Below are 57,671 nucleotides of genomic sequence, written 5' to 3'. Positions count from 1 at the left end.
GCGGAATTAAGAATGTCGATTTCCCATATCTATTGGCTATGATTGATGGCTCATTTATGTCGCGCCATAACACTTTAGTGGTGCCTGGCGGCAAGATGAGTTTTGCGATGGAATTGATCGTTCGACCAATCCTACAACAGCTGATCGAAACGGGAAAAATTGGCTAGAACTCACGGCTAGAACACGATTACTTTTCATACCGTGATCATGTGCACAGTTTTGCGTAGTAAAACCCAAGTAGTACCCGATTAAAATCAAGAAATCGTTTTCGAAAAAGGATACTATTTGTAACCGAAACACAAGTTGGCTTGCAGCATTTGTAAAGTGCTCTTATCCTAGTAGGCCTATTTAAGGCTTTGCTAAAACATGGAAAGCGGCAAGCGTACCCTGCAGAGGAAGTGAGATATTATGGTTCTAGGTAAACCTCAAACCGACCCAACATTAGAGTGGTTCCTTTCACACTGTCATATTCATAAGTACCCTTCAAAAAGCACGCTAATTCACGCGGGCGAGAAAGCTGAGACTTTGTACTACATCGTAAAAGGTTCAGTAGCGGTTCTTATTAAAGACGAAGAAGGTAAGGAAATGATCCTTTCTTACCTAAACCAAGGTGACTTTATCGGTGAGCTTGGTCTATTCGAAGAAGACCAAGAGCGTACCGCATGGGTTCGTGCTAAATCTCCTTGTGAAGTTGCAGAAATTTCGTTCAAGAAATTCCGTCAGCTAATTCAAGTAAACCCAGATATCCTTATGCGTCTTTCAGCGCAAATGGCAAGCCGCCTACAGGTGACTAGCCAAAAAGTGGGTGACCTTGCGTTCCTAGACGTAACTGGCCGTATTGCTCAAACGCTACTTAACCTAGCGAAGCAACCAGATGCGATGACTCACCCAGACGGCATGCAAATCAAGATCACTCGTCAAGAAATCGGTCAAATTGTTGGCTGTTCTCGTGAGACTGTAGGTCGTATCTTGAAGATGCTAGAAGAGCAGAACCTAATCTCTGCTCACGGTAAGACCATCGTTGTTTACGGTACTCGTTAATCTCGATTAACTGCTAAATTTTAAAAGCCACCCATTGGGTGGCTTTTTTGTTCTTGGGGTCTACCAAATAGATAATCGATTCTCTCGCTTATCCATTGGTACTTTCGAAGATTTTATCTGCAGATGCTGCCACGAACCCAGGGTAAAGCTCTCCATTACTCATTGGGTAACGTTTAGCAAACTCATAGAAGCCACCTGGAATAACTTCACTCCCTTCAGTAAAGGTAACTGCGACTTTATCTGCCATGGTTGATGATTGCTCCAGCAGTACATCTGGAGAACCTTTCACTTCACCACCAAACTCATTAATGGTAAAACCAGCATCACGTAGGTGGTTATTCACACCAACCACTTCATCAAACGCACTTAACTGGTTCACGCTCACGGTAAAGTGGTTTGCACCATAACCATGGGCAGCTAGCCAAGAGGCGTACTCACTCTCTTTTGCCAGCGATTGGAAATCAGCATAGCTAAGATCCCACAAACGTCCTCCATACAAGAATTCTGGGCTTTGCAATTGAGAAGCATCGACCTGCTCAACCAATTTAGCCACAATTGCCTGCAACTCAGCTGAACACTCTTCTACCTTCAACTCACTAATGAATACTTTCGGTTGAGTTGGGTCTGGGTGCTCAAAGTGCTTAGCGACCAACTTTTTGCTCTCAAACACATAGTCGCCACAAGGTGTGTAACCTGCGTCAAGGAATGGTTGAGCTAACGTGGCAATGCCTAACGGCTCTACATTAAAGGTGCGCAAAGCAATATGGTCGTTGATCAGAGCTTCATCTTCTTGCAGGAGGTGATGCACTTTTTCAGCAGAGGGACATAAGCGTTGAATATAGTCATTCCATAACGGTCGGAATAAAACATCTGGCGTCATAACGCCTCCTTGTATAGGGTTTGTTTACGTTAAAGAGAGCTTATTAGTATTATTTTTAGATATAAAAGAGGCCATCTAACCAAATGTGTCCAGAAAATCTGATTAGATAGCCTTCAACCTGTGACGTTTAAAGTGCCTTCCGGCTCGGGAAGGCAAGAAGGGAATTCCCTAATTTATCTCGTTATAGCTCTACCCCAGGGCTAAGCGTAGCAGGTAGTAACGTTTCACCGCCTTCCATCGAAGCCATAGGATAAGCACAATAATCTGCTGCATAGTATGCGCTTGGGCGTAAATTACCCGACGCACCAGGACCACCAAATGGCGCATCTCCGCTCGCTCCGGTTAGCTGACGGTTACGGTTTACGATACCTGCTCGAATATGGTCAACAAAGTATTCCCACTCGCTGTCATCGGTAGACACCAGGCCAGCCGATAAGCCAAAGCGTGTGTCATTCGCCAGTTCGACCGCTTTTTCCAAACCTTGGTAACGAACAACTTGCAGTAGTGGGCCAAAGTACTCTTCATCTGGTAGCTCAGCAATCGCTGTTACGTCGATGATGCCAGGAGTAACAAACGCCGCTTCACCTGCTTTCGCTTCGATTAGACTCTCACCGCCAAGCTTTTGTAGGTTCGCTTGAGCTGCAAGAATGAAGTCAGCGGCTGCTTTTGAAATTTGAGGCCCCATAAATGGAGCGGGTTCTGCAAAAGGCTGATCGACACGGATCTTGTTGGTCGCTTCTACCAGTTTGCTCACTAGCAAATCACCTTTCTCACCTTCAGGTACATACAGGCGACGTGCACAGGTACAGCGTTGACCGGCACTGATAAACGCAGACTGAATAATAGTATAAACCGTCGCATCTAGGTCACCATAGCTCTCAGAGATAACCATAGGGTTGTTACCGCCCATCTCTAAAGCCAGCATCTTACCTGGCTGACCAGCAAACTGTTTATGCAGGATATGGCCTGTGTTTGCACTACCAGTAAATAACACGCCATCAAGACCTTTCGAATCAGCGAGCGCTATCCCCGTCTCTTTGGCACCTTGAACTAGGTTAATCACACCTTTTGGTAACCCTACTTGATCCCACAGTTTCATCGCAAACTCACCCGTTAGTGGCGTTTGCTCTGAAGGCTTAAATACCACTGTGTTACCTGCTAATAGTGCTGGCACGATGTGACCATTTGGCAAATGACCAGGGAAGTTATACGGCCCGAAGACTGCCATCACGCCTAGTGGGCGATGGCGTAAAACAATTTGGTTACCCGCGGCTTCGCGCTGCGCTTCACCCGTACGATCATGGTAAGCACGAATAGAGATAGCAATTTTACCGGCCATTGCTGCCGCTTCGGTACGTGTTTCCCAGATTGGCTTACCCGTTTCTTTGGCAATGATTTCCGCAATCTGCTCGCTGTTCTCTTTCACTTTATCTGCAAAGGCTAAAACAATCGCCTCGCGCTCAGAAAAGCTCATTTTCTTCCAACCAACAAACGCACTGCGTGCTGCCAATACCGCTTGTTCAACTTGCGCAGGCGTTGCACTGTCGCCTTGCCAAATCACTTCGTTATTGTATGGGCTTTGTGAGCTCATCGACTCACCTTGACCCGCTACCCATTCACCTGCAATCCAATGTGTCATAACTTCTTCCTTCAGATTCTTTATATATTCAGGCTTACTGAGCCAACATTCGAACGAATTCGCCTTCGCTTACTTTGAGTGCATCCGCGACCTCAGGAGAAAGAATTACCGATTCCGTCTCTGGGTCATAAGCTGCCTTCGCTGCCGTCGCGCGAAAATCTTCAAAAGATGTATTGGAAATCAAGAAATCCTTCGCACTTGAATGCTCTGCCACTGTGACCTTGGCACGGAACGAGTGGCGTACGGATTCGATATTACGCACGTCACATTCAACTGTAGGGCCGCCATCGAAAATATCGACATAGTTACGACAAGTGAAACCTTCTTTTTCAAGCAAACGGAGCGCAGGACGCGTGTTCTCGTGTACTTCACCGATTACCGCTTGCGCTTCTTTGCTCAGCAGGTTGATGTAGATGGGCAACTTAGGCATGAGGTCGGCAATAAAGCCTTTTTTGCCAATGCCTGTTAGGTAGTCAGCCATAGTGAAATCAATTGAGAAGAAGTGCTCTTGCAGCCACTGCCAGAATGGCGAATTGCCTTCTTCATCAGAAACACCACGCATCTCAGCAAAGACAGTTTTAGAGAAGCGATGTGGATGCTCTGCCATCATCAAAAATCGACACTTAGACATCAGACGACCATTTAAACCGCCACGGAATGTCGGTCTCAGGAACAGCGTACAAATCTCACTACAACCTGTGTAGTTGTTACCAAACGTCAGCAACTTCACTACATTGTTCACGCCTAACTTGGCTGATGAGTGCACGATTGTACTGATATGGTAAGAGTAAAATGGCACATCCCAACCAATCGAAGCTTCAATTCCAGTACAACCTGCAACTTCGCCAGTTTCACTATCAAAACCAACCATTAGGTAACCTTCATCACCGGGCTCGGTAACTTCTGGCTTGGTAAAACTGTACTCTGAATGAGTGATTCGATTAGTTAACAATTCTTCGTTAACTGGTAGAGATGTAAATCCGTGACCCGATTCTACGGCGCAAGTGTGTAAAGCGTCGTAATCCGACATTGCGATAGGGCGAATAACTAGCATCGATACTCCCTCCTGATGCTCATACCAACACCACCAGCTTTCTTGGAGAACAACTGGTGGTATAGGTAATCGAGCTAAGCATAACTACCTAGCTCAGTTAGATGTTTTAATTATTTTGTTAGCGACGCTAATGCTTTATCTAGACGTGCTAATCCTTCTTCAATTTCTTCGGTACTGATAACAAGTGATGGAGTGAAACGTACTACGTTTGCACCAGCAACCAATAGCATCAGACCTTCTTTTCCTGCTGCGACTAACACATCACGAGCGCGGCCTTGCCACTCATCGTTTAGTGCAGCACCTAACAGAAGACCTTTACCTCGAACTTCTGCAAACATTTGGTATTTATCATTCAGTTTAGCTAAGCCGTCACGGAACAAGGCTTCACGCTCAGCGACACCAGCAAGCGTTTCTGGTGCGCTCACTACATCAACAACCGCTTCTGCCACAGCACACGCCAATGGGTTACCACCATAAGTTGAACCGTGAGTCCCCACTTTTAGGTGTTTAGAAAGTTCCGTTGTCGTTAGCATCGCGCCAATTGGGAAACCACCACCTAAAGATTTAGCGGTACTTAGGATATCCGGCGTAACACCTAAACCTTGGTAAGCATAGAAATGACCAGTACGACCATTACCGGTTTGAACTTCATCAAAAATCAGCAGTGCATTGTGTTTGTCACACAGTTCACGAACAGTTTGAACAAATTCGTCTGTTGGAGAGATGATGCCGCCTTCACCTTGAAGCGGCTCCATCATAATGGCACACGTACGGTCAGAGATATGCTCGCGCAGTGCTTCAACATCGTTGTAAGGCAGGTGCGTTACGTCACCTGGTTTTGGACCAAACCCATCAGAATATGCAGCTTGACCACCTACCGTTACCGTAAAGAATGTGCGGCCGTGGAAACCTTGTTTAAATGCGATGATCTCAGATTTCTCTGGACCAAACTTATCAGCAGCGTAACGACGCGCCAGCTTAAGAGCTGCTTCATTCGCCTCTGCACCAGAGTTAGCAAAGAACACTTTCTCCGCAAAGCTAACTTCGGTTAGCTTTTTCGCTAAACGTAGCGCAGGTTCGTTAGTCATCACGTTACTTAAGTGCCAAAGCTTTTGACCTTGCTCAGTTAACGCATTCACCATAGCTGGGTGACAATGACCTAGACAGCTCACGGCAATACCACCGGCAAAGTCGATATACTCTTTACCTTGTTGATCCCATACACGAGCACCCTCGCCTTTTACTGGAATCATTTCCATTGGGTTATAACAAGGTACCATTACCTCATCAAACAAACCGCGTTCTACATTATTTTCTACAGTCATTGCACATTCCCTCTCGATACCGCATGCATAGCGAATATGGTGTCCTTACTTCCATTCAATGAAATAAGATATTGTTTTGCTTTTAAGCAATTACGGCATTGTATTTACAAACAATTAACCTTTTCAATAGTGATTTATGCTTTTTATCCACTTTGAAAAAGCCGAATACCCATCATGTGTGAGTATTTATGCATCAAGCCACTTGTTTTATGAAGCAATATATTCTTATAACAAAGATAAGCTCTGATTAAGCATAGGCGTAGCAAGGGCTGAAAGGTAGCAATGACAAAGTCTGCGAATAGTTTTTCACAGAATATTCGCGGCCCTATTTATGAAAGAAATGTTAAGAAAGGTGATCCCAGTCAGGTTTAACGCTTAAGGAAATTCGCTAACAGCTCATGTCCTTGCTCTGTTTTAATAGACTCAGGGTGAAATTGAACGGCGTCAATTGGTAGGGTTTTATGTTGATAGCCCATAATTTCATCCATTGAGCCATCTTCAAACTCCGTCCAAGCTGTCAATTCAAAGCAGTCTGGCAACGTGTCCCCTTTTACCACCAGTGAATGGTAACGAGTGACGGTTAATGGGTTATTTAAACCAGTAAACACACTACGGCCATTATGTTTGATAGGTGTAGTCTTTCCATGCATCACCTGACGCGCACGCACTACTTGCCCACCGAAGACTTGAGCTATTGCCTGGTGGCCTAAGCAGACGCCAAGAATTGGCAATTTGCCAGCGAAGTGCTCAATCACTTGTAGCGAAACCCCAGCTTCATTTGGCGTACATGGCCCCGGAGAGATGACTAGATGAGTAGGGTTAAGCGCCTGAATGCCCGCGATATCAATTTCATCATTACGTACAACTTGGACTTCTGTACCCAGTTCGCAAAAGTACTGGTAGAGGTTGTAAGTGAAAGAGTCGTAATTATCGATAATTAACAGCATGACTTCAAACTAGCGTTGATAGGTTTCTGAATAGGGCGATATTGTGCAATAAGAAGATAGAAAGGCAAGCAATAATGATTAGAGAGTTAAGTCAGATACTTTCCTCACCTTAATCATAAGTCACAAATATATCACTGAACATTATATAAACAAGGTGAATTTATAATACTATCCCTGTGCTCATTAGAGCATATATACAAGACACAATAACAGAGAATAAAAATGAAGCTAAATACTATAGTCGCAGGTCTCGTTTCATCACTAGCGCTTGTTGGCTGCCAGTCAACAACGTCAGAAGCACCAACACCTACCGCAAACCAACAAACCATTGAAGAAGCGCGTTCAGCATTAGCTGAATACGAAGAGTTTACTGTAGATGATTCAGGGGTCATCTCGTTAGTCCAAACGTTACCGCCAAAACATCATTGGAAAACCACCATTATTAAGAAAATTGGTCGCGAAGTATCGTGCGATAGCTTACGTTACTTCGTTGACAAAGGCATGGTGGTTAACATCCACTTCAAAGGACCTAAAGGCCGCTACGACAATTTTGATCAACAACGCTGCTTACAAGAAGATCAGTATCTATAAAAAAAAGAGCCAACTTTCGTTGGCTCTTTCTCATTTAGGCTTTGCTACTTACGGCGACGCCAAGCTAGTAAACCTGATAGAGCAACTAAAAGACCAAAGCCTGTAGAGCCACCGTCAGAATCTTCTGTTTCATCTGTCGTAGGTGTTGTTTCAGCTTTAGTGACTTCTACTGTACGAGTTGCCTCATATTTAACTGTAGTGCCTGTTGAATCTGTTAACTTCTCCGCCAGTTGGTAAGAGCCCTCTTCTGGTACTTCGTCAAACTCCACTTCGACACTACGAGCATCAATGTGCGCTTGCTCTAGAGTTACACTTGCAGTGTAGCTATCTTCGTTGGTTGTACGAGCAGATGCCTCCTGAGCTGGCGCTTCTAGAGTTACCGTGACGATATCACCAACAATAGCATTTACTGGAAGTCGGACTTCAACTGTCAGGTTATCACCTTCTTCAGGTAAATCGATGTCTGTATCTGGCAGATCAATCGCAATCAATACTGGATCGTGATCTGATGCCGAGTAAACGTCTGTATACTTCGGCATATCACCTGTGTACTTACTGCTGTACTCAAACAAGTTACTTTCAAGCGCATTGATATGCCAATCTTCAATCGCGACAACTTTCTGAGCCAAACTACTGTTTGCTAAGGCATGGTCTAAGTTACCTAGCTCACCAGAGTACGTGTACGAGAACGTATCAGCGCCATGTAGCATGGTATTTAGGTTGATGTAACCATAACCTTCTTCAATCTTAGTACGCTCTGGGTTCACTTCTCCACCACCCACACTCGTGTAGGCTGCCGTGTAAATCTCGCGGCCATAGTTGTTCGCTGTAGCAGAGTAATCCGTTAGGGTCAGTAGCGGATCTTCCATGCCGTAAGCATTTAGGTCACCCATGACCAAAACGTCACCTTGCACATCTTTTATCGCTTCACCCACCGCATGCGCTGCAGATACACGGAAGTTGTTACAGTTACCTTGTAGATCCGCAGGTTCACTGTCTTCTACACCTGCAATCCACTCTTCAATACACTCAGAGCCTTTTGATTTAAAGTGGTTAACAACAATCGATAAATCTTCGCCTGTTTCTTTAACCGTGAAGGTTTGCAGTAAGCTGTGACGTTGGTATTTGTCGTACGCAGGGTTGCCTTCTGCACCCTCATTGCGTGTAATTGTGTTCTCAGCAATATGCTGCTCAGGGGTGATGATCACCTGCGCTGCTTCTTTTGGTGTTACAGAATCAGCACGGTATAGAATCGCCACCATAATGGCATCGCTACCCAAGAACTCTTCTTGATGCTTATCAGCTGCTTCAATCTCAACATAGCTGAAGTGATCTTTGCTATCGTCAATTTCTGCATTGAGTGCATCAACCAGATTTTGAATTGCACTGCCGTCACCAAAGCCGTTGTTCTCAACTTCCATCAAACCAATGATGTCAGCGTCCATTTTGTTCATGGCTGCAACGATCTTCGCTTGTTGGATTAGGAACTCTTCATTGGTTTTCGCACCACGGTTTTGACCTGTTGGGTTCGGATTACCGCTATCTGCCACTGAGGTAAAGTAGTTAAGAACGTTAAAGCTTGCGACGCGTAAATCTGAGTCGGCAATACTAGGTGCATCTTTACGAGTAACATCAAAACCTTCACCTGAAGTCACGAAGTTAGTATTCGTTACCTCATTTGTTGCGATTAGACGGTACTCGTTATAGCTATAGTTAACCACACCGTGTAGACCTTCCACGCGTGAACCTAGACGAATATGGTGCTCTGAAGAACCATTTTGATCTTCATCTTTTGCAAAATCAGGGTAGTAAGGAATTTTACCACTAGGCGCATAACCATCAGATTCTACAACCACACGGTTATTCGCATTCTTAGCAGCAAGTGCTTTCGCTTCGTCACTATCTGCCGCATGTACTTGCGTTGGCTTAAAGAGAGGAGCTTCGTGTGAAAGCATCATGTTATTACGACGAGCATCATAATCGTAAGAGAAGTTACGTGTAACGAACAACTCACTCGCATCCGTCAGTTCAACTTGCATACCTTCATAACGCTCAAGTGCGTCACGTAACGTTTCACCTTCTTCTAACACCAGCGCTGTAACCAAAGATGCATCTGAAGTCCCTGTCTTAGTGTAGCTCTGTGCATCTGATGATAGTTGAGTATTACTGTAATACTCTTGAACTTTACCCTTCACACAAACAACATCACCTGGCTGAAGCTCTGTATCCGCAAAGTCAGTGTGAATAAACAGACCTTCTGAAGTCTTATTATTACCGTCGTTTTCTAATGCTTGTAGGTAGAAGCCTTTCGTTAAGCCAGTAGTAACAGCACTCACTACACCACTCACGTAGTGGTCTTCCTCGGTCTTGTACGGGTAACCATCAATAAATGGAGAAGTATCACCTTCACCTTGAATAGCTTGAATCGAAGTGAAAGTAGGCTCAGCCCCATCAACAGAACACTCAAATGGCGCTGGCGGCTCGACAGTATTTAGTTCACCTAATCCATCAATATTGTCTTTTGCGAATGGTGTCCAACTCGCTGCCTGATAAGTGGTAGATGGTGTTAAGGCGTCACTATTACGTACGAGCGTTGTATCTTTACCAAAATCAACATCGCCCATAACACCAATCACATCATGCACTTCACCATCTTTAAGTAATGCGATTGGGTCATCGCCATTAAAGTTCGCTACTGAAGTGTTTAGATTTCCAGCGACAGCTTTAATCGCATCACTCGCATCAGAGTGAGCAACAACATAAACCTGATTTGCTTCGATTGTTACTTCGCTGAGATCTAGGTTGCTACCCCAAGTACCTCCACCATTGGAAGACTTAGCTAGTTCATAACCCGTTAATGTCACAGCCTCTGTGCCTGTATTCGCAATTTCAACGGCTTTGTTAAAACTACCGCCTTCAACATATTGCGAAATAATAATATCCGCGCTCGCCGTTCCAGAGAGTGCAGAGGCGATACAGAGGGTAAGAAGTTTTGGAGAAAGTGTGTTGTTCATTTGTTCCACCACCATTCGTTATATTTTTGTCTACGTCCATTTGTTGACGAATTGTGGCAAATATCATGTTTCATTGTATGAAAGTAAAATTACATTCACGTTTTATGAGATGAAGATCTCACCCATAAAATTGATAAATAGAACATCATTTACGTTTCAACAGATTTCTCACCTATTGATAAAATTATCCCCACAAAATTAGAGTAATAGATCTAAGATCACAGAAAATGTAAATTTAATGTGGTTAATGATGTTAAATTACAGAAAGTAAAAAGGCGCTCGAAGCGCCTTTTAAAAGTTATGTTAGCTTGTTAATTCAGCTTGTTACGATCATCATCTTCTTTTCGCTCAAACTCACCTTCAAAGGTATCCCCTTTTTGAGATTGAAACGGATCGCGCTGAAATGGATCATTTTCGAATGGGGTTTGCCCAAACTGTTCACCGTTGAAGCTACCATGGAAGCCCTGCCCCCCAACAGATTTCACCACCATTTTCCCCATCAGATACTTAGCAATTGCGGCACGCGGAGCAGGCAATAGTACAAGCATACCTAATGCATCTGTCATGAAGCCAGGAGTTAACAGCAACACACCAGCAACCGCAAGCATTACGCCCTCAAAGATTTGTTGAGCCGGCAGCTCTCCTTGATTAAGGCGGTTTTGTACCGACATTAACGTTTGCAAGCCTTGGCTTCGTACTAAAGAAGCGCCCACAAACGCGGTAATCAACACCAAAGCGATAGTTGGCCACAAACCTAGGAAACCACCGACTTGAATAAATAGGCCTATTTCAATAATAGGAACGAAGATAAAGAGTAATAGTAAGATAGGAAACACACGCCCTCCTTTGTTGTAGTCAGTGTACGTGCTCCACGGTTTGAGCTCAAATTGAAGCTGTAAAAAAGCGTGATAAATCCGCCAACAACCGCCTACCCCTAAAGGGCTATTCACACCCTATTCATATCTTGCAAAACTTTAACTAAACAAAAGCGAAAAAGGTGATCCAGTTACTATTTTTATGCGCTAGGTACAGTATTATGTGCCACATAAGTCAGGACGGATTTAACAGCCTAAAACTCTGACGAATGGATTCTTAAACTACAGATTGGCTAGTAATTCACTTTATTATCAGAATAATTATCTAAGGATCCTGTATGGCTACCCTAACTGATGCCCCAAAAACGGCTAACCCTGCAACTCGTATCGAAGAAGACCTACTAGGCGAACGTCACGTACCAGCTGATGCTTACTACGGCATTCACACTCTTCGCGCTATCGAAAACTTCAACATCTCAAACACGACTATCTCAGACGTACCTGAATTCGTCCGTGGTATGGTGATGACGAAGAAAGCGGCTGCATTGGCAAACAAAGAGCTTGGCGCAATTCCAAAAGACGTTGCTAACTACATCCTAGAAGCGTGTGATTTGATCCTTGAAACAGGTAAGTGCATGGATCAGTTCCCTTCAGACGTATTCCAAGGCGGTGCGGGCACGTCAGTGAACATGAACACTAACGAAGTTATCGCGAACGTTGCACTTGAACTGATGGGCAAGGAAAAAGGCCAGTATGAGTTCATCAACCCGAACGATCACGTTAACAAGAGCCAATCCACTAACTGTGCATACCCAACGGGTTTCCGTATTGCGGTTTACAACAGTGTTCATCAGTTGATGGAAGCGATCGAATACCTTAAAGGCGCATTCGAACTAAAAGCACAAGAATTCAAAGATGTGTTGAAGATGGGTCGTACTCAGCTTCAAGATGCAGTTCCTATGACAGTAGGCCAAGAGTTCCATGCATGGGCAGTAACGCTAAACGAAGAGATTCGTGCACTAGACTACACCTCTAAGCTACTACTAGAAATCAACCTAGGTGCGACAGCGATCGGTACTGGTCTAAACGCACCTGCAGGCTACCAAGCAGCCGCAGTGAAACACCTAGCAGAAGTGACAGGCTTAGAAGTAGTGCCTGCCGAAGACTTAATCGAAGCAACGTCTGACTGTGGTGCTTACGTAATGACACACGGCGCGCTAAAACGTCTAGCAGTAAAACTGTCTAAGATCTGTAACGACCTTCGCCTACTTTCTTCTGGTCCACGTGCGGGTCTAAACGAGCTAAACCTACCAGAGATGCAAGCAGGTTCTTCTATCATGCCTGCAAAAGTAAACCCAGTTATCCCTGAAGTAGTAAACCAAGTTTGCTTTAAAGTTCTAGGTAACGACAACACGGTTTCTTTCGCAGCGGAAGGTGGTCAGCTGCAGCTAAACGTGATGGAACCTGTTATCGCGCAAAGCGTATTTGAGTCTATTTCTCTACTACACAACGCATGTGTGAACTTACGTGATAAGTGTATTGATGGCATCACGGTGAACAAAGAAGTATGTGAGAGCTACGTATACAACTCTATCGGTATCGTGACTTACCTAAACCCATACATTGGCCACCATGAAGGTGACATAGTAGGCAAGATCTGTGCTGAAACAGGTAAGAGCGTACGTGAAGTCGTACTGGAGCGCGGCTTATTAACAGAAGATGAGCTTGATGACATTCTTTCTGTTGAAAACTTTATGCACCCAACGTATAAAGCGAAGCGCTACGAATAATAGCGAAACAATAAGGCCCCAAACGGGGCCTTTTTTAGTCTTGCATACGGTTAACCTTACTTATCACATGGTTTTTATCTCCTCATTATCTAAACATTCAGACACTGAGTTTTTAGATAATTAGAATCAAAATTAACTTTATGAGGTAACTATTATGGTGGCAGTAGAGCTCTTTGTTGTTCTGCTCTTTATCTATTTAGGGGCAAGAATCGGCGGTATCGGTATTGGTCTAGCTGGTGGCGCAGGTGTTATCGCCCTGTCGTTAGTATTAGGCGTACCAACAAGCCAAGCGTTCATTCCTATCGATGTAATCCTGATCATCATGTCAGTGATTACTGCGATTGCAGCAATGCAAGTTGCCGGTGGTCTAGATTGGATGGTACAAGTGGCAGAAAACTTTTTGCGTAAACACCCTGAGCGCATCACCTTTTACGCGCCGATTGTTACCTTCCTAATGACATTAATGGCAGGTACCGGTCACACGGCATTCTCAACACTACCAGTTATTGCAGAAGTAGCGAAAGGCCAAGGCGTTCGCCCTTCTCGCCCGCTGTCTATTGCAGTTGTGGCATCACAAATCGCCATTACAGCTTCGCCAATCTCTGCGGCAGTAGTGGCATTTGCGGCAATGCTGGCACCGATGGGGGTAGATTACCTAACACTGCTTGCGGTATGTATTCCAACGACATTTGTCGCTTGTATGATCGGCGCATTCGTGGCGAACTTTATGGGCGGTGAATTGAAAGATGATCCTATTTATCAAGAGCGTTTAGAAAAAGGCCTGATTAAACTCTCGACTGAAACCAAGCGCGATATTCTGCCAACCGCGAAAACAGCAACGTATATTTTCCTTGCTGCTATCGGCTTTGTGGTTTGTTACGCAGCCGCTATTTCTAAATCGGTAGGTTTGATTGTAGACCCTGCATTAGGACGTAACGAAGCTATCATGACAGTGATGCTGGCTGCAGCAGCTGCTATCGTTATGATCACTAAAATTGACGCTGCAAAGATTCCTTCAGCAGCAACTTTCCGCTCAGGTATGACTGCCTGTGTCTGTGTATTAGGTGTGGCATGGTTAGGTTCTACATTCGTTAACGCACACGTAGATGGCATTAAAGAAGTCGCAGGCTCTCTACTGGCGGATTACCCGTGGATGCTTGCGTTAGTTCTATTCTTTGCGTCAATGCTGCTTTACTCACAAGGTGCAACCACTGTTGCGCTAATGCCAGCAGCACTAGCAATCGGTGTTGCGCCACTTACAGCTGTGGCATCTTTCGCTGCAGTAAGTGCGCTATTCGTGCTGCCAACTTACCCAACGCTGCTTGCTGCTGTTGAGATGGACGATACAGGCTCAACGCGCATTGGTAAGTATGTGTTTAACCACCCATTCTTTATTCCAGGTGTGGTAACTATCGCTTCTTCAGTGGCTCTAGGCTTTACATTCGGTAGCCTTTTCATCTAAACACCCTGTAAACGTAAGGGAGCTTCGGCTCCCTTTTTTATTTTACACTGAGTAAAAAAACCTAGGTCACAATTCAATTTTGATGTTAATCAAAAAAGTCTCCAAAAGTTCTTTGTGCATTTAAATCCGCGCCTTTGAATAAAATTCCGGCCTAATATTTTTTCACCCTGTCGTACTGCCTCTTCGCCAACAAAGTCGCTATTTTTTGGCATATAAATCCCTTCTTTCTAACCAATTAACCACTTTAAAACCGATACGTTTTTCGCTCGCTACTTTTGCTCGATATTTTTGTGAAGATCCACAAAGTTAACCGATGAATGAACTCTTAGAATATCTAACAAGAGCTACAACAAGTTCCTAATCAAATAAAAATAAATTTACCAATAGCTTATTATTTAAGTTATTTATTTTTTAAATCTAATAGTCGCTGATTCACTTTTGTTTATGGGTGTATAAATAAAAGTAAGGAGATCACCATGACAACCCAAACTGTATCTACTGAAGAAAAAAAAGGTGGCTTCTTTGCCAACTTTAAATTCCCTTCTGCCTATACAATTCTATTTGTATTAATTGCACTGGTTGCTCTACTGACATGGATAGTGCCAGCAGGTCAATATGATCGTGTGATGAATGAAGACTTAGGCCGAGAGGTTCCTGTAACTGGCACCTATCAAGCTGTTGAGGGCAACCCTCAAGGCGTGATCGATGTTCTCCTTGCTCCCATTGATGGCTTCTATGACCACAATAGTTACGAAGCTGCCGCTATCGACGTTTCACTATTCATTTTGATTATCGGTGGTTTCCTGGGCTTGGTGACTAAGACGGGTGCGATAGACGCGGGTATCGAACGCGTAACCGATCGACTAAAAGGTCGAGAAGAGTTGATGATACCTATCCTGATGGCATTGTTTGCGGCAGGCGGCACGGTCTATGGCATGGCAGAAGAATCCCTACCATTCTACACCTTGCTTGTCCCTGTAATGATGGCAGCTCGCTTTGACCCTCTCGTTGCGGCGGCTACTGTTCTACTTGGCGCAGGTATTGGTACTCTAGGTTCAACGATTAACCCATTTGCAACAGTAATCGCGGCCAACGCAGCAGGTATTCCTTTCACTGACGGTATCGTTCTACGTGTCATTGCCCTACTAATCGGTTGGGTAATCTGTGTCGCTTACGTGATGCGCTATGCTCGTATGGTTCGTAATGACCCTACTAAATCAGTTGTTTATGATAAATACGAAGAAAACAAAGCTCACTTCCTAGGTAACCAATCTGGCGAACGTTTAGAGTTCACCGGAACTCGCAAACTTATCCTAAGTATCTTTGGTGCCTCTTTCGCTGTCATGATCTACGGCGTATCGGTTGCAGGCTGGTGGATGGCTGAGATCTCAGCGATGTTCCTGGCATCAACCATCATCATTGGTTTGGTTGCTCGTATGAGCGAAGAAGAGTTTACCAACAGCTTTATTGATGGTGCTCGTGACCTGTTGGGTGTTGCGCTAATCATTGGTATTGCACGTGGTATCGTTGTGGTCATGGACCGCGGTATGATCACTGACACCATTCTGTTCTCAGCAGAGCAAATGGTTACAGGTCTATCGTCTGTCGTCTTCATCAACGTAATGTTCTTCCTAGAAGTACTGCTATCATTCCTAGTGCCTTCAAGTTCAGGTCTAGCGGTATTGACCATGCCAATTATGGCTCCATTGGCTGACTTTGCCGGTGTCGGACGAGACCTAGTCGTGACAGCTTACCAGTCTGCATCAGGTTTGGTTAACCTAGTGACACCGACCTCTGCCGTGGTGATGGGTGGCCTTGCAATTGCTCGCGTACCTTACGTCCGCTACGTAAAATGGGTTGCCCCATTACTTGCGATTCTTGCTCTATTCTGTATCGCAGTACTTAGTATCGGTGCACTTATCTAACACTGACTTTTCCTTGCCATGGCTCATAGAACAATGAGCCAGACCAAAAGCCGCCTTGTGCGGCTTTTTTATTTGCTTCCATTACAGTTACCGATGAAGCCATCCCCCACTCCTACAACCCACTTCTTGCTTATCTACCCCCTCAACATTATCGACTATTCACCACCCAAACATCGCCTTACTGCCAAACCGAGCTAAATAGTTAAATTATCAATGTATTAGTGACAAAAATAAGAACATAAGTTAGCAAAAACCTTTTGGATTAGAAATTTTATCGTCATAAGAAAGTTTTATTAATTTAACAAAGATAATTCCTAGTTATCGGCAATTATTATTTTGTGATCCATGTATAACTTACCAACAAAACATTTGTTATCAGAGGATTAATTTCGACCTCTAAAACACTTATCTAGAAAGTTTGAGTGCATATTTCTGACCTATTCACTTTTTTATCACGCCATTATTTATGAATACATTTCCCTTCATAGACCTAACAACAAACCTTGATGAATATTTCGTGAATAAAATTCCCAAAATATTGCGTGATTAGGGTGTTCACAGCTAAATAACAAGTGCATAGATATTGTTAAAACCCTTTAAAAACGGGGCTTTTAGCATAAAAAATGAATTGTGAGCGATCTCTAAGAATCCTCCCCAGAGAGGCGTAATATTAATTACAGAACAAATAAGTGAATAAATAAATTCACTCTTCTTTTCCCTACAAATTAATTATTAACTTTATTTAAAAGTTAATTAAAAATAAGAGAGATACGATCATGAGTAAGTTTTACGTAGGTTCTGAAATCGGTCAATTACGTCGCGTTCTTGTTCACCGTCCTAGACGAGCTCTGACTCACCTAACACCTTCTAACTGTCACGACCTACTATTCGATGACGTACTAGCAGTTGAGCGTGCAGGTAAAGAGCATGACGTATTTACTCAAACGCTACGCGATCAAGGTGTTGAGGTTCTTCTTCTTACTGACCTACTAGCAGACACACTAGCAGTGCCAGAAGCAAAAGACTGGCTACTAAGCCGCCAGGTATCTGATTACCGTTTGGGTAAAACATTCGCAAATGACGTTCGCTGCTACCTAAGTGACCTTCCTAACTTAGAATTAGCGAAAATCCTAACTGGCGGTCTGTCTTACGCTGAGATGCCAATGAAGTCTTCTTCTATGATGCAAGGGCTACATGCACCAACAGATTTCATTATCGAGCCTCTGCCAAACCATCTATTTACTCGCGACACTTCTTGCTGGGTATACGGTGGCGTATCAATCAACCCAATGGCGAAACCGGCGCGTCAACGCGAAACAAACCACGTTCGCGCAATCTATCGCTGGCACCCAACTTTCGCAGGGCAAGACTTCATTAAGTACTTTGGCGATGATGAGAACATCAACTACGACAACTCTACTATTGAAGGCGGCGACGTTCTTGTTATTGGTCGTGGCACTGTTCTTATCGGTATGTCTGAGCGTACAACAGCGCAAGGTGTTGAGCACTTAGCATCAGGCTTATTCAAGCATGGTCAAGCGAAGCAAATCATTGCGATGGAACTACCAAAACACCGCTCTTGCATGCACCTAGACACAGTAATGACACACATGAACGAAGATACTTTCTCGGTTTACCCAGAAGTCGTTCGCAAAGATGTGAAGTGCTGGAGCCTAACTGGCGATGAGTCTGGCGCTGTAAACGTGAAAGAAGAAGGCTACTTCGTTACCGCTATCGAAAAAGCACTGGGCGTAGACAAGCTAAACCTAATCACAACAGGTGGTGACAACTTCCACGCAGAACGCGAACAGTGGAACGATGCAAACAACGTTCTAACAGTGAAACCAGGCGTTGTAATTGGCTACGAAGGCAACACTTACACCAACGAAAAATACGACAAAGCAGGCATCACAGTTCTACCTATCCCAGGTGATGAGCTAGGTCGCGGCCGTGGCGGCGCTCGCTGCATGAGCTGCCCAATCGAACGTGACGGCATCTAAGTAAGTGATTAAAAGGCGAGAGTTTTGTGCTCTCGCCCCCTGCAGAGAGATTTTCAACATGACAAAACAAACAGTTGTTGTAGCACTAGGTGGTAACGCTCTACTTCGTCGCGGTGAGCCATTAGAAGCAGAAGTACAACGCCACAATATTGAAATCGCGGTTAAGACAATTTCTGAAATCGCTCAAGAGTACAACGTGGTACTTGTGCATGGTAACGGCCCTCAAGTTGGTCTACTGGCACTGCAAGGCTTGGAATACAAAAAAGTAGCCCCTTACCCACTCGATGTGTTGGGTAGTGAAACGCAAGGCATGATCGGCTACATGCTAATGCAAGAGTTCAAAAACCAAATGCCTAACGTCAACGCGACTTGCATGCTAACGCAAATGACCGTTGATCCAAACGACCCAGCGTTTGCTGACCCAACTAAGCCAATTGGTCCGATTTACGAAGAAGCAGAAGCACGTGAGTTAGCAGAAAAATACCACTGGACTATCAAACCAGACGGCAAGCACTTCCGCCGCGTGGTACCTAGCCCACAACCAACAGGCATCATCGAGCACGAAGCGATCACAGCGCTTATCGAACAAGGCCACTTGGTAATTTGCACTGGCGGCGGCGGCATCCCAGTGAAACGCGAAAATGGCAAACTGGTTGGTGTTGAGGCGGTTATCGACAAAGACATGTCTGCAGCTTTCCTAGCGAAACAACTTGATGCAGATGCACTGCTTATCCTCACTGACGCAGATGCTGTTTACCTAGATTGGGGCAAACCAACACAACATGCACTGCGCGGTACGACACCAACTGAGCTGGCGAAATACGAGTTTGATGCAGGTTCCATGGGACCAAAAATCGAAGCATCGTGCGAGTTCATCAAGCAAGGCGGAAAAGTGGTAGGTATCGGCTCTTTGGAAGATGGCTTACGCATCCTTCAAGGCACCGCGGGCACCAATATCACTAAAGGCTAAACGATTTATTACCCCATAGCTGGAGCGAGTCATCGAGAGGTCGACCCTCGTTGAATTAAGACACTCATGCCCCGCTCCCCACTGTGGCAAACACTTAAAGCAACAAACACTATTAATTTCTGCGTTTTCTTACCTCTTTCCCTGCAATAAGAGAGCGCTAAACCCTAAGAAGGAAAACATCATGGCTTTCAACCTACGCAACCGTAACTTCCTAAAACTACTAGACTTTACTCCACGTGAAATCCAACACTTCTTGGATCTATCTGCGGAATTAAAAAAAGCAAAATACAACGGCTATGAGCAACCTCGTCTAAAAGGCAAAAACATTGCCCTAATCTTCGAGAAAACATCAACTCGTACACGTTGTGCATTTGAAGTTGCAGCATTTGACCAAGGCGCTCAAGTTTCTTACTTAGGCCCATCTGGCTCTCAAATCGGTCACAAAGAGTCAATGAAAGATACAGCACGCGTTCTTGGCCGCATGTATGACGGCATCGAGTACCGTGGTTTCGGTCAAGAAATCGTTGAAGAGCTAGGCGCATACGCTGGCGTGCCAGTATGGAACGGCCTAACAGACGAATTCCACCCAACTCAAATCCTAGCTGACTTCCTAACTATGATGGAACACGGCCGTGGTAAACAGCTACACGAAATGAAGTTTGCATACCTAGGTGATGCTCGCAACAACATGGGTAACTCACTCATGGTTGGCGCAGCGAAAATGGGTATGGACATTCGCCTAGTGGCACCGAAAGCATTCTGGCCTGAAGAAGAGCTAGTGGCAACATGTCGCGAAATCGCAGAAGAAACAGGTGCAAAAATCACTCTAACTGAAGATGTTCAAGAAGGCGTTCAAGGCTGTGATTACCTATACACAGATGTATGGGTGTCTATGGGTGAAGCGAAAGAAGCTTGGGCTGAGCGTATCAACCTAATGATGCCTTACCAAGTCAACATGGACATGCTAAAAGCAACAGGCAACCCACATGTGAAATTCATGCACTGCTTACCAGCATTCCATGGCGAAGATACAACGGTTGGTAAACAGCTTGCGGCGGAATACCCACAACTGAAAGACGGTGTGGAAGTGACAGATGAAGTAGTTGAATCTAAACACTCTATCGTGTTCGACGAAGCAGAAAACCGCATGCACACCATCAAAGCTGTAATGGTTGCTACTCTAGGCGACTAATCTGCAGGGAAATGCGGACTGCAGGATTAGAGTTATCACTCCATGAATAAAGTCCGCATTTTTTTTCACACAGATTGAAACAAAATAGCGACCTAAACGCCTTCAAACAAGTTCTCACAACGACTGAGAAAATAGAGCGAAAACATGCGAACTTCGCATAAAAATCCAATTTCTGGATACTTTTCGCAAACGCTTGCAAGGCGTTTTTTTGTGCGTATAATCCTCCGCAATTTGTCAGGAGAACAGAAATGCAACAGCTATTCACAACATCTTGTTGTTACCAAACACGCCCGAAATCGGGATCGTTTTCTGTTTCATTTTCTCCATTGATTCTATTTTAAAAGCCTCCTATTTAGGGGGCTTTTTTTTGTCTGTAATTTACGTTTGATTCGAGACGAGGAAACACCGTTATGGCGCATTCATTGTATAAAAAGCACATTATCTCCATCCCTGAGCTCAGCCGTAAAGAGCTGGAGCTTATCGTCGATACAGCAGCAAGATTAAAGGCAGAGCCAAACCCTGAATTGCTGAAGAACAAAGTAGTAGCAAGCTGCTTCTTTGAGCCATCAACTCGTACTCGCCTTTCATTTGAAACAGCAGTCGAGCGCTTGGGCGGCAGCGTGATTGGTTTTGATAACGGTGGTAACACGTCACTGGCGAAAAAAGGCGAAACACTGGCAGACTCTGTTCAAGTCATCGCTTCATATGTTGATGCGTTCGTGATGCGTCACCCGCAAGAAGGGGCAGCGCGTCTTGCTTCTGAATTTTCTAACGGCGTGCCTATTGTCAACGGTGGTGACGGTGCGAACCAACACCCTACTCAAACGCTGCTCGACCTGTTTTCTATCCACGAAACGCAAGGCACATTAGACAATCTCAACGTCGCATTTGTCGGTGATTTAAAATACGGCCGCACCGTACACTCTCTCACGCAAGCGCTAGCGAAATTCGACAACGTGCGTTTCTTCTTTATCGCACCAGAAGCGTTAGCTATGCCTGATTACATCTGTGAAGAGCTTGAAGAAGCGGGCATCAAATTCAGTACGCACAATAATATTGAAGAAGTGGTACCTGAACTGGATGTCCTATACATGACTCGCGTACAAAAAGAGCGTTTTGATGAATCAGAATATGCACATATGAAGTCTGCTTTCATCCTTACTGCAGCTACTCTTGAAGGCGCTCGTGACAATCTAAAAGTGCTACACCCGCTACCTCGCGTAGATGAGATCACCGTCGATGTCGATAAAACCAAGCACGCTTACTACTTCGAACAAGCGGAAAACGGCGTCTACGCCCGCGAAGCATTGCTTGCCCTAGTTCTTAACGAAAACATTTAATCAGCAGGAGAGATATCATGGTGAAAGAAACTCAACTACAGGTAGAAGCAATCCGTAACGGCTCTGTTATTGACCATATTCCTGCTCACATTGGCATCAAAGTGCTAAAGCTGTTCAAAATGCACAAAGCCAACCAACGCATTACGATTGGTCTTAACTTGCCTTCATCAGCGCTAGGTGCGAAAGATCTCATCAAAATTGAGAACATTTACTTAACCAAAGAGCAAGCTAGCCAACTCGCTCTTTATGCACCAAAAGCAACGGTAAACCAGATCGAAGAGTACAAAGTCGTTAGCAAGCTAAACTTAACTCTCCCAGAGAGCATTGAAAGCGTATTTGAATGCCCGAACAGCAACTGTATTTCTCACGGTGAGCCAGTAGAAAGTCGCTTTAAAGTGCAACAAAAACAGGAAAATGTGCACCTCAAGTGTCACTATTGTGAAAAAGTATTCTCACGCGAAATCATGACCGAAGCGCGTTAATCACAACCTCTCTAGGCTGTCGATATCCCACCTTAAAACAGCTGGATATTTATTCTTTAGCCGGAATAAATATCCACTTTCCCACAGAATTTTCGAGCAAAATAAACTCCACTGCATAGTTTTTTATTTGGCGATCCCATTCACAAAGCCACATTTTGTTTGGTGTTAAACTAGCTTTAAATCCAATCTGGTTCATCAAGTCACCGTAGAAGTGGCAGCTCAATGATTGGGCACATAAGGGAGAATGGAGTGCCTAAGTTTACATGGACGATTTATCCGTACGTCACGTTAAGGAGTTCGCATGAGTGAAACTCTAAACCCTATGAATACCGATTACACTGAAGATAAAACACTGACTGCCGCTTGCAAGCGTCTGTTACAACAACAGAGTTTCGCCACTCAAAATGAGCTACGTGAAGCGCTAATTAATATTGGCTTTGAAGGAATAAGCCAATCCACAGTTTCTCGATTGCTCTCCCAACTGGGAGTGGTGAAAGTACAAAATGCCTGTGGAAAGAAAGTTTACTGTATTACTGTCGAAACAGCGCCAGTCCGAGTGGAGTCTTCAATTTCTTCTCAGATAGAGTTCATTACTCACAATCAAGCGATGGTAGTGGTGAAAACTCACCCAGGTAGCGCTCAGTTGGTTGCTCGCTTGGTAGACATTGACCCTCACACAGAGATCCTCGGAACCGTGGGGGGCAATGACACAGTACTCGTCATTCCTAAGGACGTCGCTAATATTGACGCCTGCGAAAGAGTAGTAAGAGCTCGCTTGGGAGTTGCTTAGTTATATTGGGCCAGGTAATGATGATTTACCTGGCTCTATGCTTAAATCACAGTTATTTAGCCCACCATGAAACTAATTCCGGCCTTTCCCTGTCATATTGAGTTAAAATAAACCAAATTTTAATCAAGTGACGGATTTATGCGTTTCGCCTTTTCACTGCTCATTCTTTGTTTTTCTGTCGTCTCTGCCCCTGCATTAGCATTATTTGGCAATTCTAATTCTGCTCCTAGTTTTGCCACGAGCAGTAACACGTTTGTTCCTGTTGACGAAGCATTCCCATTCAATTTCTACCAGCAAGACAATCGCGTCTATCTCGATTGGCAGGTGAAGCCCGACTACTACCTATATCAGCATAGAATCTCTGTTAGTGGCGAGAACGTCACAGTCGACAGTATGGATATGCGCGATGGAGAGCCTTATAAAGACGAATTTTTTGGCGATGTAAATATCTACACAACACCGCTGTTTGCTGAAATTAGCCTCGCCGATTACCAACCGGGGGCCCGCTTGATCGTCCAATATCAAGGCTGTGCTAAAGCAGGATTTTGTTATCCGCCTGAAACCCGTGTTATTGATGTCACCAGCTTTAACTTTGCTCCAGCTGAGCAGGTTATCCCAGCAACAAGCAGCAAGATAACTGACACGAGCCGTAATCAAAACAGTGAGACGGTACCGCAATCCAAAGAATCGACATTGGCATCAAAGCTAAGCGACAGTTGGTGGACACCACTGTTATTTTTGGCATTAGGCGTAGGTTTAGCCTTTACACCATGTGTACTACCCATGTACCCAATTTTAACCAGTATTGTTTTAGGTAGTGGAAAACTCAGTCACCGCCGCGCGCTTGGTTTAGCTTTTATTTATGTGCAAGGCATGGCTCTAACCTACACCTTACTTGGATTGGTTGTTGCTTCTGCTGGTATGCAGTTCCAAGCCGCGATGCAACATCCGTATGTGCTGATCGGTCTGAGCACTCTATTCGTTGCGTTAGCACTGTCAATGTTTGGCTTGTACACCATCCAGTTACCAAGTAGCGCACAGACATGGTTAAACAATCTCAGCAATAAGCAGCAAGGTGGCAGTTCATGGGGTGTATTCGCCATGGGTGCCATTTCCGGCCTCGTGTGCTCTCCATGTACCACTGCACCATTGTCAGGCGCGCTTCTCTACGTGGCGCAAAGCGGTGACCTGCTTACTGGGGGCGTCGCCCTTTATGCATTGGCACTAGGGATGGGAATCCCTCTCATGTTGGTCGCTGTATTTGGTAATAAACTGCTACCAAAAGCGGGCAACTGGATGGATCGAGTGAAGACGTTGTTCGGTTTTGTATTGCTAGCTGCACCGATATTCTTACTCGAACGTATCCTGCCAGAAGCTTGGGCAACGGGTTTATGGTCACTGCTTGGCATTGCTGCATTTGGCTGGCTTTACCATATCAAGAACAGCTTAGAGTTTGGTGGTTGGAAGCAAAGCACTGTCGGTATCATTGCCGTACTTGGATTATTTGCCTCTGCGCAACCCGCGCTCAACTACTGGTTTGGTAATCATAGTGAACAACCAGCGAGTGCCAGTATTGAGTTTACGCGAGTGAACACGATTAATGAGTTAAACACTCAACTATTACTTGCGAAACAAGCGGGTAAGCCAGTGATGCTCGATTTCTACGCAGATTGGTGTGTGGCATGTAAAGAGTTTGAGAAGTACACCTTCCACCAGCCAGATGTCGAGAAAAAACTGAAGAACTTCGTTTTACTTCAAGCGGATGTCACCAAAAATACACCACAAGATATTGAACTGTTGAAGCAGATGAGTGTGTTAGGGCTGCCAACCATTGAGTTTTGGGATGCTACTGGTGAACGGATTGGTAACGCACGTATCACTGGGTTTATGCAAGCGAGCCCCTTCTTAGAGCATTTGGACACCCATAAGCTTTAAGCTCTCAAAACGTTTAAAACGCCAGTGTTTCTACTGGCGTTTTTCATTTATATGCAATTTTTCTAATAAAACCCGATACAGTTCAGACTTTTAGTGCATAAACATTGTCCACACTCCTAAAGGTGACAATAATTCTGTTAACTAAATTGTTATAAGTGTTTAACGTCATGGAATCGACCTACAACATCATCATCGCAGATGACCATCCACTATTTCGCAACGCGCTGTTTCAATCGGTGCATATGGCAGTCAGTGGTGCCAACTTGCTTGAAGCCGATTCCCTCGATGCATTGCTTGCTGTTTTAGCTCGTGAAGAAGAGCCAGACCTACTGTTACTTGATCTCAAAATGCCAGGCGCGAATGGGATGTCGGGGTTAATTCACCTGCGTGCAGAGTATCCAGATCTGCCTATTGTCGTGGTTTCCGCAAGTGAAGAGCCCTCGGTCGTGACTCAAGTGAAAAGTCATGGTGCATTCGGTTTTATCCCTAAATCAAGTGACATGAGAGAGTTAGTCAGCGCCCTCAATCAAGTCCTCAATGGCGAACCTTTCTTCCCTGAAGGCTCAATCACCAACAATGCAGCTTGTAACGATTTAGCGGAAAAAATTGCCACTTTAACGCCTCAACAATACAAAGTGCTCGGAATGCTATCTGATGGCTTGCTCAACAAGCAGATTGCTTACGAGCTAAATGTATCGGAAGCAACCATAAAAGCCCATATGACGGCGATTTTTAGGAAGTTAGGTGTCAAAAATCGAACTCAAGCTGTTATTTTGCTACAACAGCTAGAATCAGAAGCTTAACTTACGCTTAGCTGACACTTTGCTACTTATTAATTTGCTAAACTCCGCTCATCAGGCAGCAATCTGATTTACCCCTCTGTTCACTAACTCTGGGAGTACTTCTCTTGTTAAGCATCTTAGTTACCCAATTTGTTGTTCTTTGGGCAGTGATTGACCCAATCGGCTCCGTCCCTGTCTATTTGTCTCAAACTCAGCACCTTACCGCTAAACAGCGTCGACTCGTCGCCTTAAAGGCCGTTGGTATCGCTACAGGCGTATTACTTTTCTTTCTTATCGTTGGTCAGTTTTTACTTGAAGCAATGCAGATCCCACTCCCGGCCTTTCAAGCCGCTGGAGGGTTAGTTTTGTTGCTATTCGCGCTCACCATGATTTTTGGTGAATCCAAACCTGAGCAAGAGACAAAACTCAGTGAGGAAGTGAGCCATTCAGATCTCGCCGACCTTGCAGTTTACCCTCTTGCCATTCCATCGATTGCTTCACCAGGCGCGATGATGGCCATCGTGATGTTGACCGACAATCATCGCTATTCATTGATAGATCAGGGCCTCACCGCAGCGGTAATGATTGTCGTCTTATTGATCACGCTACTTCTTCTGCTTGGTGCAACTCACATTCAAAAATGGATCGGTAACGTTGGTGCAGCCATCATCAGCCGCGTAATGGGACTGATTTTAGCGGCGGTGGCAGTCAATAATCTGCTGTTAGGGATCAAAGATTTCTATCTCGGCTAATAAATTTCAGCTGGATCGACCAGCAAACGTTAGACTTTTGGCTAATTTAACACAACATTAACATCACAGATTCTCACCAAATCTCTTTAAGCGCCTTATTTTTAGGCGCTTTTTGTTTTTAATGCCCCGACTAAAGTTGAAAAGAGTTCTTGCCTCACCCTTGCTAGGGTAGATATTGAAACATTTTCTTAACAACAAAACCAATCGTAAGGAGGCGGCAATGGCGTTTGAAAGTCAGGATAAAGCCAAAGCCTATTGGGACAAAAACGTAAAACTGATGATCAACCTAATGGTGGTTTGGTTTGTCGTTTCTTTTGGCTGCGGCATCTTATTTGTCGACGTACTTAATCAATTTCAACTAGGTGGTTACAAGCTGGGCTTCTGGTTCGCACAGCAAGGGTCCATCTATACCTTCCTAGGTATTATTTTCTACTACGCGTGGAAAATGCGCCAAATTGACCGTGAATTCGGCGTAGATGAGTAAGGAGTAACTCAGATGGATTTGAAAACTATCACTTACCTCGTTGTTGGTGCGACCTTTATCCTTTACATCGGTATTGCGATTTGGGCACGTGCTGGATCAACTAAAGAGTTCTATGTTGCAGGCGGTGGTGTAAACCCAATCGCTAACGGCATGGCAACAGCAGCGGACTGGATGTCAGCAGCATCATTTATCTCTATGGCTGGTCTGATCGCCTTTATGGGTTACGGCGGCTCTGTATTCCTAATGGGTTGGACAGGCGGTTACGTACTTCTAGCACTTCTACTTGCACCTTACCTACGTAAGTTCGGCAAGTTTACTGTACCAGAGTTCGTAGGTGAGCGTTTCTACTCAAACGCGGCGCGTATCGTGGCGGTTGTTTGTCTTATCATCGCGTCGGTAACTTACGTTATCGGTCAGATGAAAGGTGTTGGTGTTGCGTTCGGTCGTTTCCTAGAAGTTGATTACTCTACTGGTCTTCTGATTGGTATGTGTATCGTATTCATGTACGCAGTAATGGGCGGCATGAAAGGGATTACTTACACGCAGATTGCTCAATATTGCGTACTCATTTTAGCTTACACTATTCCAGCAATCTTTATCTCTCTGCAGTTAACTGGTAACCCTCTACCTCAGATTGGTCTGGGTAGTACTATTCAAGGCACCGATGTGTATCTGCTCGACAGGCTCGACCAGGTGGTGACCGAACTCGGATTTAGTGAATACACCACGCAAGTCCGTGGCGATACACTGAACATGTTCGTTTACACTATGTCACTAATGATCGGTACTGCGGGTCTACCACACGTAATCATCCGTTTCTTCACTGTACCTAAGGTTCGTGATGCACGTACATCAGCAGGTTGGGCTCTAGTCTTCATCGCTATCCTATACACTACTGCTCCAGCAGTATCTGCAATGGCTCGTCTAAACCTAATGGATACAGTTAACCCTGCTCCAGGTCAGCACCTTGCTTACGATGAGCGTCCTGACTGGTTCAAGAACTGGGAGAAAACAGGTCTGCTTGGCTTTGATGATAAGAACGGCGACGGCGTAATCCAATACACATCTAGCGCAGAAACTAACGAGCTGAAAGTTGACCGTGACATCATGGTACTGGCTAACCCTGAGATTGCGAAACTACCAAACTGGGTAATCGCTCTAGTGGCAGCAGGCGGTCTAGCAGCGGCACTATCAACCGCAGCAGGTCTATTGCTGGCGATATCCTCCGCGATATCACACGACTTAATCAAAGGCGTTATAAATCCGAATATATCTGAGAAGAAAGAACTGCTCGCCAGTCGGATCTCCATGGCGGTGGCGATTGCAGTGGCTGGTTATCTCGGCCTCAACCCGCCAGGCTTTGCAGCAGGTACGGTAGCACTGGCCTTCGGTCTGGCCGCATCGTCTATCTTCCCTGCGCTGATGATGGGTATCTTCAGCAAAGGTATCAATAAGGAAGGCGCAATCGCAGGTATGATTGCAGGTATCAGTATCACTCTATTCTACGTATTCCAGCACAAAGGCATCCTATTTGTCGCTGACTGGAAATACCTAGAAAGCTGGGGTAGCAACTGGTTCCTAGGCATTGAGCCAAACGCATTTGGTGCAATTGGTGCTCTATTTAACTTCATCGTTGCATTCGGCGTATCGAAAGTAACCGCTGAAACTCCGCAAGAAGTTAAAGACCTAGTTGAACACGTACGTGTACCTGTAGGTGCTGGCGACGCTGTTGACCACTAATAATAAAACCTGAACCACAAAAGCCCCTATTGGGGCTTTTTTATTCTATGTTTTACGTTACCGTATTCGAAGTCTGTTGTAGCAAGGAAGCCAAGATGTTCAAAAATAAGCACTTTATAGTTGCTCTATTAGTTGCCCCAATTCTATCTATTATCGCCTATTTTGGTGCTGATATGGCTGTCAGCGAGAAACCTCACGCCGCCAAAGAAGGGCAAAGCTATAAGCTCATAGCCAAATCCAACTGCCGATACACCAGTGGTCTTTGTGGTATGGAAAATGGTGAATTTAAGGTGCAGTTTCGTTCGGAAAAGTTAACCCAATCTGAACTACAACTTTCCATGAAGTCTCACTTCCCGATAGAAGGCATTAAGCTGTCTCTCGTCGATAACCAAGAGCAAGACGGACAGCCTTTGGCTATGACTCCAGCGGATCAAGCAGGGCAAAACTGGTACATCACATTACCGAAACCCGCCTCCGAAGAAAGCTGGCTACGTGTCGCTATTCAAGCGGAAGGTACGCTCTACTACGGTGAAACTCAAACAGCGTTTGTAAAATACGAAACCTTGTTTACCGAGTAACTAAACACATGAAACATTTAAGGGTTGGCATAATGCCAACCCTTTTTATTTTTCTCTAGCCAATCACCTTACACTCGATTCAATATCGCTCTTAGCTTTAACGGTTTTACCGGTTTAGGAATAAAAGCAAACCCATTCGACTTAATGCCATCCATCATATCGTTGGTTCGGTCAGCACTGATGATGACTCCTTCAAAGCTGTCTCCTAAACGCAAACGGCACTGCTGTAAGACCTCTAGCCCCGTCCGGCCATTATCAAGACGGTAGTCAGACAAGATGACATCAGGGATCCAACTATCTTCAATGGATTTCAAGCTCGCCACAATGTCTGTCGCCGTGCGAACGTCACACCCCCATCGACCAAGCAAGTTTTCCATTCCAACTAAAATGTCCGCTTCATTATCAACACATAGCACTTTGAGATGGCTGAGATCTGATGCAGGCGCAGCAGCTGTCGTTTGAGGTTGAACCAAAGCTTCCAAACCTCGTTTTAAAGTAATGGAGAAGACACTGCCCTGGCCTGGCCATGAACGCATTGAAATCTGGTGACCAAGAACATGAGCGATACCTTTTGATATTGCTAGACCTAAGCCTAAACCTTGGTCTGATCGAACTTGGCTGCCACGAGTAAACTCTTCAAAAATCTCTTGCTGCTTGTCTTCATCAATCCCAGTCCCGTTATCCCACACATCGATACGCGCTTGACCATTCACTCGACGCACGCCCAGTACCACTTTACCTTTCGGGTTATAGCGGAAGGCATTAGTTAAGAAGTTTTGGACAACACGGCGTAGTAATTTCGGGTCCGACTGCACTATCAATTGGCTTGGAACCATCTCAAATTGGATGCCTTGCTGCTTAGCCAAAGCACTAAATTCGGCGTTGAGGTTGGATAACACATCATTGATAGCAAAGGCATGAACATTGACATCCAACTTACCTGACTCAAGGCGAGAGATATCCAGTAAGTCTCCAATCAAATCTTCCGCAGCCCCTAACGCACTTTCAATATGCAGTGACAGTTTCTTGGTCTCTTCTTCCTGAGCCACTTCCGATAGCGACGATGCAAACAAACGTGCAGCGTTAAGCGGTTGCATTAAGTCATGGCTGACCGCTGCCAAAAATCGCGATTTAGACTGAGATTCATGCTCAGAGCGCTGAGTAGCCGCAACTAATTGCTTGTTAAGGTTTTCAAGTTCTTGAGTCCGCTTATGCACGCGCTCTTCAAGCGATTCATTGGCATCTTTCAAAGCTTGCTCTGCGTCTCTAAATACGGTGATATCCGTAAAGCTCATCACGAAGCCCCCTCCTGGCATCGGATTGCCTTGCACCTCTATGACTCGGCCATCAGGGCGAACTCGTGATGACGTATGTCGCGTCCCTTGCTCTAGGTGATACACACGGCGGCGAACATGCTCTTCGGGATCTCCAGGGCCACAAAGCCCTTGCTGGGCATTATGACGAATTACATCCGCGATGGGCCTACCGACTTGAATCAAGCCTGTTGGAAAGGTGAAGAGCTCTAGGTAGCGTTGGTTCCAAGCGACTAACCTAAGCTGTTTATCAACCACAGCTATCCCTTGACCAATATGCTCAATCGCCCCTTGCAGAAGTCCGCGGCTAAAGTCATACAACTCTGACGCTTCATCAACAATGGTAGCCACCTCTTCAAGCTGCATATTTCGCCCTTGCAAGGCAGAAGTCAGCACGAGTTTCGCTGAAGACGCTCCAAATACCCCAGCCAACACACGCTCAGTATGACGAATCAGGGTAGATGGTGCTTGTTGGTTGGGCAGCATAGTTTCATGCTGCTGCATCCAATATTGTTTAAAGGCGTTACGAACGCGCTGCCTACCAACAAATCGAGACGCGAGCATCTCCAATTCACCAACTGTGACTCTGCTTTGATAGAGACTCATGTTCTCGCTTTCAGGCAACGGCGTCCCCACAAAAGAGGCAGACTGCAATCGCTCACTCAAGCTGGATCGCGTAACCAGAGAGATCAGCACATAGCAGATCGCATTAACCGTAACGCTTAGGACAATGCCCCAGTCAGAGCTCTTAATGCCGGCATTTTCCAGTAGATCTGGTGGAGTCACAACCCACAACAAGAAGTTGCTGCTGGCATCCCCGGCTAGCATATCGGTCTGACTCATCAGAGTGATCAACCAAATAGTGAAACCTAGCCCTAAACCAACATACGCTCCCTTGCGATTACCTTGTCGCCAGTACATGCCGCCGAGAATGGCAGGCGCGAACTGAGTAATCGCAGCAAAAGAGAGAAAACCAATCGCGGATAACGAATGAATATTACCTAGCGCTTGGTAGAAACCCCAAGCACCTAGCAAGAGCAACAGGATCAACCCGCGCCTAATGATAAGCAGTAAGCCCGAAAAGTGACGATGATTGCGCTGCGACAATCGCATCCTGCGCAGCAGCAATGGCATGACTAAGTCGTTTGAGACCATGATCGCCAGTGCAATGGTTGAAACAATCACCATGCCACTGGCCGCAGAGGTTCCACCCAAGAAAGCCAGCAAAGCAATGTCCTGCGCTCCCACTGCCATCGGCAAACTAATTACATAGGTGTCTGCACTGACACCTGAAAGCATGCTCTGCCCCACCCAGGCAATAGGCAGTACAAACAGTCCCATCAAGACTAAATAAACGGGGAATAGCCAACGCGCAGTGTGAAGATCTTGCGCCCTTTCATTTTCAACCACCATGGTATGGAATTGACGCGGCAAACAGACAATCGCCATCATGGTCAGCAAGGTGTGAATTACCAAGGTTGGGATGTTAGGGGATTGATAGGTTTGTGAGGCAATGTCCAGTAGCTCTATATCACTGCGATTCAATGCTAAATAAAGGATAAAGCACCCAACAACAAGGAAGGCAACCAGCTTGAGTAATGATTCAAACGCAATGGCCATCATCATTCCTCTATGGTGCTCAGTATTATCTATATGTCGAGTACCAAACAGCATAGTAAAAATCGCTAATGCTGCGACAACAAACCAAGAGACATCGAACCCTTGACCAGAAACGTTATCAGCGAGATCTGGTGCGATAATCTCCAACCCCATGGTAATGCCACGTAACTGCAAGGCGATGTAAGGCAAAATGCCGGCAACCGCGATCAAGGTAACCACGACAGCCAATCCCTGAGATTTCCCATAGCGCGCGGCAATAAAGTCAGCAATAGAGGTGATATGCTCACGCTTAGCCGTAATGATTAAGCGAGCAAGGATCCGCCAACCCAAGGTAAAAACAATTATTGGCGCAAGATAGATGGGCAAAAAAGACCAAGGATTATTGCTGGCCTGTCCGACTGTGCCGTAAAAAGTCCAAGAAGTACAATAAACCGCAATCGACAAGCTATAAATCCATGGTCGCCATTTTGCCAACCATTTTGTTTGCTTGTCACCGTACCAGGCAATCAGAAAGAGCAGCCCTAGGTACAGTAGCGACACTGAAATCACTAACCAACCTTGCATCAGATATCCTTATCGATTCGCGGATTATGTCTTTATCATCAATATAAAAGCTCCCCACTATGGAGAGCTTTCATTTAACTAAGGATACCCATTGAACTCAATCGAGCAGGGTTAATTCTGTGGTTCAGGCTCCATAACCTTACGATTCGGTTTTGCCTTGGGTTCCACTTTGATAAATAGCGCGAGCACGCCCATTGCCGCCATAGCCCAAAAAACATTGGCTCCCCAATGCTCATAGCCCCAACCACTTAACGTTGTCATTAGTGCGATGAATGCGCCTAAAGGAATGGCATTGTATAGCGCTTGCAGTGCGACCATCTTACGCGGCTCTGAATCTTGAATGTATTGAATCGCAGCAATATGGGCAATCGCAAACGTCACACCATGCAACAGTTGGATCAAGACTAACGCCAGCAGCATAGTGGTCGACGCTGTTAAGCCCCAGCGTACTATCACCCCAATCGCCGCAACGACAAACAAAGCGCGCAGTGTCCACCCGGCAAACAAGCGCTTACTCAGGGCGAAAATAGCCACTTCCGCGACAACCCCTAAGCTCCACAGATAGCCAATAATATCTTCCGAATACCCAGCGCCTTTCCAATAAATGGAGCTAAAGCTGTAATAAGCGGCATGACTACCTTGAATCAGCGCCACCAAAACGAGGAACTTCACTACCGGCCCTTCCCGTAACAGCTCGGTTAGCTTAGGTCTTTCAGCATGCTCCTCTTCGGTTGTCACCGGCATTGGATTAATACGGCGTATCGAGAATATCAGTGAAACAAGTACCCCTGCCAAAGCAGTGAACAGGATCATATCGGTACCAAATTGCGCCACCATAAAACCAACTACGGTAGAGCCTGCAATAAAAGCAATCGAGCCCCACAAACGAGTGCGGCCGTAATCGAGCATTTTTAGTCGCGAGTAGTAGTTCGCCATCGCATCAGAAAGAGGCACAATGGGGCCACAGCAGAGGTTAAACAGCACCGTAGCTAGAGCCATCAGCCAGAAGCTGCCACCAGTAAAGAAGTGAAAACCGACAAACAACAATGAAGCAAAACTCAGCCAACGCAGCGCTGGCATTAGGTGCTCTACTTTATGAATACGAGGGGTAAGTACCATATTGGCAACACAACGAGTGGCAAAGCCAATCCCCACCAATAGGCCAATATCTGTGGGAGAAACACCTTGCTCCTCAAACCACAAAGCCCAAAACGGTAAATACACACCGTAGGCAAAGAAAAAGCCAATAAAGTACTGGGAAATCCAGCCATAAGGGGTCGGAGTCAGCATTGTTACCTCAGAATGCCAAAGAACAGAGCGGCCATTATCCACTTTGTAACAAAAGTTAAAAAGGGAAGATTATTCACCAAGCTGTTTCCTTATTGTCCACTCGATTCACTGTAGAGATAACAACACTCACTAAATTCGACCAAAGTCGTCTAGCGAAATCAGCCAATTAGGGCACACTTAGCCTATGGTCTTTTGCACACATGTAGGTCGCTCATGCCAGACAAATTTAACATGCACTCCGCGCCTTTTAATCGCTTGGATGATCGCCAGCAAACCACCCTGCGCGCATCACTCGACGTGGCCTACTTTCGTGAAAAAGAGGTCATTTTAGCGACCAATAACGACAGCCAGCACCTTTATATTCTCATTAAAGGTGCCGTTGAAGAGCGTAGTGAAGATGGCCAAGAGATTTTCGCTCATTACGCAAATGATGACCTTTTTGACGTACGTGCCCTATTTGAAGGCCAAGCTCGTCACCACTATATCGCCCTCGAAGATACCCTAGTGTACTTACTGCCTAAAACAGTGTTTCTTGAGCTCTACAATGAAAACGGTCAATTTGCCGCTTACTTTGATACCAACCTTGCGAAGCGCCAAGAGCTTATTGAAGCAGCCCAACAGCAGCAAAACTTGGCGGAGTTTATTCTGACCAAAGTCGACAGTGACATCTATCATCCTCCGATGATTTTGCAGCCAGAACAACCTCTTAAGGAAGTCACTAAAACCCTTAAAGAGAATGGTATCGATTCAGCGTTAGTTAGACTAAATGATGACGATATACGCCTCATCGACGATCCGCATAACTTGCCCTATGGTATTGTAACCCGCACCAATATGCTGCATGCGGTCATGCTCGATGACCACCCTCTCGACACCCCTGTAGGTCGTATAGCGACCTTCCCTGTTGTCCATATTGATGATGGTGATTTTCTATTTAACGCCATGATAAAGATGACCCGTAACCGCATGAAACGCGTTATGGTCGCCGATGGCAAGGAAGCGGTGGGTATGCTCGATATGACTCAGATCTTGAGTGCTTTTTCGACACATTCACACGTGCTGACCTTAAGTATTGCCAGAGCTTCGAGTGTTGAAGAACTGGCTATGGCTTCAAACCGCCAGCGCCAGTTGGTGGATAGTTTGCTGGGCAACGGCATCCGCACCCGATTTATTATGGAGCTTATCTCCGCGGTCAATGAGCAGATTATTGAAAAAGCGTTTGAATTAATTGTTCCTCCAGCCCTTCACGACCATTGCTGTTTGGTCGTTTTAGGCTCAGAAGGGCGTGGGGAGCAAATTCTCAAAACCGATCAAGATAACGCTCTGATCATCAAAGATGGTCTGCATTGGCACCAGTGTGAAAAAGTGATGGATGAATTGACCCATACACTGCAGCAACTCGGCTATCCACTTTGCCCTGGAAATGTCATGGTCAACAACCCTAAATGGGTGAAAAGCCAAAGCGATTGGAAAAAAGAACTCTCTAAATGGTCTAAACCCACCTCTGCAGAGCAAGTCATGGACTTAGCGATTTTCACCGATGCGCACGCAGTTGCCGGGAACAAAGAGCTACTGAGTCCGGTACGACATCATTTAAGGGAGTTGATGCTAAATAATATGTTAGCGCTACAAGACTTCTGTCGCCCGGCCTTGCAGTTCTCCTTACCACTGACCCTGTTTGGCAACGTTAAGAAGGATAAGCAGGGAGTCGATTTAAAAAGTGGCGGCATCTTCCCGATCGTCCATGGTGTTCGCACGCTAGCCCTTGAATACGGAATTGAAGAGAGTAATACCTTTGACCGTATTGAAGCGTTGCGTACCAAGCGGATTCTAGAACCTGATACAGCAGATAACCTCAACGAAGCACTCAAACTGTTCTTTAAGCTACGCCTGGGACAACAGCTAGCCAATCAACACAGCAGCAACCGAATCGATTTAAAACAGTTAGAGCGAACCGAGCGTGATTTATTACGCCACAGCCTGCACGTCGTGAAGAAATTTAAGCAATTTCTTGGCTATCATTACCAGATACGGGACTAAGCGAGAGCATTATGAATTGGTTTCAACGTCGCTATTGGTATTTCAAGTTGAAAGGCTCAGCCTATCGACCGCTGTTTGCTAGCGTACAAAAAGGCGAATATGTCTCACTCGATTGTGAAACCACCAGCTTAGATCCGAATCGAGCCGAGCTAGTCACTATTGCCGCAACGAAGATCATCGATAACCGCATTATTACCAGTAGACCCTTTGAGGTACGTTTGCGAGCTCCACAATCCTTGGATTCTAACTCAATCAAAATCCATCAGATTCGCCATCAGGACTTAGTAGATGGTATCGATGAAAAGCAAGCGCTCGTTCAATTACTCGACTTCATCGGTAATCGCCCTTTAGTTGGCTATCATATCCGCTACGACAAAAAAATTCTCGATCTGGCCTGTCGTCGCCACCTAGGGTTTCCTTTGCCTAATCCATTGATTGAAGTCAGTCAGATCTATCACGATAAACTTGAGCGACACCTACCTAACGCCTATTTCGATTTAAGTTTAGATGCCATCTGTAAGCACCTCGATCTTCCCATGCAGGACAAACACGATGCTCTGCAAGATGCGATTTCCGCCGCTCTCGTCTTTGTGCGCCTGACAAAAGGTGATCTACCTAGCCTTAATTTCCCCTACGTAAGATAAATCAACTTACGACCAAGTTCTCAATTTGCGTTTTAATCCCTTAATTTTTAAGCAGAAGTGTCACTCTCATCCTAAAGTCTAATTGTCGAATCTCAGCCTGTGATTGAAAGTTATAGCCATAGGGAATTTGTACAACGTTAGTTGTTTTAAACGGACACTTGCTCGATTCATAGGAATTAAGCACAAGGAGAAAAGCAATGAGTGAAGCCCATATTTATCCGGTTAAAGAAAACATCAAGAAAAACACACACGCGGATAACGATACTTACCAAGCCATGTACCAACAATCTGTAACAGACCCTGTTGGCTTCTGGAGTGAACACGGCAAGATTGTCGACTGGATGAAACCTTTCACTCAAGTTAAGAACACCTCTTTCGATACAGGCCACGTAGATATCCGTTGGTTTGAAGATGGTACGCTCAACGTATCAGCCAACTGTATCGACCGTCACCTAGCAGAGCGTGGTGATGACGTTGCGATCATTTGGGAAGGTGACGATCCAAACGATGATAAGACACTAACATTCAAAGAGCTGCACAAAGAAGTGTGTGAGTTCTCTAACGCACTGAAAGAGCAAGGCGTTCGCAAAGGCGATGTCGTTTGTTTGTACATGCCAATGGTGACAGAAGCGGCGGTTGCGATGCTCGCTTGTACTCGTATTGGTGCAGTCCACACTGTAGTATTCGGCGGTTTCTCACCTGAAGCCCTTTCTGGTCGTATTATCGATTCAGATGCAAAAGTGGTCATTACTGCTGACGAAGGTGTGCGTGGTGGCCGCGCGGTTCCACTGAAGAAAAATGTCGATGAAGCACTGACCAACCCTGAAGTAAAAACCATCGAAAAAGTGATCGTAATGAAGCGCACTGGTGGTGACATCGACTGGCACGAACATCGTGATGTTTGGTGGCATGAAGCGACAGCAAACGTGTCTTCAGACTGCCCACCAGAAGAGATGAAAGCCGAAGATCCGCTATTCATTCTTTACACTTCTGGCTCAACAGGCAAACCAAAAGGCGTACTGCACACAACTGGCGGCTACCTAGTGTATGCTGCGATGACGTTTAAATACGTATTTGATTACCAACCTGGCGAAACATTCTGGTGTACCGCAGATGTGGGTTGGATTACTGGCCACACTTACCTAATCTACGGCCCACTGGCAAACGGTGCTAAAACGATTCTATTTGAAGGTGTGCCTAACTACCCAAGTACTAACCGTATGAGCCAAGTAGTCGATAAGCATCAAGTCAACATTCTTTACACGGCACCAACCGCTATTCGTGCATTAATGGCGAAAGGCAATGAAGCAGTTGAAGGCACCTCACGTAGCAGCCTACGTATTATGGGTTCGGTTGGTGAACCAATTAACCCTGAAGCTTGGGAGTGGTACTACAAAACCATCGGTAACGAGAACTCACCAATTGTTGATACATGGTGGCAAACAGAAACTGGCGGCATCTTAATTGCGCCGCTACCAGGTGCAACTGACCTTAAACCAGGCTCTGCAACACGTCCATTCTTCGGCGTTCAACCTGCTCTTGTTGATAACATGGGTAACATCATTGAAGGTGCGACAGACGGCAACCTAGTGATTCTCGATTCGTGGCCTGGTCAAATGCGTACCGTTTACGGTGACCATGAGCGCTTTGAACAGACGTACTTCTCTACCTTTAAAGGTATGTACTTCACCAGTGATGGTGCTCGCCGTGATGAAGATGGTTACTACTGGATCACTGGCCGTGTTGATGACGTACTGAACGTATCTGGCCACCGCATGGGTACTGCTGAGATTGAATCAGCACTGGTTGCTCACGATAAGATTGCTGAAGCTGCAATTGTTGGTATTCCACACGATATTAAAGGTCAGGCAATCTACGCTTACATCACATTAAATGATGGTGAGTTCCCAAGTGCTGAACTCCACGCAGAAGTGAAAAACTGGGTACGTAAAGAGATTGGCCCAATCGCTACACCAGATGTACTGCACTGGACTGACTCTCTACCGAAGACTCGTTCAGGTAAGATCATGCGTCGTATCCTACGTAAGATTGCAACCGGTGATACGAGCAACCTAGGTGATACTTCAACGCTGGCAGACCCAAGTGTTGTTGATAAGCTTATCGCTGAAAAAGCTGAACTCGCTTAATTCACTGTTTTAAACAGTCTAATTGAAGTCAAGCCGTCACTAACGTGACGGCTTTTTTGTTTGTTGGAGCACAAAACTGCACCTGCACATGACGCGAAAACGACCAGTTTTGTTACCTTGGTAGCAAAATCACTCCCCTCCTCTGGGTGATTAGACCAGTAAATTGCTGCTAAATGCGCTGAATTAGCTATAATCTGGGTCTATTTCAAAGATCCAGACCAATTTCTTACAAAGAAACCATGCTGAATCTGCGATAATATGGGAATATCTAAGTTCGTCTCATGTATTAGGAAGATAGCGACACAATGGCAGCAAAATCACGCATTCTTGTCTTAAATGGTCCGAATCTGAACTTGTTGGGGCTACGCGAACCGGCACATTACGGTTCTCAAACGCTTCCACAAATCATCGAATCACTGACTAAACAAGCGGAACTTGCGGGTGTAGAACTGGAACATCTACAGTCAAATCGCGAGTACGAACTGATTGAACGAATCCACGCAGCTTATGGCAACGTGGATTTTATCATTATCAATCCCGCAGCGTTCACACACACCAGTGTGGCACTGCGAGACGCCCTACTTGGCGTTGCGATCCCATTTATCGAAGTGCACTTATCAAATGTGCACGCCAGAGAGCCTTTCCGCCATCACTCTTATCTGTCTGATAAAGCAGAGGGCGTGATCTGTGGTTTAGGTGCTCAAGGTTACGAATTCGCTCTGTCGGCAGCTTTAAAGAAACTGCAGGCAAGCTAACCCAACAAACGTTGAAGTCATAGACTCTCATCGTAACGAATCACTCTGCAGCTCTATTGAGCTGTCTTATTCACAAGATAAAAGAGAAAGAAAAGATGGATATCCGTAAAATCAAGAAGCTTATCGAGTTAGTAGAAGAATCTGGCATTGCTGAGCTAGAGATCTCTGAAGGTGAAGAGTCGGTACGCATCAGCCGTAGCGGTACTGCAGCACCTGTAGCACCTGTTCAGTACGCAGCGGCACCTGCTCCAGTAGCTGCACCAGCTCCAGCAGCAGCGGCACCTGCGCCAGTAGCAGAAGCAGCGGCAACGGCAGCACCAGCGGTTCCAGCAGGTCACCAAGTTCTTTCTCCAATGGTAGGTACTTTCTACCGCTCTCCAAGCCCAGACGCGAAGTCGTTTGTTGAAGTTGGTCAAACTGTTAACGCTGGCGACACTCTATGTATCGTTGAAGCAATGAAAATGATGAACCAAATCGAAGCTGACAAGTCTGGTGTTGTAACAGCTATCCTAGTTGAAGACGGCCAGCCAGTTGAATTCGACCAACCACTTGTTGTTATCGAATAATAGAGGCTCTCTCTTATGCTAGATAAATTAGTCATCGCGAACCGAGGTGAAATTGCACTTCGTATCCTTCGCGCATGTAAAGAATTGGGCATCAAAACGGTAGCTGTTCACTCGACTGCTGACCGCGACCTAAAACACGTACTACTTGCAGACGAAACAGTATGTATCGGTCCAGCTCGTGGTATCGACAGCTACCTAAATATCCCTCGCATCATTTCTGCGGCTGAAGTAACAGGCGCAGTAGCGATCCACCCGGGTTACGGCTTCCTGTCTGAAAATGCAGATTTTGCTGAGCAAGTTGAGCGCAGCGGCTTCATCTTCGTTGGCCCTAAAGCAGACACCATCCGCATGATGGGTGACAAAGTTTCTGCTATCACTGCAATGAAAAAAGCCGGCGTACCTTGTGTACCTGGCTCAGACGGCCCTCTTGATGACGACGAGGCAAAAAACAAAGCGCACGCTAAACGTATTGGCTACCCAGTAATCATCAAAGCCTCTGGTGGCGGCGGTGGTCGCGGTATGCGCGTTGTTCGCAGCGAGGGCGAGCTTGTAGAAGCAATCGCAATGACGCGCGCAGAAGCGAAAGCGGCATTCAACAACGATATGGTTTACATGGAAAAATTCCTAGAAAACCCTCGTCACGTTGAAGTTCAGGTTATTGCTGACGGTCAAGGCGGTGCTATCCATCTAGGTGAACGTGACTGTTCTATGCAGCGTCGTCACCAGAAAGTTGTGGAAGAAGCGCCAGCTCCTGGTATTACTGAAGAAATGCGTAAGTACATCGGTGAACGCTGTACTCGTGCATGTATCGAAATCGGTTACCGCGGCGCAGGTACATTCGAGTTCCTCTACGAAAACGGCGAGTTCTACTTCATCGAAATGAACACTCGTATTCAGGTTGAGCACCCAGTAACTGAAATGGTAACTGGCGTAGACCTAATCAAAGAGCAGCTTCGCGTTGCTGCTGGCCAGCCATTGTCTTTCACTCAAGAAGACATCAAGATCCGCGGCCATGCGATTGAGTGTCGTATCAACGCAGAAGACCCAGAACGTTTCCTTCCTTCACCAGGTAAGATCGAACGTTTCCACGCTCCAGGCGGCATGGGTGTTCGTTGGGAATCGCACATCTACACAGGTTACACAGTGCCACCTCACTACGACTCAATGATCGGTAAACTAATCACGTTTGGTGAGAACCGTGATGTTGCGATTGCACGTATGAAGAACGCACTTGGCGAGATGATCGTTGAAGGCATCAAAACTAACGTGCCTCTGCAAGAAATGATTATGAATGATGAGAACTTCCAACACGGTGGTGCCAACATTCATTACCTAGAGAAGAAACTAGGCCTGCAGTAAGCGATATCGCTACCATAATAATGAAAATGCTCACTTCGGTGAGCATTTTTGTTTTCGCGCACTTGTTAGCCTTTTCTGCTACACTCTGCGCCAAATCATATCAATCAATGTAAAGAGCTCATACTCATGCCTTGGATTCAAATCAAACTCAATGCGACCAATGAAAACGCTGAACAGATCGGCGATATGCTAATGGAAGAGACTGGTGCGCTGTCTGTGACCTTCTTAGACGCGCAGGATACTCCTGTATTCGAACCTCTACCTGGCGAGACGCGCTTGTGGGGCGATACCGATATCCTAGCGCTGTATGACGCTGAAGCAGATACTAACTTCATCATTGAGCAAACCAAGCTTAGTGGCCTACTTGCACAAGGCTTTGCTTACAAAGTAGAGCAGTTGGAAGATAAGGACTGGGAACGTGAGTGGATGGACAACTTCCACCCGATGAAGTTTGGCGAGCGTCTATGGATTTGCCCAAGTTGGCGCGATATCCCTGAGCCTGACGCTGTAAACGTGATGCTAGACCCAGGCCTGGCTTTCGGCACTGGCACGCACCCAACAACGGCCCTATGTCTAGAATGGCTAGAAGGCTTAGACCTTGCTGGCAAAACCGTAATCGACTTTGGTTGTGGCTCTGGCATCCTGGCGATCGCAGCGATCAAATTGGGCGCAGCAAAAGTTATCGGGATCGATATTGATCCTCAAGCATTGCTCGCTTCAAAAGACAATGCCGAGCGCAATGGCGTTGCTGACCAACTTGAAGTTTTCCTACCTCAAGATCAACCTGAAGGCCTAATTGCAGATGTCGTTGTCGCTAACATTTTGGCTGGTCCACTACGTGAACTATCTCCAATTATTAAGTCTTTGGTAAAACCAAATGGAGACTTAGCGATGTCTGGAGTTCTAGATACTCAAGCAGAAGATGTCGCTAACTATTACCGTGACGAGCTTCACATTGATCCTATCAAAGAGCAGAGTGAATGGTGTCGCATCTCTGGTCGCAAGCAAGGCTAGATAAGACTTTGCGAGTTAATTGACTGATTTTTGGGCATTTTGCGAAAACAATTTGTAAATGCTCAAATATTAGTCTTTTCACAGCGCTAAAAAATGCGTAAAATGCGCGCCCTTACTGGTACTAAGCTGTGAAGACGTTTTGAAAATCGGAAACTACCAACTTAAGAATAATCTCATCGTTGCCCCTATGGCAGGTGTGACGGATAGACCATTCCGAGAGTTGTGTCTTCGCTATGGTGCGGGCATGGCCGTCAGTGAAATGATGTCGTCAAACCCAAAACTATGGAAAACGTCAAAATCAAAGCAACGCATGGTACATGAAGGCGAATCGGGCATTCGCTCTGTACAGATTGCAGGAGCTGATCCACAGCTTATGGCCGATGCTGCTCAGTTTAGTGTTGAAAACGGTGCGCAAATCATCGACATCAACATGGGCTGTCCAGCTAAAAAAGTGAATAAAAAGCTAGCCGGTTCTGCTCTACTTCAGTACCCAGATATCATTAAAGATATTCTGCAAGCTGTAGTAAAGGCAGTAGATGTCCCTGTGACACTGAAAACCCGTACTGGCTGGGACACAGACAACAAAAACTGTGTTCAAATCGCTAAATTAGCCGAAGACTGCGGCATACAAGCTCTAGCTCTGCATGGCAGAACAAAAGCGTGTATGTACAAAGGTGAGGCCGAATACGACAGCATTAAAGCGGTAAAACAAGCGATCTCTATTCCGGTTATTGCTAACGGTGATATCGATAGCCCTGAGAAAGCCAAATTTGTCCTAGAGTACACTGGGGCAGACGCTCTAATGATTGGACGCCCTGCCCAAGGTCGTCCGTGGATTTTCCAGGAAATCCAACACTTTTTGGAAAACGGCACCACGATGCCTGATCTTCCTTATTCGGAAGTGAAAGACATCCTGCTTGGTCATGTGAATGCCCTACATAGTTTCTATGGAGAGTATTTAGGCCCACGAATCGCGCGTAAGCACGTTGGTTGGTATCTAAAAGAGCATGAGCAAGCGAGTGAGTTTCGCCGTACCTTCAACGCCATTGACGCAGCTGAGCTGCAACTTGAGGCGTTAGAAGAGTATTTTGATAAAGCCTGATTAACTGAAGCTACGGCTTCAACCTGACGGCTAAACGTTGCATCATAATTAAGAGAAGAGCTAGACCGAATATGTTCGAACAAAATCTGACTTCAGAAGCATTAACAGTAACTACAGTAACGTCACAAGACCAGATTACTCAGAAGCCTTTACGTGACTCTGTTAAAGCATCTCTTAAAAACTACTTGGCTCAACTAAACGGCCAAGAAGTAACAGAGCTATACGAATTAGTTCTAGCTGAAGTTGAACAGCCACTACTAGATACTATCATGCAGTACACTCGCGGTAACCAGACTCGCGCAGCAACTATGATGGGTATCAACCGCGGTACTCTTCGCAAGAAACTTAAGAAATACGGCATGAACTAATCCTTCAGTGCATTATTTCTGAATTTGAGAAAGCCGAGTCCTAAAGACTCGGCTTTTTCTTTGTATAACAATCACCTTCTTCCTTCGCCATCGGCAGATAAACCTTCGGCTTAGTCCTGTAGCACCAACAGAACGTAGTACTTATTGACCAAATTATAATCAAAGTGTGATCTATTGAGATTGATCACATAAAATGCCCTTATATAATGGATGGCTCTTTAATTGTCTGGATTGGGCTATATGATTGATATGCAACGGGAAGAATGGCTGCAGCTATTGCTGAATGAGCTACCCGAACAGCTATTTGTACTCGATCAGCATGGCCGTTTTGTCGAGGGCTTTGGGGGGACATTTCATTCGACCCGCTTAGACTCAAACCAATCTAAAGCAAGTTTCTTACATGACATTCTAAGTAAAACCAAAGCAGAAGAACTACTGCAAGCACTTACCCTTGTTCTAGAGACTCAAACCACGAGCGTTATTCAGTACTCTATATCTCCGATTGATTGCTTACACTTATCAATTGATGAACTAGAGCAGTTAGAGGACGAAAGCTGGTTTGAAGCAACAATAAAACCACTTTGCACTCTAGCTGATAAACAGTATGTGCTATGGCAGGAGCGTGATATTACCCATGCTCATAAACACGAACAAAACCTCAAACGACTTTCTGAGACCGATGAGCTTACAGGCATCCTCAATCGACGAGCCTTTACACTACAGCTCAACGATGCCTTCACCCACGCGTTAAAGACTTATCAAAATGTCAGCTGTCTTATGATAGACATAGACCACTTCAAAGAAATCAATGATCAAGTGGGTCACTTATCAGGAGATGAAGTCATTACTCACGTCGCAGACATCTGCCAAAAGCAGCTTAGAGCGACCGATGCTATTGGCCGTCTAGGCGGTGAAGAATTTGGTGTCATGCTAAATAACATCAGTGCCATTCAAGCCTATGACATTGCTGAGCGAATACGCGAGTCTATAGAAAAAACACCATGTCATGTTGATGACAAGATTATCTATCCGACAGTGAGTATTGGTATATCTGAAGTAAACACACGACTCAGTGATGTAAAGGAACTATTGATTCAAGCTGATAAAGCGATGTATTACTCTAAGCACACAGGTCGAAATCAAGTCACTATTTATCACACCAGCTTGCCAGAGATGAAAATCGAAGCAAATAATACTAAGATCCTCATCGCCTCTTAAGAGTGGCTTGGATCGTTACAGCACGATTCACTGCCCACTTCATCTTCAGCTAGCGCCCCTAAGATAGAGCAGTGACTGGCGTCATCATCCACATGGCCGCAACAAGCATCATTTATCTTCCTCAAAGCGCTACGAATTCTGGTCAATTCACTGATTTTTTCATCAATCAGCTTCAACTTAGCCGTTGTGATCGCTTTTACCTCAGCGCAACTATGCTCTGTCGCCTCAAGTTTTATTTCTAACAGCTCTTTGATTTCATCCAAACTCAAGCCTAAATCTTTTGCTTTCAAGATGAAGCTGACTTGCTGCTGGTTTTCCTCATTGTAAAGACGATAGCCCGACTCACTGCGCCCTGCGGGCTTTATTAGCTGATTTTTCTCGTAAAAGCGAAGCGTATCTGCGGTCACGCCGCAGCGTTTCGCTAATTCACCTATCTGAAACATAACTGTCCTAATTAACTATTTCGTTACTTTTAAAGCCAAAGATTGAGTTATTTGCAATTATTTTTGCGATGCCAAACGATTGCGCGAGCTTTTTTGTAATAAATTGGTTAGAATACGCGCCATCAATCTCAGAGACTGTTCCAATAGCAATATTGCTAACAAAGGTCTTTACCAAAACTGGCCAATATTTTACTGCTAATTCAATCAGCCAAGTAAAAACAAGTTCATTTTTGGCAAACATCTTTATCTTACTGTGACTTTGAGGAAATAGAAGCATGAGTAACGCTCGTCCTATTCGCCGCGCACTTATCAGCGTATCAGACAAAACTGGCATTGTAGAATTCGCTCAGGCACTCGCTGAACGTGGTGTCGATATTCTATCTACTGGTGGTACGGCTCGCCTACTGGCAGAAAAAGGCATCTCTGTAACGGAAGTCTCTGACTACACTGGCTTCCCTGAAATGATGGACGGCCGCGTTAAAACTCTGCATCCAAAAGTTCATGGTGGTGTTCTAGGCCGTCGCGGCCAAGACGATGACGTGATGGAAACTCACGGTATCAACCCTATCGATATGGTTGTTGTAAACCTATACCCATTCGCAGAAACCGTAGCTAAAGAAGGCTGCACGCTAGCGGACGCGGTTGAGAACATCGACATCGGCGGCCCAACTATGGTTCGTTCAGCGGCGAAAAACCACAAAGACGTAACTATCGTGGTTAATGCACACGACTACGACCGTGTTATCGCTGAAATGGACGCGAACGAAAAATCTCTTACTCTAGACACTCGCTTCGACCTTGCTATCGCAGCATTCGAGCACACAGCCTCTTACGATTGCATGATCGCTAACTACTTCGGCACTATGGTTCCTTCTTACGGAGAGAACAAAGAGGGTGACGAAGAGAGCAAATTCCCTCGCACCTTCAACCAGCAGTTCGAGAAAAAGCAGGACATGCGCTACGGTGAGAACAGCCACCAATCAGCGGCTTTCTATGTTGAAGCGACCCCTGAAGAAGCATCGGTTTCTACTGCTCGCCAAATCCAAGGCAAAGCGCTGTCTTACAACAACATCGCTGACACTGACGCAGCCCTTGAGTGTGTAAAAGAGTTCGACGAGCCCGCTTGTGTCATCGTTAAGCACGCGAACCCATGTGGTGTCGCACTAGGTGGCAACATCTTAGAAGCTTACGACCGTGCATACAAAACAGACCCAACATCAGCTTTCGGCGGCATCATCGCCTTCAACCAAGAGCTAGACGCAGAAACAGCAACAGCTATAGTTGAGCGCCAATTTGTTGAAGTCATCATCGCCCCTTCTGTATCAGCTGAAGCAATTGAAGTGGTAGCAGCGAAGAAGAATGTTCGCCTACTAGAATGTGGTGAGTGGACAACTAAGACCACTGGCTTTGATGTTAAACGCGTTAACGGCGGCCTACTGGTTCAAGACCGTGACCAAGGCATGGTTAGCCTAGATGACCTTAAAGTCGTGTCTAAACGCCAGCCAACAGCAGAAGAGCTAAAAGACGCCCTATTCTGCTGGAAGGTAGCGAAATACGTTAAATCAAACGCAATTGTTTACTCGAAAGGCGACATGACTATCGGTGTCGGTGCTGGCCAAATGAGCCGTGTTTACTCAGCGAAGATTGCAGGTATTAAAGCTGCAGACGAAGGTCTACAAGTCGAAGGCTGTGTAATGGCATCCGATGCGTTCTTCCCATTCCGTGATGGTATCGACGCGGCTGCAGAAGCAGGCATTAAGTGTGTGATTCAACCAGGTGGCTCTATGCGTGATGACGAAGTTATCGCAGCAGCAGACGAGCACGGTATGGCGATGATCTTTACCGGAATGCGTCACTTCCGTCACTAATTCTCTCTTCGTATTTGGCACTGTGGCGTCGTTAACTGCTTTCGCCCACCCCGGTCACATAGCAGGCTATGCTCCCGGAGATGGGCTCAATTGTTGCCTAGCCACAGCACCAACTACTTTTAGCAGAGCTTATTTAATTTAACTAACTTGAAATACTCTTATTTTTGGAAATTTTCATTTTAGAGCAAAGCCATATTGTTAAGGTCAAGGAGAGCTCGCCCTCTTAGTTATAAAGAATGTATAACTATAAATGAGCAAGCTCGACACAGAGATTTGCAATATGGCGCAGCTATCAAAGGATAAATAAATGAATGTATTAATCATTGGTGCTGGCGGTCGTGAGCACGCTTTAGGCTGGAAAGCTGCACAAAACCCAAATGTTGAGACAGTATTTGTTGCACCTGGCAATGCAGGTACAGCGCTTGAGCCAAAGCTTGAGAACGTAAACATCGGCGTTGAAGCAATCTCTGAGCTGGTTGCTTTCGCTCAAGAGAAAAAAATCGAGCTAACGATTGTTGGCCCAGAAGCGCCGCTAGTTATCGGTGTGGTTGACGCTTTCCGCGAAGCAGGTCTACCAATCTTTGGTCCAACAGAAGCCGCTGCACAGCTAGAAGGCTCAAAAGCATTCACTAAAGACTTCCTAGCGCGACACAAGATCCCAACAGGCGCTTACGCAAACTTCACTGAGATTGAACCAGCTCTAGCTTACGTTCGCGAACAAGGCGCTCCTATCGTAGTGAAAGCTGACGGCCTTGCTGCAGGTAAAGGCGTTATCGTTGCAATGACCCTTGAAGAAGCAGAAGACGCAATCAAAGACATGCTGGCTGGCAACGCATTTGGTGAAGCCGGTAGCCGCGTGGTAATCGAAGAATTCCTTGAAGGTGAAGAAGCAAGCTTCATCGTGATGGTTGACGGTCAAAGCGTGCTACCAATGGCCACCAGCCAAGACCACAAACGTGTCGGCGATAAAGATACAGGCCCTAACACTGGTGGTATGGGTGCTTACTCTCCTGCTCCTGTGGTTACACCTGAAATCCATGAGCGTATTCTTGAAGAAGTTATCTACCCTACCGTGCGCGGTATGGACGCAGAAGGCCATCCTTACACGGGCTTCCTATACGCAGGCCTAATGATCGACAAAGATGGTACACCGAAAGTTATCGAGTACAACTGCCGCTTCGGAGACCCAGAAACACAACCTATCATGATGCGTATGGAGTCTGACCTTGTTGAGCTATGTCTAATGGCTATCGATGAGAAGCTAGATGAAGCAGAGTCTAAATGGGATCCGCGCGCATCCATCGGCGTAGTCCTAGCGGCTGGCGGTTACCCTGCTGACTACGCAAAAGGTGATGTGATTTCACTACCAACTGAGCACGCTGACGATCAGAAGATCTTCCATGCGGGCACAGCAAACAACGAAGCGGGTGAAGTGGTGACTAACGGCGGTCGTGTACTGTGTGCAACAGCACTAGGTAATAGCGTTTCAGAGGCGCAAGAGAAAGCTTACGCTCTGGCTAAACAGGTGAGCTGGAATGGTATGTTCCACCGCAACGACATCGGCTACCGCGCGATTGCACGTGAGCAAGAAAAGTAACCAACAATATCCGCTGGTTTACATCCGTAAAAGGCGCTCATGATGAGCGCCTTTTTAGTTTTATAACCGAGGTTATTCTTCAATCAAGCTTGGACGCTCGATACAATCTTGGCTATCTTCCGCCAACATCAGTAGCTCTTTCACTGTCACTCTACTACCACGAGTTGAGCCTAGCAAAGCTATGTAGTTATCTACCGACGACAGACGGTTGACCACAAAGCTAGGCAGCGTCTGGTTAAATTCAATCATCGAATAGTTATTGCCACCACAAGTCTCGAAAGTACTTCCATCCCAGTAGCCTTGAATAAGCTCTAAGCCATCTTTGTCGTTCTGCTTAGTGGTCTCAACAATATCTAGAGCTTCTTGCCTTAGCCAAGCAAGTTTATCGCGGCTTAAAGGAAGCACACGACCATCTAAACGATATTGCTGATACACCGCATCACCTTCTTTGTTAAAGCGAACATGGATGCGGTACGGCGCTAATTTTTGATTATCGGTAAGTTGTTCACCTTCACGAACTAACTCCCTTAACTCTCCCTCAGCCCAACGGTAGTCTGTTTGATACCAACCATAATCACCCGCAGTTACATAATCGGCTGCGGTATAAGAGGAAGACAAACGCTCTGTATACCAATACAGGCTTGTGGCATCCCCCATGGAGCGGCCACCAGTATAATCTGAGAACTGGTCAAGATTCGGCGTTGGCGTTCCTGACGAGCATCCCACCAATAATGAGCCAAGCAATGCTGACAATAAAAATTTCTTCATAATAAAAATATACGCCAAGATAGAAGCTACCTTGGCGTATTTTAAACAATTCCAGCAAAAACTCTGGAGTAGTTTATCTAATTATTTTACAGCGTCTTTAAGAGCTTTACCCGCTACGAATGCAGGAACGTTAGCTGCAGCGATTTGGATTTCTTCGCCAGTCTTTGGGTTACGACCAGTGCGAGCCGCACGGTGGTTAACTTTAAATGTACCAAAACCAATTAGTTGAACTTGGTCACCCTCTTTAAGTGCATCAGTCACACCGTCAAGAGTTGCTTCAAGAGCAGCTTTAGCTTGCGCTTTAGATAGGTCTGCTTTCTCTGCGATAAAGTCGATTAATTGGGTCTTGTTCATTAGGTTTCCCTTCTCATATGTTATCGAATTCAACTCACTCTAAAACATAAATGCCCCATCTGGCAAAGGTTTGTAAGCGATCTTTGGCTTTCATGACGTACTTTTAACCATAATCTGAGTATTAACTCACAATTTGTTACTATCAGAAGCTATGCTAATACTTGTTTTTAACTATTTTTGACCTTATTTATACATTAGCAATAGCCTGCGAAGCCTGATGTTGCAGGAGCTGATGCGAAGAAAAAACACTCACACCAATAATGCCCAGGTATGATAAATCCCGGCTGGAATTGAAAAATCCAATGGGTAACATGCAAAGTTCGGTTGTGATACTGACACCAATTTCGGGTATAACAAACACTTCTAAACCCGACTCATTTTTTGATGGGTGTCGGTAATTAATTAACCTCCATAGGACATTTATGTTACTGCTAACTCTATACGTCTCCGTCGCGATTGGCGTATCGTTTATCTGTTCCGTTTTAGAAGCGGTTCTTCTGAGTATTTCACCAAGTTATATTGCTCAGTTGCGTCAACAAGGTCACCCTGCAGCGGAGTCTTTGACCAAACTAAAAGCAGATATCGACCGACCACTTGCTTCTATCCTGACGCTAAACACTATTGCGCATACTATTGGTGCGGCGATCGCAGGTGCACAAGCTGCTGTCGTATTTGGTAGCCAGTGGCTAGGCGTATTTTCCGCAGTGCTTACCTTCGCAGTTCTGCTCTTGTCTGAAATCGTACCGAAAACAATTGGTGCCACTTACTGGCGTCAACTCGCACCAATGGCAGCAACTACATTACGCTGGATGGTCTGGGCACTAACTCCATTTGTTTGGTTCTCTGAACAAATCACCAAACGCTTAGCCAGTGGCCATGAAGCACCAAAAATGCGAGATGAACTATCTGCAATGGCACTACTAGCGAAAGAGAGCGGGGAGTTTGCTGAAGGCGAAACCAAGATCCTCAACAACTTATTGGGCATCCAAGATGTGCCAGTCACGCAAGTGATGACGCCTCGCCCAGTTGTGTTTCGCGTAGATGCGGAAATGAGCATCAATGAGTTTTTAACGGAATACAAAGACACACCATTCTCGCGACCACTGGTCTACAGCCAATCAAAAGATAATATTATTGGTTTCGTGCACCGTTTAGAGCTGTTCAAGTTGCAGCAAGGTGGTTGTGGCGAGAAGCAATTGGGTGCAGTAATGCGTCCAGTTCATGTTCTGCTCAACACGATTGCTCTGCCAAAAGCATTTGAACAGATGATGGCAAACCGACTGCAGCTTGCGATGATTGTAGATGAGTACGGAACAGTGCAAGGCATCTTGACCTTAGAAGATATCTTTGAGCACTTAGTGGGTGAAGAGATCGTCGACGAAGCTGACCGAACCACCGACATGCAAGAGCTTGCCTTTGAGCGCTGGGAAAAGTGGAAAGAACGCCACGGCGTAATTGAAAATCGCGACGAAGACGATGACGAGCTTGAAGAAGCGAGAGCAAAAAAAGAAGAAAACTAATCACACTGAGCTCTAGAAAAACAAAAGGGTTGATGCGAAAACATCAACCCCTTTTAGTTTAGTGAATAAACTGCGTTCTAGAGTTCAATACCAATATTGCTCACGCCTTCCTCTTTAAGCTCAGCGCGCAGGTCTTTAATCAACTCAATGTCACGCTCTTGCGCATCCTTCAACGGGCGGAAAATTGCCCACTGTACGTCCCACTCAGCACAAACAGCTTCATTATCTTTTTGATTCTCATTGGTAATTTCTTCACCCGTTTGAGCCTCTTCAAGCTGTGCTACCGTCATCACCGATTGCTGGCTAAGCTTTTGCATATTTTCGTACAAATAGTCGCGATCAAGCAGGCCGTGGATTAGAGTCGATAGACCTACACAAGCATCAATTGCTGGGTACACACCGTAAAAATCAAAATCTTCAGAGCTAGGAATGATCTCTTCTAACTTTTCAAGCTGGCGCTCAAAGTTAACTTTAGCGGTTTTCACCGTGAGTTGCTCCCAGATGCTGTCTAGGATATCGCGGTAAACACGCGCCTCGGCAAACTCTGTCGTTTGACAAAACATGGCATAGTTTGGATACATACGTTCACATAGACACGCCATAAAGGTAATCTGTTTCCAGGGTTCAAACTTCTCAAGACGAAGCTGAAGAGGATTCTGTAGCATAGAGACTCTTAGGGTCTGTCGACCTAGTTGCTGAATTAGACAGCGAAAGTGTACTTGATAACCAGCAGGGAAAAAAGCAAGCCGATGAACAATTTCACACATAAAGTGTATCTTCTCACGGAAGATGACTCGAAGTACCAAGCGTTACTTGAACAAGCTAATTTACCGGATTTAGAGATCACCACATCACGCCAAGAAGCAAACATATTACTTGCTTCTCCACCAATGGCAGCTTCATGCATTGCAGACTTTACTCGTTTAGAGTGGATTCAATCCATTTACGCTGGCGTCGATGCTCTCATCCCTGCTTTGGATGAGTTTAGTGGTGAGTTCACCAATGTAAAAGGTATTTTCGGTCAACAGATTTCAGAGTACGTTCTTGGTTATCTTATTCAATATCATCGTCACTTCATGCAATACGCACAGCAGCAAAGAGATATGACTTGGCAGCCCATTCCTTACCAATCATTAAACAACTTAAATATGGTTATTCTTGGTACAGGATCAATTGGTAGCTATTTGGCAACAACCGCCAAAGCCTTTGGTATTCACGTGTCAGGCGTAAACCGCAGTGGTATTCCGGCCAAGAACAGCCCTTTTGATACGACTTATCACATCCAAGAACTATCCACCGCTCTGAAAGAAGCAGATGTGATCGTTAATACCCTACCCAATACTCCAGACACGCATCATATTTTCAATCTCGACAATCTCAGCTTCTGCAATCAAGCACTGCTGTTTAATGTCGGCCGAGGAACTGCCGTAGACGAAGCGGCCCTATTGCAAGCTTTGGACAATCATTGGTTATCTCACGCTTATTTAGATGTGTTCGATAATGAGCCATTAACCGAGGAGCACTCATTTTGGTCACATAAATCCATTACTATCACCCCTCATATCGCTGCCCTAAGCTTCCCAGAACAAGTGGTTGAAATTTTTACTGAGAATTACCAAAGATGGCGTGATGGCTTCAGTTTAATAAACCAAGTTGATGTGGATAAAGGATATTGAGGTGTCGGACAATATACATAAGCTAGACCAGTTACTTGTTCAGGTAAGAAAGTGCGAGATATGCGCCCCCTACTTAGAGCTTGGTTGCAATCCAGTTGTCCAAGCAAACGAGTCCGCTAAGCTGCTTATCATAGGGCAAGCCCCAGGACTGAAGGTTCATCAAACGTCTGTCCCTTGGAACGACCCAAGCGGAGATAGATTAAGACATTGGCTTCAACTGGATAAAGAGCAGTTTTATGACCAGAGCCAAATTGCCATCATGCCGATGGGGCTATGTTATCCGGGGAAAGGAAAAAGTGGCGATTTACCACCGAGAAAAGAGTGTGCACCTACATGGCATCAGGCAATCTTAGAGCGGTTACCAAATATCGGCATGACGTTACTCATCGGACAATATGCACAAAACTACTACCTAGATGACAAACCGAATACACTGACAGAAACGGTTAAAGAGTGGCAACGTTGGGCGCCAAACTGCATTCCCCTACCTCACCCTTCACCAAGAAACACCTTGTGGTTAAAGCGAAACCCTTGGTTTGAAGACCAGGTCGTCCTATACATTAGAGAATACGTTCACCAGCACCTTAAAAATAAATAAAGCTCCGAAAGGAGCTTTATTTATGAATTTGAGAAGACGTTTAATCAGAGCCAAACAAGTCGCGGGTATAAACTTTATCTGCCACATCTGCCAATTCTTCTGCCATGCGGTTAGAAACAATAACATCCGATTTAGCTTTAAAGGCTTCTAAGTCTCGCATAACTTCAGAATGGAAGAACTCATCTTCTTCCAACACTGGCTCGTATACCACTACCGTAATACCTTTGGCTTTCAAACGCTTCATAATGCCTTGAATCGATGATGCGCGGAAGTTGTCAGAGCCGGCTTTCATGATCAAACGATATATGCCGACAACTTTTGGATCGCGCTTCAAAATCGACTCAGCAACGAAATCTTTGCGAGTGCGGTTTGCATCTACGATCGCACCAATTATATTATTTGGCACATCTTGATAGTTAGCCAAAAGCTGTTTGGTATCTTTAGGTAGACAGTAACCCCCATAACCAAATGAAGGGTTGTTGTAGTGGTTACCAATACGCGGATCTAACCCAACGCCTTCAATGATTTGACGACTATCTAAACCATGCGCTTCTGCGTAGGAATCTAGCTCATTAAAGTAAGCGACTCGCATTGCTAGGTAAGTATTTGAGAACAGTTTTACCGCTTCTGCTTCGGTGGAGTTAGTAAGCAGTACTTCAATATCCTGTTTCTGAGCGCCTTCAACCAATAAGTTGGCAAACTCTTGTGCTCGCTCACTTTGCTCACCCACGATGATGCGTGATGGATGCAAGTTGTCGTAAAGCGCTTTACCTTCGCGAAGAAATTCCGGAGAAAAGATTAGATTTTCGCAACCTAGCTCTTGTTTAATTCGCTCAGTATAACCAACTGGAACAGTAGATTTAATCACCATCACTGCATCAGGGTTGATTACCATGACATCTTTAATCACAGATTCTACTGACGAAGTATTGAAGTAGTTTGTCACAGGATCGTAATCCGTCGGTGTCGCAATCACAACAAAACGTGCGTCAGCATAAGCAAGCTGTTTATCTGTGGTCGCTACGAAGTCCATTTCTTTGTTGGATAAGAAATCTTCGATTTCGGCATCCACAATTGGAGAAACCTTTTGATTCAACAACTCTACTTTCTTTTCTACTACATCTAGCGCCACAACGTGGTGGTTTTGTGCTAATAACATCGCGTTAGAAAGACCAACGTAACCTGTACCTGCTACTGCAACTTTCACTGCTAACCTCTTCTTGCATTTGGAAATGTCCAGTTCCCCCTAACGATTAGAGAAATCGGACACTCGTTCCAAAAATGATTCCCTGATGAATATGAGGGATAGTGACGATATGTGCATATTACATCAAGCAAGCACGAAAGTAACTTTCGCACTTATTAGAAGTGAGACACTTATTTCATCCGAAAAAGAGTGTCCTCTAGAAAAACAAAAACGGAGACCGAGGTCTCCGTTTTCAATTTCACTATGAATAGCGAGGGGATGACTACATCATACCGCCCATGCCACCCATACCGCCCATGCCACCCATATCTGGCATTGCAGGAGCGTCTTTAGCTGGAAGGTCAGTAACCATAGCTTCAGTTGTGATCATAAGACCCGCTACTGATGCTGCAAATTGAAGAGCGCTGCGAGTTACTTTAGTTGGGTCTAGGATACCCATCTCGATCATGTCACCGTATTCGCCAGTTGCCGCGTTGTAACCGTAGTTACCTTCGCCTGCGCGAACATTGTTAGCAACAACAGACTCTTCATCGCCTGCGTTCTTAGTGATTTGACGGATTGGCGCTTCCATTGCACGTAGTGCTACACGGATACCAACGTTTTGTTCTTCGTTGTCACCTTCAAGGTTAGCAACTTTAGACGCTGCGCGAATAAGTGCGACACCACCACCAGCAACTACCCCTTCTTCAACCGCTGCGCGAGTTGCATGAAGTGCATCTTCAACGCGGTCTTTCTTCTCTTTCATTTCAACTTCAGTTGCTGCGCCAACTTTGATTACTGCAACACCGCCAGCCAGTTTAGCTACGCGCTCTTGCAGTTTCTCTTTGTCGTAATCTGAAGTTGCTTCTTCGATTTGCTGACGGATTTGAGCAACACGACCTTGGATCATTGCTTCTTCACCCGCACCATCGATGATAGTTGAGTTTTCTTTAGTGATAGTCACGCGCTTAGCTTGACCTAGGTCTTCTAGCGTTACTTTCTCTAGGTCTAGACCGATCTCTTCAGAGATAACTGTACCGCCAGTTAGGATAGCGATGTCTTGTAGCATTGCTTTACGACGGTCACCAAAACCAGGCGCTTTAACAGCCGCTACTTTCACGATACCACGCATGTTGTTCACAACTAGAGTTGCTAGTGCTTCGCCTTCTACATCTTCAGCGATGATTAGAAGTGGACGAGATGCTTTCGCTACCGCTTCCAGAGTAGGAAGAAGTTCGCGGATGTTCGATACTTTCTTATCGATCAGTAGAATGAATGGGCTTTCTAGATCAACGCTGCCAGCTTCTTGGTTGTTGATGAAGTAAGGAGATAGGTAACCGCGGTCGAACTGCATACCTTCTACTACGTCTAGCTCATCTTGTAGAGCCTGACCTTCTTCAACAGTGATAACGCCATCACGACCAACTTTTTCCATCGCTTCAGCAATAATGTTACCTACTGTTGCGTCAGAGTTCGCAGAAATAGTACCAACCTGTGCAATCGCTTTTGTATCTGCACATGGAACAGATAACGCTTTTAGCTCTTCAACAGCTGCAACTACCGCTTTGTCGATACCGCGCTTAAGATCCATTGGATTCATGCCTGCAGCGACTGCTTTAAGGCCTTCGTTAACGATAGCTTGAGCAAGTACTGTTGCTGTCGTTGTACCGTCACCCGCAGCGTCGTTTGCTTGAGACGCTACTTCTTTAACCATTTGTGCGCCCATGTTTTGGAACTTGTCTTCAAGTTCGATTTCGCGCGCTACAGATACACCATCTTTAGTAATCGTTGGTGCACCGAAAGATTTGTCTAGAACTACGTTACGGCCTTTAGGACCTAGTGTTACTTTTACTGCATCAGCCAGAACGTTTACACCTTCTAGCATTTTAATACGTGCGTCGTTACCAAATTTAACGTCTTTAGCAGCCATCTTTTATTTCCTTTAAATTCTTTAATTTGACTAGTATTTGAATCTGAGCAAAAAACTACTCAATGATTGCTATTACTCAACTATCGCCATGATGTCGTTTTCAGACATCACTAGCACTTCTTTACCGTCGATTTTTTCAGTCTTAGTACCGTAACCTTCAGCGAAGATAACCGTGTCGCCAACTTTTACGTCCAACGGTAGCA

Annotated in this window: 50 protein-coding genes and 1 pseudogene (1 of these 51 running past the window's edge); 33 read left to right on the top strand and 18 right to left on the bottom strand. The window is 45.4% G+C overall.

The annotated features are described in order from the left end of the window. Together AC4MRV_RS11490 and crp are read left to right on the top strand one after the other, a co-directional pair. Nucleotides 1–167 carry the 3' portion of a phosphoribulokinase gene (locus AC4MRV_RS11490; protein ID WP_491187476.1) on the top strand. It extends 703 nt beyond the left edge of the window, so the window shows 167 of its 870 coding nt (coding positions 704–870); its start codon lies off the left edge, out of view; its stop codon occupies nt 165–167. A 241-nt stretch (nt 168–408) separates the two neighbouring features. Beyond that, complete coding sequence (gene crp / locus AC4MRV_RS11485) at nt 409–1,041, top strand: cAMP-activated global transcriptional regulator CRP (protein WP_004410522.1); 633 nt, start codon at nt 409–411, stop codon at nt 1,039–1,041. Between the two features lie 88 nt (nt 1,042–1,129). Here the strand turns inward: crp and AC4MRV_RS11480 are convergent, their stop codons facing one another. From AC4MRV_RS11480 to AC4MRV_RS11460, 5 genes are all read right to left on the bottom strand, one after another. Beyond that, entirely contained in the window at nt 1,130–1,921 is a 792-nt protein-coding gene (locus tag AC4MRV_RS11480) for a DUF1338 domain-containing protein (RefSeq protein ID WP_491187475.1), read from the bottom strand. 181 nt (nt 1,922–2,102) lie between these two features. Then, nucleotides 2,103–3,560 carry a succinylglutamate-semialdehyde dehydrogenase gene (gene astD / locus AC4MRV_RS11475; protein WP_491187474.1) on the bottom strand — a complete coding sequence of 486 codons (1,458 nt, stop codon included), beginning with the start codon at nt 3,558–3,560 and terminating at the stop codon, nt 2,103–2,105. A 34-nt stretch (nt 3,561–3,594) separates the two neighbouring features. After that, nucleotides 3,595–4,614: an arginine N-succinyltransferase gene (gene astA, locus AC4MRV_RS11470; protein WP_491187473.1), complete on the bottom strand. Its 1,020-nt coding sequence runs from the start codon at nt 4,612–4,614 to the stop codon at nt 3,595–3,597. A gap of 110 nt (nt 4,615–4,724) precedes the next feature. After that, complete coding sequence (locus tag AC4MRV_RS11465) at nt 4,725–5,939, bottom strand: aspartate aminotransferase family protein (protein WP_491187472.1); 1,215 nt, start codon at nt 5,937–5,939, stop codon at nt 4,725–4,727. Nucleotides 5,940–6,307: 368 nt separating this feature from the next. Further along, the gene (locus tag AC4MRV_RS11460; RefSeq protein ID WP_491187471.1) at nt 6,308–6,886 is read right to left on the bottom strand and encodes an aminodeoxychorismate/anthranilate synthase component II; all 579 of its coding nucleotides are present in this window, start codon (nt 6,884–6,886) and stop codon (nt 6,308–6,310) included. 222 nt (nt 6,887–7,108) lie between these two features. Between AC4MRV_RS11460 and AC4MRV_RS11455 the strand changes: the two genes are divergently transcribed. Next, on the top strand, nt 7,109–7,477 hold the full coding sequence (locus AC4MRV_RS11455; protein WP_491187470.1) for a hypothetical protein: 369 nt from the start codon (nt 7,109–7,111) through the stop codon (nt 7,475–7,477). A 44-nt stretch (nt 7,478–7,521) separates the two neighbouring features. Here AC4MRV_RS11455 and AC4MRV_RS11450 read toward each other — a convergent pair whose 3' ends face one another. Together AC4MRV_RS11450 and AC4MRV_RS11445 are read right to left on the bottom strand one after the other, a co-directional pair. Further along, a complete protein-coding gene (locus tag AC4MRV_RS11450; RefSeq protein ID WP_491187469.1) occupies nt 7,522–10,491 on the bottom strand; it encodes an ExeM/NucH family extracellular endonuclease in 2,970 nt (989 codons plus the stop codon). A gap of 311 nt (nt 10,492–10,802) precedes the next feature. Next, nucleotides 10,803–11,327, bottom strand: coding sequence for an FxsA family protein (locus AC4MRV_RS11445; RefSeq protein WP_491187468.1), 525 nt, complete (start codon nt 11,325–11,327; stop codon nt 10,803–10,805). 317 nt (nt 11,328–11,644) lie between these two features. Here AC4MRV_RS11445 and aspA point away from each other — a divergent pair, with 317 nt between their 5' ends. The 8 genes from aspA to pyrI all read left to right on the top strand — a co-directional run bounded on the left by aspA (nt 11,645) and on the right by pyrI (nt 22,467). Beyond that, nucleotides 11,645–13,096, top strand: coding sequence for an aspartate ammonia-lyase (gene aspA, locus AC4MRV_RS11440; RefSeq protein ID WP_491187467.1), 1,452 nt, complete (start codon nt 11,645–11,647; stop codon nt 13,094–13,096). A 154-nt stretch (nt 13,097–13,250) separates the two neighbouring features. Further along, on the top strand, nt 13,251–14,558 hold the full coding sequence (locus AC4MRV_RS11435) for an anaerobic C4-dicarboxylate transporter (protein WP_491187466.1): 1,308 nt from the start codon (nt 13,251–13,253) through the stop codon (nt 14,556–14,558). Nucleotides 14,559–15,034: 476 nt separating this feature from the next. Continuing rightward, nucleotides 15,035–16,483 (top strand): YfcC family protein, encoded by a 1,449-nt coding sequence (locus AC4MRV_RS11430; RefSeq protein ID WP_491187465.1) that lies wholly within the window; start codon nt 15,035–15,037, stop codon nt 16,481–16,483. 776 nt (nt 16,484–17,259) lie between these two features. After that, on the top strand, nt 17,260–18,483 hold the full coding sequence (arcA, locus tag AC4MRV_RS11425) for an arginine deiminase (protein WP_491187464.1): 1,224 nt from the start codon (nt 17,260–17,262) through the stop codon (nt 18,481–18,483). A gap of 58 nt (nt 18,484–18,541) precedes the next feature. After that, entirely contained in the window at nt 18,542–19,453 is a 912-nt protein-coding gene (gene arcC, locus AC4MRV_RS11420) for a carbamate kinase (protein WP_005471046.1), read from the top strand. Nucleotides 19,454–19,634: 181 nt separating this feature from the next. Beyond that, nucleotides 19,635–20,645: an ornithine carbamoyltransferase gene (locus AC4MRV_RS11415; protein WP_005470961.1), complete on the top strand. Its 1,011-nt coding sequence runs from the start codon at nt 19,635–19,637 to the stop codon at nt 20,643–20,645. Nucleotides 20,646–21,055: 410 nt separating this feature from the next. Further along, entirely contained in the window at nt 21,056–21,985 is a 930-nt protein-coding gene (gene pyrB / locus AC4MRV_RS11410) for an aspartate carbamoyltransferase (protein ID WP_491187463.1), read from the top strand. A gap of 17 nt (nt 21,986–22,002) precedes the next feature. Continuing rightward, nucleotides 22,003–22,467 carry an aspartate carbamoyltransferase regulatory subunit gene (gene pyrI, locus AC4MRV_RS11405; RefSeq protein ID WP_491187462.1) on the top strand — a complete coding sequence of 155 codons (465 nt, stop codon included), beginning with the start codon at nt 22,003–22,005 and terminating at the stop codon, nt 22,465–22,467. Nucleotides 22,468–22,516: 49 nt separating this feature from the next. On the opposite strand, the gene AC4MRV_RS11400 is transcribed toward pyrI, so the two are convergent. Beyond that, nucleotides 22,517–22,663, bottom strand: a complete 147-nt coding sequence (locus AC4MRV_RS11400; RefSeq protein WP_491187461.1) for a hypothetical protein — start codon at nt 22,661–22,663, stop codon at nt 22,517–22,519. A 105-nt stretch (nt 22,664–22,768) separates the two neighbouring features. Here AC4MRV_RS11400 and AC4MRV_RS11395 point away from each other — a divergent pair, with 105 nt between their 5' ends. From AC4MRV_RS11395 to AC4MRV_RS11365, 7 genes are all read left to right on the top strand, one after another. Next, nucleotides 22,769–23,257: an arginine repressor gene (locus tag AC4MRV_RS11395; protein ID WP_491187460.1), complete on the top strand. Its 489-nt coding sequence runs from the start codon at nt 22,769–22,771 to the stop codon at nt 23,255–23,257. A 138-nt stretch (nt 23,258–23,395) separates the two neighbouring features. Continuing rightward, nucleotides 23,396–25,192, top strand: a complete 1,797-nt coding sequence (locus AC4MRV_RS11390) for a protein-disulfide reductase DsbD (protein ID WP_491187459.1) — start codon at nt 23,396–23,398, stop codon at nt 25,190–25,192. Nucleotides 25,193–25,359: 167 nt separating this feature from the next. After that, nucleotides 25,360–25,995, top strand: a complete 636-nt coding sequence (locus AC4MRV_RS11385) for a response regulator transcription factor (protein ID WP_491187458.1) — start codon at nt 25,360–25,362, stop codon at nt 25,993–25,995. Between the two features lie 104 nt (nt 25,996–26,099). Continuing rightward, the gene (locus AC4MRV_RS11380) at nt 26,100–26,726 is read left to right on the top strand and encodes a MarC family protein (protein ID WP_491187457.1); all 627 of its coding nucleotides are present in this window, start codon (nt 26,100–26,102) and stop codon (nt 26,724–26,726) included. 220 nt (nt 26,727–26,946) lie between these two features. Continuing rightward, nucleotides 26,947–27,210, top strand: a complete 264-nt coding sequence (locus AC4MRV_RS11375) for a DUF4212 domain-containing protein (RefSeq protein WP_005470918.1) — start codon at nt 26,947–26,949, stop codon at nt 27,208–27,210. Nucleotides 27,211–27,222: 12 nt separating this feature from the next. Then, a complete protein-coding gene (locus tag AC4MRV_RS11370) occupies nt 27,223–28,950 on the top strand; it encodes a sodium:solute symporter family protein (RefSeq protein ID WP_491187456.1) in 1,728 nt (575 codons plus the stop codon). Nucleotides 28,951–29,045: 95 nt separating this feature from the next. After that, nucleotides 29,046–29,528: a hypothetical protein gene (locus AC4MRV_RS11365; protein WP_491187455.1), complete on the top strand. Its 483-nt coding sequence runs from the start codon at nt 29,046–29,048 to the stop codon at nt 29,526–29,528. A gap of 68 nt (nt 29,529–29,596) precedes the next feature. Here the strand turns inward: AC4MRV_RS11365 and AC4MRV_RS11360 are convergent, their stop codons facing one another. Continuing rightward, on the bottom strand, nt 29,597–33,025 hold the full coding sequence (locus AC4MRV_RS11360) for a PAS domain-containing hybrid sensor histidine kinase/response regulator (RefSeq protein WP_491187454.1): 3,429 nt from the start codon (nt 33,023–33,025) through the stop codon (nt 29,597–29,599). A 111-nt stretch (nt 33,026–33,136) separates the two neighbouring features. Continuing rightward, entirely contained in the window at nt 33,137–34,315 is a 1,179-nt protein-coding gene (locus tag AC4MRV_RS11355; protein WP_491187453.1) for a 3-phenylpropionate MFS transporter, read from the bottom strand. Nucleotides 34,316–34,528: 213 nt separating this feature from the next. Here AC4MRV_RS11355 and AC4MRV_RS11350 point away from each other — a divergent pair, with 213 nt between their 5' ends. The 10 genes from AC4MRV_RS11350 to AC4MRV_RS11305 all read left to right on the top strand — a co-directional run bounded on the left by AC4MRV_RS11350 (nt 34,529) and on the right by AC4MRV_RS11305 (nt 45,528). Continuing rightward, nucleotides 34,529–36,355, top strand: coding sequence for a DUF294 nucleotidyltransferase-like domain-containing protein (locus AC4MRV_RS11350; RefSeq protein ID WP_491187452.1), 1,827 nt, complete (start codon nt 34,529–34,531; stop codon nt 36,353–36,355). A gap of 11 nt (nt 36,356–36,366) precedes the next feature. Next, complete coding sequence (locus tag AC4MRV_RS11345) at nt 36,367–36,999, top strand: 3'-5' exonuclease (RefSeq protein ID WP_491187451.1); 633 nt, start codon at nt 36,367–36,369, stop codon at nt 36,997–36,999. Nucleotides 37,000–37,196: 197 nt separating this feature from the next. After that, the gene (gene acs, locus AC4MRV_RS11340) at nt 37,197–39,146 is read left to right on the top strand and encodes an acetate--CoA ligase (RefSeq protein WP_491187450.1); all 1,950 of its coding nucleotides are present in this window, start codon (nt 37,197–37,199) and stop codon (nt 39,144–39,146) included. Between the two features lie 305 nt (nt 39,147–39,451). Further along, nucleotides 39,452–39,901, top strand: coding sequence for a type II 3-dehydroquinate dehydratase (gene aroQ / locus AC4MRV_RS11335; protein ID WP_491187449.1), 450 nt, complete (start codon nt 39,452–39,454; stop codon nt 39,899–39,901). 95 nt (nt 39,902–39,996) lie between these two features. Further along, complete coding sequence (gene accB, locus AC4MRV_RS11330) at nt 39,997–40,467, top strand: acetyl-CoA carboxylase biotin carboxyl carrier protein (protein WP_491187448.1); 471 nt, start codon at nt 39,997–39,999, stop codon at nt 40,465–40,467. A gap of 15 nt (nt 40,468–40,482) precedes the next feature. Continuing rightward, nucleotides 40,483–41,826: an acetyl-CoA carboxylase biotin carboxylase subunit gene (accC, locus tag AC4MRV_RS11325; protein ID WP_491187447.1), complete on the top strand. Its 1,344-nt coding sequence runs from the start codon at nt 40,483–40,485 to the stop codon at nt 41,824–41,826. Between the two features lie 126 nt (nt 41,827–41,952). Continuing rightward, nucleotides 41,953–42,840, top strand: coding sequence for a 50S ribosomal protein L11 methyltransferase (gene prmA / locus AC4MRV_RS11320; protein ID WP_491187446.1), 888 nt, complete (start codon nt 41,953–41,955; stop codon nt 42,838–42,840). A gap of 139 nt (nt 42,841–42,979) precedes the next feature. Continuing rightward, nucleotides 42,980–43,942, top strand: coding sequence for a tRNA dihydrouridine synthase DusB (gene dusB, locus AC4MRV_RS11315; protein ID WP_491187445.1), 963 nt, complete (start codon nt 42,980–42,982; stop codon nt 43,940–43,942). A 71-nt stretch (nt 43,943–44,013) separates the two neighbouring features. Continuing rightward, nucleotides 44,014–44,310 carry a DNA-binding transcriptional regulator Fis gene (gene fis / locus AC4MRV_RS11310; RefSeq protein WP_000462885.1) on the top strand — a complete coding sequence of 99 codons (297 nt, stop codon included), beginning with the start codon at nt 44,014–44,016 and terminating at the stop codon, nt 44,308–44,310. A gap of 240 nt (nt 44,311–44,550) precedes the next feature. After that, complete coding sequence (locus AC4MRV_RS11305) at nt 44,551–45,528, top strand: GGDEF domain-containing protein (RefSeq protein WP_491187444.1); 978 nt, start codon at nt 44,551–44,553, stop codon at nt 45,526–45,528. On the opposite strand, the gene zntR is transcribed toward AC4MRV_RS11305, so the two are convergent. Both zntR and AC4MRV_RS11295 read right to left on the bottom strand, forming a co-directional pair. Further along, nucleotides 45,525–45,971 carry a Zn(2+)-responsive transcriptional regulator gene (gene zntR / locus AC4MRV_RS11300; protein WP_491187443.1) on the bottom strand — a complete coding sequence of 149 codons (447 nt, stop codon included), beginning with the start codon at nt 45,969–45,971 and terminating at the stop codon, nt 45,525–45,527. The two genes, AC4MRV_RS11305 and zntR, sit on opposite strands and share 4 nt — an antisense overlap. A 7-nt stretch (nt 45,972–45,978) precedes the next feature. Beyond that, nucleotides 45,979–46,248 carry a hypothetical protein gene (locus tag AC4MRV_RS11295; protein WP_491187442.1) on the bottom strand — a complete coding sequence of 90 codons (270 nt, stop codon included), beginning with the start codon at nt 46,246–46,248 and terminating at the stop codon, nt 45,979–45,981. Between AC4MRV_RS11295 and purH the strand changes: the two genes are divergently transcribed. Together purH and purD are read left to right on the top strand one after the other, a co-directional pair. After that, complete coding sequence (purH, locus tag AC4MRV_RS11290) at nt 46,247–47,839, top strand: bifunctional phosphoribosylaminoimidazolecarboxamide formyltransferase/IMP cyclohydrolase (RefSeq protein WP_491187441.1); 1,593 nt, start codon at nt 46,247–46,249, stop codon at nt 47,837–47,839. The genes AC4MRV_RS11295 and purH overlap by 2 nt on opposite strands. Before the next feature lie 307 nt (nt 47,840–48,146). Next, nucleotides 48,147–49,436, top strand: a complete 1,290-nt coding sequence (purD, locus tag AC4MRV_RS11285; RefSeq protein ID WP_491187440.1) for a phosphoribosylamine--glycine ligase — start codon at nt 48,147–48,149, stop codon at nt 49,434–49,436. A 72-nt stretch (nt 49,437–49,508) separates the two neighbouring features. On the opposite strand, the gene AC4MRV_RS11280 is transcribed toward purD, so the two are convergent. Continuing rightward, nucleotides 49,509–50,204, bottom strand: coding sequence for a DUF1481 domain-containing protein (locus AC4MRV_RS11280; RefSeq protein ID WP_491187439.1), 696 nt, complete (start codon nt 50,202–50,204; stop codon nt 49,509–49,511). Between the two features lie 81 nt (nt 50,205–50,285). After that, nucleotides 50,286–50,558 (bottom strand): nucleoid-associated protein HU-alpha, encoded by a 273-nt coding sequence (gene hupA / locus AC4MRV_RS11275; RefSeq protein WP_008079028.1) that lies wholly within the window; start codon nt 50,556–50,558, stop codon nt 50,286–50,288. A 422-nt stretch (nt 50,559–50,980) separates the two neighbouring features. Here hupA and AC4MRV_RS11270 point away from each other — a divergent pair, with 422 nt between their 5' ends. After that, a complete protein-coding gene (locus AC4MRV_RS11270; RefSeq protein ID WP_491187438.1) occupies nt 50,981–52,078 on the top strand; it encodes a CNNM domain-containing protein in 1,098 nt (365 codons plus the stop codon). A 77-nt stretch (nt 52,079–52,155) separates the two neighbouring features. On the opposite strand, the gene AC4MRV_RS11265 is transcribed toward AC4MRV_RS11270, so the two are convergent. Next, nucleotides 52,156–52,743 carry a YjaG family protein gene (locus AC4MRV_RS11265; RefSeq protein ID WP_491187437.1) on the bottom strand — a complete coding sequence of 196 codons (588 nt, stop codon included), beginning with the start codon at nt 52,741–52,743 and terminating at the stop codon, nt 52,156–52,158. A gap of 84 nt (nt 52,744–52,827) precedes the next feature. On the opposite strand from AC4MRV_RS11265, the gene AC4MRV_RS11260 reads away from it, so the two are divergent. Further along, on the top strand, nt 52,828–53,754 hold the full coding sequence (locus AC4MRV_RS11260; protein ID WP_491187436.1) for a D-2-hydroxyacid dehydrogenase: 927 nt from the start codon (nt 52,828–52,830) through the stop codon (nt 53,752–53,754). A gap of 1 nt (nt 53,755) precedes the next feature. Next, nucleotides 53,756–54,352 carry a uracil-DNA glycosylase family protein gene (locus AC4MRV_RS11255; protein ID WP_491187435.1) on the top strand — a complete coding sequence of 199 codons (597 nt, stop codon included), beginning with the start codon at nt 53,756–53,758 and terminating at the stop codon, nt 54,350–54,352. A gap of 40 nt (nt 54,353–54,392) precedes the next feature. Here the strand turns inward: AC4MRV_RS11255 and AC4MRV_RS11250 are convergent, their stop codons facing one another. The 3 genes and pseudogenes from AC4MRV_RS11250 to groES form a co-directional block, all read right to left on the bottom strand. Then, on the bottom strand, nt 54,393–55,559 hold the full coding sequence (locus AC4MRV_RS11250; RefSeq protein ID WP_491187434.1) for a nucleotide sugar dehydrogenase: 1,167 nt from the start codon (nt 55,557–55,559) through the stop codon (nt 54,393–54,395). Nucleotides 55,560–55,821: 262 nt separating this feature from the next. Continuing rightward, nucleotides 55,822–57,468, bottom strand: a complete 1,647-nt coding sequence (gene groL, locus AC4MRV_RS11245; RefSeq protein WP_491187433.1) for a chaperonin GroEL — start codon at nt 57,466–57,468, stop codon at nt 55,822–55,824. A gap of 72 nt (nt 57,469–57,540) precedes the next feature. Next, nucleotides 57,541–57,671 (bottom strand): annotated as a pseudogene (gene groES / locus AC4MRV_RS11240) (co-chaperone GroES); the annotation flags it as partial.

The organism is Vibrio sp. (assembly GCF_984391705.1).
The sequence above is the reverse complement of the archived record's forward strand: the minus strand, read 5'-3'. Positions and strand labels throughout refer to the sequence as shown.

Excerpts from the sequence above, each read along its gene's own strand:
- crp (WP_004410522.1), top strand. The coding sequence starts at position 409 with ATGGTTCTAGGTAAACCTCAAACCGACCCAACATTAGAGTGGTTCCTT.
- AC4MRV_RS11480 (WP_491187475.1), bottom strand. The coding sequence starts at position 1,921 with ATGACGCCAGATGTTTTATTCCGACCGTTATGGAATGACTATATTCAA.
- astD (WP_491187474.1), bottom strand. The coding sequence starts at position 3,560 with ATGACACATTGGATTGCAGGTGAATGGGTAGCGGGTCAAGGTGAGTCG.
- astA (WP_491187473.1), bottom strand. The coding sequence starts at position 4,614 with ATGCTAGTTATTCGCCCTATCGCAATGTCGGATTACGACGCTTTACAC.
- AC4MRV_RS11465 (WP_491187472.1), bottom strand. The coding sequence starts at position 5,939 with ATGACTGTAGAAAATAATGTAGAACGCGGTTTGTTTGATGAGGTAATG.
- AC4MRV_RS11460 (WP_491187471.1), bottom strand. The coding sequence starts at position 6,886 with ATGCTGTTAATTATCGATAATTACGACTCTTTCACTTACAACCTCTAC.
- AC4MRV_RS11455 (WP_491187470.1), top strand. The coding sequence starts at position 7,109 with ATGAAGCTAAATACTATAGTCGCAGGTCTCGTTTCATCACTAGCGCTT.
- AC4MRV_RS11450 (WP_491187469.1), bottom strand. The coding sequence starts at position 10,491 with ATGAACAACACACTTTCTCCAAAACTTCTTACCCTCTGTATCGCCTCT.
- aspA (WP_491187467.1), top strand. The coding sequence starts at position 11,645 with ATGGCTACCCTAACTGATGCCCCAAAAACGGCTAACCCTGCAACTCGT.
- AC4MRV_RS11435 (WP_491187466.1), top strand. The coding sequence starts at position 13,251 with ATGGTGGCAGTAGAGCTCTTTGTTGTTCTGCTCTTTATCTATTTAGGG.
- AC4MRV_RS11430 (WP_491187465.1), top strand. The coding sequence starts at position 15,035 with ATGACAACCCAAACTGTATCTACTGAAGAAAAAAAAGGTGGCTTCTTT.
- arcA (WP_491187464.1), top strand. The coding sequence starts at position 17,260 with ATGAGTAAGTTTTACGTAGGTTCTGAAATCGGTCAATTACGTCGCGTT.
- arcC (WP_005471046.1), top strand. The coding sequence starts at position 18,542 with ATGACAAAACAAACAGTTGTTGTAGCACTAGGTGGTAACGCTCTACTT.
- AC4MRV_RS11415 (WP_005470961.1), top strand. The coding sequence starts at position 19,635 with ATGGCTTTCAACCTACGCAACCGTAACTTCCTAAAACTACTAGACTTT.
- pyrB (WP_491187463.1), top strand. The coding sequence starts at position 21,056 with ATGGCGCATTCATTGTATAAAAAGCACATTATCTCCATCCCTGAGCTC.
- pyrI (WP_491187462.1), top strand. The coding sequence starts at position 22,003 with ATGGTGAAAGAAACTCAACTACAGGTAGAAGCAATCCGTAACGGCTCT.
- AC4MRV_RS11400 (WP_491187461.1), bottom strand. The coding sequence starts at position 22,663 with ATGAACCAGATTGGATTTAAAGCTAGTTTAACACCAAACAAAATGTGG.
- AC4MRV_RS11395 (WP_491187460.1), top strand. The coding sequence starts at position 22,769 with ATGAGTGAAACTCTAAACCCTATGAATACCGATTACACTGAAGATAAA.
- AC4MRV_RS11390 (WP_491187459.1), top strand. The coding sequence starts at position 23,396 with ATGCGTTTCGCCTTTTCACTGCTCATTCTTTGTTTTTCTGTCGTCTCT.
- AC4MRV_RS11385 (WP_491187458.1), top strand. The coding sequence starts at position 25,360 with ATGGAATCGACCTACAACATCATCATCGCAGATGACCATCCACTATTT.
- AC4MRV_RS11375 (WP_005470918.1), top strand. The coding sequence starts at position 26,947 with ATGGCGTTTGAAAGTCAGGATAAAGCCAAAGCCTATTGGGACAAAAAC.
- AC4MRV_RS11370 (WP_491187456.1), top strand. The coding sequence starts at position 27,223 with ATGGATTTGAAAACTATCACTTACCTCGTTGTTGGTGCGACCTTTATC.
- AC4MRV_RS11365 (WP_491187455.1), top strand. The coding sequence starts at position 29,046 with ATGTTCAAAAATAAGCACTTTATAGTTGCTCTATTAGTTGCCCCAATT.
- AC4MRV_RS11360 (WP_491187454.1), bottom strand. The coding sequence starts at position 33,025 with ATGCAAGGTTGGTTAGTGATTTCAGTGTCGCTACTGTACCTAGGGCTG.
- AC4MRV_RS11355 (WP_491187453.1), bottom strand. The coding sequence starts at position 34,315 with ATGCTGACTCCGACCCCTTATGGCTGGATTTCCCAGTACTTTATTGGC.
- AC4MRV_RS11350 (WP_491187452.1), top strand. The coding sequence starts at position 34,529 with ATGCCAGACAAATTTAACATGCACTCCGCGCCTTTTAATCGCTTGGAT.
- AC4MRV_RS11345 (WP_491187451.1), top strand. The coding sequence starts at position 36,367 with ATGAATTGGTTTCAACGTCGCTATTGGTATTTCAAGTTGAAAGGCTCA.
- acs (WP_491187450.1), top strand. The coding sequence starts at position 37,197 with ATGAGTGAAGCCCATATTTATCCGGTTAAAGAAAACATCAAGAAAAAC.
- aroQ (WP_491187449.1), top strand. The coding sequence starts at position 39,452 with ATGGCAGCAAAATCACGCATTCTTGTCTTAAATGGTCCGAATCTGAAC.
- accB (WP_491187448.1), top strand. The coding sequence starts at position 39,997 with ATGGATATCCGTAAAATCAAGAAGCTTATCGAGTTAGTAGAAGAATCT.
- accC (WP_491187447.1), top strand. The coding sequence starts at position 40,483 with ATGCTAGATAAATTAGTCATCGCGAACCGAGGTGAAATTGCACTTCGT.
- prmA (WP_491187446.1), top strand. The coding sequence starts at position 41,953 with ATGCCTTGGATTCAAATCAAACTCAATGCGACCAATGAAAACGCTGAA.
- fis (WP_000462885.1), top strand. The coding sequence starts at position 44,014 with ATGTTCGAACAAAATCTGACTTCAGAAGCATTAACAGTAACTACAGTA.
- AC4MRV_RS11305 (WP_491187444.1), top strand. The coding sequence starts at position 44,551 with ATGATTGATATGCAACGGGAAGAATGGCTGCAGCTATTGCTGAATGAG.
- zntR (WP_491187443.1), bottom strand. The coding sequence starts at position 45,971 with ATGTTTCAGATAGGTGAATTAGCGAAACGCTGCGGCGTGACCGCAGAT.
- purH (WP_491187441.1), top strand. The coding sequence starts at position 46,247 with ATGAGTAACGCTCGTCCTATTCGCCGCGCACTTATCAGCGTATCAGAC.
- AC4MRV_RS11295 (WP_491187442.1), bottom strand. The coding sequence starts at position 46,248 with ATGCTTCTATTTCCTCAAAGTCACAGTAAGATAAAGATGTTTGCCAAA.
- purD (WP_491187440.1), top strand. The coding sequence starts at position 48,147 with ATGAATGTATTAATCATTGGTGCTGGCGGTCGTGAGCACGCTTTAGGC.
- AC4MRV_RS11280 (WP_491187439.1), bottom strand. The coding sequence starts at position 50,204 with ATGAAGAAATTTTTATTGTCAGCATTGCTTGGCTCATTATTGGTGGGA.
- hupA (WP_008079028.1), bottom strand. The coding sequence starts at position 50,558 with ATGAACAAGACCCAATTAATCGACTTTATCGCAGAGAAAGCAGACCTA.
- AC4MRV_RS11270 (WP_491187438.1), top strand. The coding sequence starts at position 50,981 with ATGTTACTGCTAACTCTATACGTCTCCGTCGCGATTGGCGTATCGTTT.
- AC4MRV_RS11265 (WP_491187437.1), bottom strand. The coding sequence starts at position 52,743 with ATGCTACAGAATCCTCTTCAGCTTCGTCTTGAGAAGTTTGAACCCTGG.
- AC4MRV_RS11260 (WP_491187436.1), top strand. The coding sequence starts at position 52,828 with ATGAACAATTTCACACATAAAGTGTATCTTCTCACGGAAGATGACTCG.
- groL (WP_491187433.1), bottom strand. The coding sequence starts at position 57,468 with ATGGCTGCTAAAGACGTTAAATTTGGTAACGACGCACGTATTAAAATG.